This is a genomic window from Lysobacterales bacterium (genome assembly GCA_016721845.1).
Lineage (GTDB): Bacteria > Pseudomonadota > Gammaproteobacteria > Xanthomonadales > Ahniellaceae > JADKHK01.
Window position 1 is genome coordinate 1 of record JADKHK010000007.1, and the last position, 57,366, is coordinate 57,366.

Here is a 57,366-nt window from a genome sequence, read left to right on the forward strand (position 1 = left end):
TGAGCGGCCGGACGTCGCGAAATTGGCTTCGACATGCCCTTCGCCCGTGAACATGTTGTAGACCGCAGTCGCGGCCTCATCGACGGTGCCGCGCCCGGAATAAAACATCTTCTTCTGGATGCGCTCGGTCTGGAACAGGGCCAATCCAATCACGGGCAATGCTGCAAGAATCAGGAGTCGGCGCAGCACTGACCAAGGCGCGGGAGGGTGGCAAGGTAATGGGCGACCGGTCTTCCCGGTACGCGTATTCGACAGCACCGGCACGGCGGTCATGATCACCCACAGCAGCAAGTCGCGGTTTCGGCGCATCATCACATAGCGCGTGGCGAAAGCCAACGCCAGAAACGACGCGGTGATGCTACCCGCCGCGAAGTTGGTGGTGTCGTACAACGTGCCCGAGGACAGTAGTCCGGTAACGGCACCTGCTGCAGCCAGGAAGATCCAAAGAAACCAAGTAATCCAGCGGTCGATGCGCTCAAGCAGTTCGGGTGTCGACGCGCAAGGTGGAAAATGCAGCGCCGACCACGAGGACGTCAACAGCATGATGCCGCTGCAGGCACCGGTTGCCTCGGCTGCCGAAAGGAGCGGTGTAGCCGATGACCCGGGCGATCCAGGGGAACCAGGCATCGACCGGAAACGTCATTCGACCGATAACTTGGTGAGCAGGTGCACCAAGGCAACCGCCAGCGGCAGCATCCAGCCGAGGAAGGACGTTCCCGTTGCAGCAGGCAAAATCATTGGCAAATAACTCGCCAACAGGCCGCCGGCAAGCGCCAGCATCGGTATGAGTACGCCCGGCGGCGTGGCGAAACCCGGGCGGCTGGGATCGACGTTACGACGCTGTACTTCATTCCGGACGCCGTGGTCGAAGGCGGGGGCGCAGGATGCGCGCGCGCGCGCCGCGAGTCAAGTGTCGGTGCGGCGTAAGGCGGCCGGCAATCGGTTAGCACTGAAAAAGGTATCCAGGCAGGGAGTTCCATGGTGACAAGCGGAGTGCCTTTCCAGCATCGCCGCGCGCTGCATGGGTTTGATCGAAACGAAGCCACATTGCCGCGCGCATCCTGTGCCACGCCGCGCGATACGCGGCAAGGCCCGGGGTGTCAGGATGATCGCCTTGCAAGGCGGCCAGCGCCCGACCGACGGAGTCGTCCGGATCAGGTCGGCGTTCAATGCCCGAGACGCGGAATATCGCCAACGCGCGGCGGTCGTAAGCCAGGGGATGTGCCAGTGCAAGTCGCGCCCAGGTCAACAAGTCTTCGCCGCTGGCAATGCCCTGGGGAAAGCCGCCTAGTGCAAGCATCGTCGATCGGTCGACGGCAACGGCTGAACTGCATATCGGCGGGTCGGATTGCGCAGCCACGTCGAAATAGTTCGACCAAAGGCTTTGATCGGCGCTTGGCGCGGTGCGGCCGAGTTTGGCCGTGTGCGTTCCTGCGCCATCGCGCCACAACGCGTATCCCGTTCCCCACCAGCGTGCGGTCGGAAAGCGCTCGCGCAGCGCCAGCACGGCCGTCAGAAAGTCAGGTCGCCAAAGGTCGTCAGCATCGAGGAAGGCGACCACCTCGCTGGTGGCATGACTCAAGCCGGCATTGCGTGCCGAGGAGACGCCATGGTTGGGCTGCGTCACCAAACGAATGCGCGCGTCCTGCACGGTCGCTGCGCGCACCTGTTCCGGTCCGCCATCGGTCGAGCCGTCATTCACGACCAGCAATTCCCAGTCACACATATCCTGCGCCTGCACTGACGCGATCGCCTCCAGTACCAGATCGGCCTTGTTGTAGAGCGGCATCACAACGCTCACGGCTGGCTTGACGGCAGCACTCACCAGATCACCACCCGCCGTTCCATAAGCGCGCCAGCAGCCCGACACCGAACCACGGACGCGGTCGCGGTTGCAGATCAAGTAGGTGTAATGCGCTTTCGACGTGACGTCGAATCGAGTAGCGCTGCGCTAGGTCGTGACCAATCTCGATCCAGTCCTGACGCTCGACGTCATCGATGGACGCGACACGCCGCAACGCTGCAGACCAGCCTCTACATCGCCGAGGGGTAACATCGTCCACGTCAAGAGGCGAGGCAAGGCGGCACGCAAGGCGCCGACGGTGCACGAACCAAGCACCGGCAGGCCACTCTGCCATGCCTCGTTGGTAACCAAGCCCCACTGTTCGTAACTGCTGGGAACCACCAATACCCGGGCATTGAGCATCCATTGTCGTGCTGTGGCATTGCTTTGTCGGCCGAGCCCAAACGACGCGTTCGGAAATGCCAAGTTCGATCGCGAGTCGCTCCAACCCGGCCCGCTCCGGGCCGTCTCCGATCACGACCAGCCGTGGCGATTCAGGCAACAGCTTCGCCACGGCGCGCAGCACGCAGTCCAGGCCTTTGCGCGCAATCAAGCGACCAACGAATAACAGGTCAGTGGTTGCACCTGCGAGTGTTGATCCTGCCTGCACTTCCGATTCCGCCACGGCATCCACGGCATACGCTTGCCGGTCGGCAGGAATGTTCAGCGTCTCGAAATACTGGCCATGCAGCCTCTCCGGCAGGAAGCCGCCATCGACATAGCCGTTGAACCAACGCTTGACGACGCGAGTCAAATGTCCGCGGCGGTCCGTGGCTGACCACGCATCGTCCATCTGAAACAACTTGCCGCCGTGATCCACCTTATGGTGCAAGGCACCCGCGCCTTCGGCGAACGCCGGGGCCGGCGCGAATACCGATGCAGCGCCAAGCGCGTGCAGTGCCTGCCGCACGGCGCGAGCCACGTGGCGCGCCGACAGCGTCAAGTAGTCGATATTGGGAAACAGCGTGACCACATGCGTGCCGGCGGGCATCGGAGTGTTGACCAAATCGCCATAACTGGAATCGATATTTGTCACTTCCAGTGCAAAACACGGCTGGCCGCATGCCGCCAACGCGGTGGCGAGCGCCGAGAAACGCGCGCGGTGATAGGGCAGCATCCGTTGATAGACGACAACGACGGGGGGCACAGTCACAGGAATGGATGGCTCAGACAGGGCGGCTGCGCCCGCCAGCAGATTTCGCGCCATCGCATCGGCGCTCAGTGCGGCTGCGGTGGCCCTCGCCTGTTCGCCGAGCTGCGCGGCCAACGCGGCATCTGCAACGAGGGCGAGGCAGGCAGCCGCAAGCGTTGCTGGATCATCATTGACCCAACGACCGTTGACATCGTGGTGGACATAAATCGCCTCCGGGCTGTGATCGGTCCGGCGCGGCAGCACCACCGGCAGCCCCATCGTCATGGCATCCAGGACATTCAGCCCCGCGACGCCCGTGACGCACAGACAGCGGCAGGCCGACAGGGCCACGAATTTGTCACGGCCGTGAAGCGGGCCGGTCAATACCAGCCAGGGCAGCGCCGCTGCACGCAGGATTGCGAGGCCGTCACCGCCACCGACGACGACGATGCGCGCTTCCGGGAGTTCGCGGCGAATCTGTTCGCCGATGAGAATGATCCACTCCGGTCGCTTGTCGCGATACCAACTGCCCAGAAAGGCGATGCAGGGCGCGTCACCCAGCGCCCATCGCGACCGAAACTCGCGGACATCGTCATGGTCGGGGTGTAGTCCTTCCGAACCGCGTGTATCCGGCGCATTCTCGACAACGCGAAGTCGTGCCAAGGGCACACCTTCGGCCAGCATCGCGGCGCGACACTGTTCGGTGTAAAGAAGATGACCCCGCGCAATCGTCAGCAGTCGCAATCGCAATTTCGCCAACGCTCGGCTCATCGGGTTCGGCTGGAAGTTTCGGCCGTGACCCCAAGTGAGCACGGGCTTGCCAACGAGGCGACGCAGCAACATTGCCGCGACATTGCTGAGGGTCCGAAATTGATCCGGAATGACCAGTACGTCGCAATCAAGCACCTTGCGCCAATCCAGGCGCTGCCATTCGATGCCACCCGGCAGCGCCCAAACCGGGAAACGCATGGCCCAAGCCACCCCACCGTGCGTGCCGCGCTTCGCGAAGGCTTCGGGCGGATCGGAGGTCCACAGTTCGAACGCGTCACCCGCCGCCTCGCACTGCGCGCGCATGCGGTCGAATACTACTTCGCGGTAGACAGGAACCAGGCGCTGTATCAACACGATCTTCATGGGCTGCGCAAGATGCCAATCCCCAGCGAAGCGCACAAGCGCTCGAGCGAACGGGTCAGCGCAGTCCGGCCAAAATGCTGCTCGACATGGCGGGCGCCAGCAGCGGCGAGTTGCCCGCACAACGCGGGATCGTCCAGCAACTTCGCCATGCCCTCCGCGAGCGCCGTGGGCGATTCCGGCGTCACCAGCAGGCCTGCCTGGCCGTGCACCATCAACTCCGGCAAGGCGCCAACCCGAGTCGCGACTGTGGCGACGCCGGTCGCCATGGCTTCGGCAGCGCTGAGTCCGAATCCTTCCTCGCGGCTCGGCACCACCGCAAGATCGAAGCCGGCGAGAGCTGAGAACACCTGAGCACGTGGCATCGGCCCGGCGAAATGCACCCGTTCGGCCATTCCAAGGTGTGCTGCCTGTTCGCGCAGCGACTGTTCCTGCGCTCCGGCGCCGACGAGCACCAGACGCAATTCTGTGCGCTGCCGAGAGAGCTGCGCGAATGCATCCATCAACACGTCTGGGCCCTTGATCACGGCAAGCCGGCCGACGTAGCCGACCAGCCGGGTGTCCTGGGGCCATCCAGCGTGTTCTCGCCATCGCGTGGGCGCGGCACTATGCGCGGCATCGGTATCGATGGCGTTGGCGATGACCGAGACGCGCATGCGCTTTGGCGCCGACGCATCACTTCCGAACAGTCCGGACGCCGTCGATTCCGAAACGCAGATCACTCGATCGCACCAATGTCCGGCCAGCCAGCGCAGTCGATGTTGCGCTTGGTCATCGAAATGCGTTGCTGCCACATGCACTGCGGCCACCAGGCGGCGCGCAAACGGTTTGGCCACGAGCAGCGGCAACAGGGTCGGCGTCAGATATTGCAGCCACACCAACGCCGGGCGCGGACCGCGCCAGAGGGCGCGCGCCAGGGCAGCCGCCAGACGCAGTTGTGCGAACAGACCCGAACCACGCCGCAAGCCGAGCCTGCACACGCGCACTTCGGCCGCCTCGAACGCCTGCAGCATGTTCGTGTCGACCTCGTCGAAGTACACGATGACCTCGACTTCAAAACCAAGCACCCGCATCGCTCTTGCCGTCTCCAGCGTTGCCACCTCCGTACCGCCTGTGAGCAGGCAGGGGATGAGGAGAGCAATTTTGTCGGTAATGGCGAGTTCGGTCATCCGGATACTTTGTCTTGAGCGTGCTCGAAGACTTGCTGTTTCGAAGGCTTCGAGCACGCATGCTCGCGCGTCGTCGCGAGATCGCTAATTCTCTTTCTTGGCAAGAAGCACCAAGGCATAGGAGATGAAGGAGTCGAAAATCGAACCGCGCTCCTTCGCTTGACGTTCTGGTTGTCCGCGCGACGACTGGATCCTGCCCGTGAGCTTCCTGAGCACATTACGCGGTGACAGAAAGCTCACCATGCGAAGACTCGAATAGAACGAATCGCCAACAAAATAGAAATTTCGGTGACCCAATTGCTTCGAGATCGATGACAGTTCCAGTCGTGAAAACGGATATTCTTCTCCGACGGCCCATCGTCCTTGTTTTTCAAGCTTCCATTTCATCAATCGATAAGGAATGTTCCAAGCGTTCGGTACCGAAATGATCGCCAAACCACCGGGCCGGACTAGATCAAAGTGACTCTCGATGATCTTTATTCTCTCCGGACCGGAAAAATGCTCGGCCGTTCCGAAAGACATCGCCACATCGAACTTTCCGTGGAGATCGCGAGATAGCTTCAGTGCATCCTGGAGAACATGGTCGGCATTGATGCCCTCTGAATCGAACATGTCCTTCGACTTTTCAAGAGCAACTTGAGAATAATCATATCGTCGGGCGTGCGCCCTCCATGGCCATCAGGGCAGAATATGTACCGATGCCAGCGCCGATTTCGATCGTTCTGAGGTCTCTGAATTCAGAAAATTCATGCTCAACGAATGCCTTAATCCTTCTCCAGCGGACGCCGCTCTTTTCAGATTCCCACGTATGCTTTATTCCATTTGCTGTGGATGTCGACCAGAGTGCATCCCACAACTGAGGCGAGTTTTCAGCGGCCATATGCACTCCAGAAAAGTGAACTTCGAGCCCTGCGGGCGATCATTCCGTGATCATCCGAGTAGAGCGCTGTCGATAGGGAATTCGTCACAACTAGAGCGATACTTCGATTGGATCATCGTAGTTGATCTGATGCATATTAAGGCCTAGCACATGCATCGCTGGATCATTCGGTGATGGCTCAAATTGGCGATGTTTCGGTACGTTTCGACCGAGCTCGATCGAAACAGACATTGCTCTGCTTCAGATCTGCCCAAACGCCGATGCTTGGTAACGCCACCACATTCCACGTCGACTCCAAGTTGTCATCCAAGAATCCGTCCGAGGAACGCATTCTGTAGATGGTGTAGTTGGACCCTAGCTCGGTCCGAAGCTCTTCGAGCGAGAATATGCGTCGAGTCGTCGCGTTGTACTCGATGATGAGCAGCGGCCAATGTTTGGATATGGTCGATCTCGCACCCCTAAGCGCCTCCAGCTCTCCGCCCTCAATGTCCAAGAGTGCCATGAGTGGCGAATCCACAGGGATATCCAAGACCTTGTCGAGCATGCACATCTTTACTGCGATCGAACCTTCAGTTTCGGCAGCTATTGTTGACGCGCTGGTCGGAGCATGACCGCGTGCGTCAAAGTGAACTTCACCCTCTGCACTGCCGACTGCGGATTGGCGAACAAAAAGCGTTCCTCGCGAGAGGAGCTTTGCAGAACGCGCGAGTGCATCGCTACTGACCGGATGTGGCTCAAAGGCGAAAACGCGTGCTACCGCTGGATGCTGGGCGAATGGAATCGCGAATTCTCCAATGCTTGCCCCAACATCGACAAACGAGACGTTGAGCCGATCGCGGAGCACACGAGCAAGAAACTGGTGCGTTTCAGGTTCATTGGCGATTCCGGCTGGAAGTAAGCAGTAACTTCGTCCGGCAGGTGGCCAGAACACAAATTTTGCGCTCGAGAACTCGAACTCGAAAGGCTCGAGCACTCGATCTGCCCACCAACCAATCGCGTACGCTCGTGTGCCGAAGGTCCGGCGAAAAAACCAGGCAAGCTTCAACCAAGTCAAATAGAGAATTCGACGCATTTGGAGTACTCCAACAATGTGCTCAAAGATACTTGCTCAAAGTGAGAGAACTTCATTTAAAGTCAGAGCCGAGCGCAATTTACTGAACTTGGCCAAGCAGCCGTCCAAGACCACCTCGACAGTTACGAAACCGGTCGAATCATCGAATCAATGCGTGTCGAATATCGGCAATGCGCCATAACCCTAACGACTTGTCGGCGAATCCACCGCCGTTTTCGGTACATGCCTCGAAATGATCTCAAAGGGCTCAGGTAAGTTGAAAGGCGGTTTCTGTAGGTTGAGTGGGCGGAAAAAGATGATGCCGAGTTCATCGTTTACCGTTCTGGACGTGAACGTCGTCGTGAGCAGGAACTTGCTCTCTGAACTGGCGATGTTGCGCAATGCTTCACGCGCATCCTTCAGGCTGAGGTGGACAAGACAGTCCCTGCAGAACACTAGGTCGACAGAAGGAATGGTGTCTTTGACGATGTCCAATGAGATGAATTCGCACGATGAGTTGCCGAACTTTTGGCGGTTCAAGTCGATCAGCTCGGGAACGATGTCTGCACCGGTGTAGCGAACGCCGGTTAGATCGACATGCTGCATCCAATACCAGTCGCCGCAGGGCGCATCGAGCATCGATTTGATGTTGTGCTCGCGCAGAAGCTCAGGAAGTTGGGCACGGATGGCCTCCGTCTGCTTCAGATCCGACCCGGAGCCGGACAGACTCGGGCTCGCACCGAAACCTCCGGCGCGAAAAATCTTCGAGAATTGATGTTGCCTGCTGCTCTTTAGAAATATCAAACCCTTGGTCCGATGCAAAACGTGCTTTGCGAAGCCAAGGATCTTGTTCTTCAAAAAAACGACGGACATGAACGTTCTCGACAGGTCAGGTGTGGCGACTGGACCACCGGTTTGTTAGCCGCCCTCGGGTCGGACTCTGCGTGCTTCCGGCGGGCGCGTAAGAATAGCGGGGTTTGTAATCACTCTGACGAACTGAGCGGATTCGCTCAGTGCGCCAACGCCACGCGATAAAAGTCCAGGTATCGCTGCGCGACCGTATCCCATCGAAATGTTGAAGCGTGATGGGCGCATCGGCTGGAGAGGTGTGCGTCGGGCGCGTGTTCGAATTGACACATCAATCCGGCCATCGCATCGATATCGTCAGGCTCGACATAAGACGCGACGTCACCTCCCACCTCCATGAGCGCGCTGTTTGCACAGGTCACAACAGGCGTACCGCACGACATCGATTCGAGAACGGGAAATCCAAAGCCTTCGTAACGTGACGGAAAGATCGTCGCGGTAGCGCCTGCGTAAAGATCAGCCAGCAACGCGTCAGTTACGCCTTGCGCAACCACTATCCGGCACGAATCGATTTCTCGGGAAAATTCTTCGAGCACGAGGCGGTCGATTCCAGGCCAGACAACGATGAAATCGTGTTCGCAACCCATCGATACTGCAAGGCGAAACGCCTTTAGGGCAGAAACGGTGTTCTTGCGCCCGGTACTGCAGGATGCCGAGAGGAAATAAGGCCGCTCCAACGAAAATCGGTGTCTCACGCGTGCAGCAGCAGCAGGCTTGTCGTCAGCACGGAATCGTGAGGCATCGACTCCCAGGGGATGACGATTACGCGCTCTGGCCGTACGCCCAGATATTCGACGATATCGCGCTTAGCACTCTCGGAAGGCGTTGCGATCAGCCTGCAAGCCTGGGCCGCTCCAGGCATCAGTTCTCGCAATGCCTGATGGCCAAGTCGGGCTTCCGGGTGCGAGAAGAAGATCGCATCGTGGATCGTCAGAACGGTGCGTTGTGGCCGATACATGGGCCCGAGATTGTGCGGAATGTGCAGAAGATCGTGGCGGGCCATAGTCTCCAGAATCGGCAGCCCGCCGCGAACGCGGTCGAAGGTCGATCCGATCGGCCAGAGCAAGTTCTTCAGCCGGATATGGGCGAAGTCGGCCGGGACAACACCTCTGAATGTCTGCGTCAGCAGAGTGATGCAAGGGTCCGCTGGTCGCAGTGCTTCGATAGCCTTGCACAGCTCCAGCGTGCTCCGCCCGATGCCGGAGAGGTGGGTTGCTCCGGTGCGTAGCACCATACTGTTGCCATCGATCAGGACTCGCATCGACCTAGCTTAACCCGACACCGCCAGTCATGTGCTCTGCAAGTCATTCATCAAATTGCTGACAATTGAAGTCAAGCCGGTGCTGTCGTTGTGAAGCGGGCTTCTGATCGCCGATAGAGGTCCAACAGAGCATCAACATGCGCGTCCACGGAAAGCACATGCGGAGCGACGTGTCCCAACGGTACGAGCAGAGAACGATCCACAACCAGTTGCTGCAGTCTTTGAGCCAAAGCGGCGCTGTCATTCGCGTTGACGATGAAGCCGTCGACACCATCGCGCACGATATCTTCAGGTCCTCCGCATCGCGACGTCACTACCGTCTTGCCAGCCAGTACCGCTTCAGCAACCGACAAACCAAAGGCCTCCGTGCAGATTGAGGGGAAAACGAGAACATCGATGTCGGCATACGCTTCCGAAATTCGTTCATGCGCTAGTTTGTCTCGCCAGATCACCGGTAGCCCACTGCTGCGATGCTTCAGTTGATTGAAGTATCGAAGCTCCCGACGGGTCGCAGCCGCGCCAAAGACGTGAAGCACGAACGCGCCTGGGTCAGGCATGATCTTCAATGCGTCGATCAGCACGTGCAGCCCTTTCACGCGGTCGATGCGTCCGATGTATCCGAGTCTAAGCTTTGTATCTGGGTTGTGCCGTATGTTCGTTGCCACTCGTGGAAGCGCGCTGCCATGTGCAAGAAGCATGACCTGTGATCTCGAGAGACCGTTGCGAAGTAGGGCGCGCTCGATGGCGATGGAAGGTGCGATGACTCGGCAGTCCGGAAGTGAAATGGAGGCGATCTCCTCCAGCTTGTCCGCTACCGAGAGCGGAACTTTCAAGGCGGGAGTGAAGTAGGGAATGCTTGGCAGAGTTCGGCAGCGATTCGCGAGCGCGGTTCGACGAGATGCGGGTAAAGCGGAAAACACCCAATTCCAAATTTGACCAGCCGGCACGAAATGCGTTGCGCACCGAATGCAAGCCGCTGGTGAAGTCGGTACATGGCATAGCCGCTCGTGATGATCCATCAACATGCCATTGGGGCAAACAATGCCGCCATGATGCGCGGTGATGAAACAGGGCAGGCTCAAATCATAGGTGGCACGAGCGGTCGCCGCTTTCCAGCCGTGGGCGTGGACGATATTAGGTGCAATCGAGCCGATTGCTTCACCAATTGCTCCTGCAGTTTGGGCGATAACGCGAGAAGTCGCGATTGCGACATCCGGATGCATGGCTATGCGCCAGACACGAACACCGCTGTCATCGACAGGGACAGGCTGACGGGCCTCGGTGTGTGCCCCCTGTTCGACGGCAAGCACATGGACGTCGATGCCGCGATTGCACAACTCACGTGCGAGTTGACGAACGTAGATTTGTCCGCCCCCATATTCCGAGAAGTAGGTGCCGGAAGCGACCAAGGCCAATCGCATGAACAACCTCGAAGGAAATCAACTGACCAAATGTTACCTAGCACGCTGCTTGGCGCGCCGTTCCATGAGTGCCAGATATAGCCAATCCGGTAGTGTGAACGATGCTATCTCACGAAGACCCAGCGCCGCTTTTGCGCGTCCACGAAATGCGAACAACAGCGGAAGTAACGCGATGCCCAACGGCCAAGGCCAGTGATACGCCGCATCTTGGGCGCGATAGAACCAGTAGCGCTTCAACAAGAATTTACGAAGCCGCCATTTATGTTCGCTCTGGCATAGTGATCGGACAGCGAGTTGGTCGCGTAGTTGCTGCAGGGCGACGACGACCGCGGCAGAAGCCAATCGCTTCCGCTTGCCGAGGTCTTCTCGTGCGTTGCCGGTGTGGACGTTGGTGACTTGGCCGGTGTGGGAGCGATACCAAACGAGTGGCTCGTTCAATCGGGCCACGTGCCCGAGGAGCAATGCGCGAAACAGCAGGATCGAATCTTCGTAGATCGCATTCTTCGGGATCGGGGGGAATTCCCGAAACAGGCGTAAGTCATACGATGCGGATGCTCCGGCGACAGGGAACCATTCTCCGTTCACATATCGTGTCAGGGTGATGATGTCGGCATATTGCTTCGTCGATGTGGTGTTCGAGGTCGTCGGTAGCTCTGCGTCCGTTCGAAACGTTCGAACATCTGAATAGACGAGACTTGCCGCCGGATCAGCTCGATACCGATCCACCAGTTTGGACACGCGGTCGGCTTGTGAAACGTCGTCGCCGGCAGCAACAACGAGGATGCGGCCTTGGGCAATTTCACCAATCATCTGGACGTGTCCGCTCAGTCCAAGATTGATTTCGTTGCGTCGGACCAGCACGCGATGCGGTCCGCGATAGGCTGCTGCAGCCGCTGCAAGTCGTTCGAACGTACCATCGGGTGAGCAGTCGTCCGACAGGATGACTTCCAGCGAAGGGTACGTTTGGCTCAGCGCGCCGGCCACAGCGCGCTCAACGAATTCCTGCTGGTTGTAGGCAAACAGTGCGAAGGTCACAAGCGGATACTGCTCGGTCTCGAGACCTAGCGTCGAATGAACGTCAGCTTCCGCCGAACTTTGGCTCATTGCGTCAACTCCTCACCGCACGCGCGAGTCCCGGTACCCGTCTCATCCACACCACCAGCCGATGCTCTTTGCCAAGTCGATGCGCCAAGCCTCGCAAGCACCACAGGCAACCCACAGCGGCAATGGCGCAACCGAGAAGCGCTGCCGGTAGTTCAGGCAGGAAGCGATTGACCACAAACGCAACCGTGACGAGCAGTGCGGACATCATCATCATTCGCACGACAGGTGGCGACCAGCGGAACCCGATCAGGCGATGTCCCACCCATGCCATGCCAGCGGTATACAAGACATAACAAATCGCGAAGCTATATGCGGCCCCGACAATTCCGTATCGCGGCACTAGCCAAGCCACTAATGCAGTTTGAATCGCGAGAAATACCGCTTCGGTTGTGATGTACCAGCGGCCCACACCTTCAGCCAATTGGATGTAACCAAGCGGCCACGACAACACCCGTCCGAACACCCCCAACACCATCCACGCCAGCACATCGGCGGCAGATGCGAACTCGGCAGAGTACAGCGCCCACACCACCCACTTGGCCAAGGCGAGTGTGCCCAGCAGGCCCGGCAAGGCCAGCAGAATGCCGATCTCGGTCTGCTCGTTCACTGCGCGAATCGCCGCCTCTCGGTCGTGGATCACCGAAGTCAGGCGCGGATAGAAATCCGTCCCCATCGCGCTCAGCACGAAGCCGGCAAACATCCCCGAAAGAGCCCATGCGGCCTGATACAGGCCGGCGGCATCCACGCCCAGTTGCCGGCTGATCAGGGTGCGGGTGTACAGGTCGACCAGCAGGGTCAACACGCTGCTCCACATCATCGCGATGCCGAGGCCAATGATCGGCCGCGCTTCGGTCATGGCATCCGACCATTGCATGGCCACCGGCGCAACGTGAATGCGGCGAGCGAACCACCAACTCAGACCCAGCGACACGGCTGCATTCGCCAACAGAACCGGGACGATGCCGCGCTCTCGCAACCAGGCATAGAGGGCGATGGTCACGACCGTGTTGAGTACTGCGGCGGCCACCTGCATGCGGGCGATGTCGCCGATGCGACGCAACCCCTGCAACAGGGCGCTCTGGCCGCCGCTGATGGCATTCATTAGCAGCATCGCGCCCAGAATCGCTAGCGCCAACACGTGCTCGGATGACTCGAACATCAGCCTGCTCAAGGGCAGGGCCAATGCAACACTGAAGAGCCAGCCGACAAGGCCGGTAAGCCAGCACAGACGCTGCAGCATCCGTACGGTGCGCGCAATCGCGAGCGGATCTTCCTGTCCTTCCGCCTGGGCAATGGCACGCACCGCACTGCCTTGAATACCTAACCCGGTCACGGTGCCTATCAGTCCGACGGCCGACATGTACAAGCCGATGACCCCCACGCCCGCTGGCCCCAACAGCACGGCCACCACTTTCACCCGCAGCACACTCACCAGATAGCTGATCGCCTGCGCACCGCCCATGATGGACGAAGATCGCAGGATCTGACCGTAGGAACTTCTGGAATTCACCGGATTCTCACGCTCATCAAGAGCTGCCGCCAGAGCAGCTATGAATCTTGGTTTCGTAAGCATTGCACCCGATGCGCTGAGATGATCGTCATCGATAAAAACTGGCGTTCCAGTATCCAGCACCAAAAGATTCGATTCCTGATCTTCGTACAAATCGCGGGTGTGCACCACGTCGCAACCTTGCAGGCAACCCAATTCCAACAGGCGGATTGTTTCGAGTTCGTCGGTTTTCCTCATTTGGTCCGTCAGTCCGGAAAATGCACGCCCATGAGCATCCGAATTGATACCAAGGTAGGCCATGTAACTCGGTGCGTTGCGATCGCCGATGGAAAAATCCGGGGCATCCTCGACCAATAGCACCTTACTCCCCCTCAAAACCATTTCGCGTATCAAAGGAGCGGCGACGGGAACAGTCCCCGTACTCCAAGCTGATCCGATGACCACCACGCGCGGCCTGTCTCGCCTGATCATCTCCAGTCGCGCACGATTGAACGCGGACCACTGGTGCTTACTGAAGAATATCCCGTCGCGTGTTGCGTCGGGTTTCGCCGGATCAAAGAATACTGGCGTTCCGTCAGCGACCATGTATCTGACGTTTAACCGCAACTCCCGAGCGGCGGCATCGATCGCAGGCGCCCACATCAGGCCATGCGAGTCACCCAGAACGAGGATGTCAAGTTTCTTGCCCTCGCCATGACGATGTTCGATGCCGTGAAGGTATGCCTCTTCACGGCCCGGCGGCCGTGGCGTGACATCGACACCACGCATCCGGCGGCGTACAAACTCTGGCCATGCTTGAACAGGATTGACGCTAAAACGCTCACCGTCCCATCGAGCAGTTCGGAACTCTAAGTTGCGTTCGCTACTGTTGAAATCTCTTAGCGAATAAATCAACAGCGCCGAACCAATTGTGCAAATTAGCAATCCAATTGGAATCCAGCGACGGCGATCATGGCGGATAGGGCTTTCGATGTATCGCCAAGAGACCCATCCTAGAATAAGGCTGCCAGTGAAGTAGAACGCTGGCGAGATCGCAATCCGGTGCCTGACCTCGACGGCCTGACCTAATACGATGATAGGCCAGTGCCATAGATAGACCGAGTACGAGATCAAGCCGATCAAGATGACGGGGCGTGTGGTCAGACGTAGTCGAGCGAAGGCCAATGGAGATCCGGCCATGACGACTAATGTCGCACCCGATACAGCAAATACCGCACCAGCAGCTTGCGCATGTTCCGTAGCAAAAACGTAGGCTCCAAGCACCATACTCAAGCCAGACAGCGACATGAACGTCGATGCTGATTTCCCCGGCAAGTGACGAAGATTGGCGGCGGCTGCGACACCACCAGCCAGCAATTCCCATCCGCGCGTGGGCAACAAGTAGAACGCTGCGGCAGGTGATCGCTGCAAAGCAATCGCATAGAGCATCACACTCGCAACAAGACCAGCAAGCAACAGCATCCATTCGCGCTTTTTTGTAAGTCGCCATACAAGCAGCAAGGCGACCGGATAAAGCACATAGAACTGCTCTTCGACACCCAGAGACCAAGTATGAAGGAACGGCGAACTGGTGGCGTCTGCACTCCAGTAACCGCCGTAATTTCGCCAATGCGTGATGTTTCCAACCGAAAGCAGAGCGCCAGCTGCGTTCATGGCCAGCATGTATCGGTCTGGTGCGTAGATTAAGACATGCCCTGCGATGAAGGTGGCCAAGACCACGACCAACAGTGCGGGAAGAATTCGAAGAATGCGGCGCCGCCAGAACGCTGGAAGATCGAGTCCAGCTCCACTTAAGTCACGTAGCAGAAGCCCGGTAATCAGGTATCCAGAGATGACGAAGAACACGTCGACACCAAGGAATCCTCCGGGTAACCAGCCTGTGCCCAAATGGAACAACACGACCGGCAGCACAGCGAACGCGCGCAACGCATCGATGTCGGGACGATAGTTAACGTCCGGCGCCGCGCTCATGTGCCGACGCGAATTGCGTCCATCACAGTCTTCGTCTGCGCACCGTCTTGATGCGGCCCCATCGGCACACTCAGCACTTCGTCGGCTATGCGTGATGCGATCGGGAAGGCATCGATCGCGAAACCGGCTTGGGCATAGGCCTGTTGCCGGTGCGGCGGGATCGGGTAATGAATCAGCGTGCCGATGCCGGCTTCGGTCAGACGCGCCTGCAGCACGTTGCGCTGCGGGTGTCGGACCACGAACAGATGCCAGGCCGGTTCGGCGAAGTCCGCCACCTGCGGCAATTGCAGGGCGGTGTCGCGCAGTCCCTCGACATAGGTTCGCGCGATGTCGGCGCGGCGCGCATTCCAGGCATCGAGATGCTGCAACTTGACGCGCAGGACTGCCGCCTGGAGCGGGTCGAGGCGGCTGTTATAGCCCTGGACTTCGTTGACGTATTTCACGCGCGAACCGTAGTTCCGCAACACCCGAATGCGATCCGCGATGGCCGGATCGTTGGTCGTCACGGCACCGGCGTCTCCGAGCGCGCCGAGGTTCTTTCCGGGGTAGAAACTCCAGGCCACCGCGTCGCCATGGCCGCCGATGCGCCGGCCCTTGTAGCGCGCGCCGTGGGCCTGCGCCCCGTCTTCCAGCACGCGCAGGCCGTGCTGGCGCGCAATGGCCAGGATGGGGTCCATGTCAGCAGGCTGGCCGTACAGATGCACGGGCAGGATGACCTTGGTGCGCGGCGTGATGGCCGCTTCGATCAGGCCCGGATCGATGTTGTAGGTCGCCTCGTCCGGTTCGACCGGCACCGGCGTCGCGCCGCACTGGCTGACCGCGAGCCAGGTTGCGATGTAGGTGTTCGACGGAACGATGACTTCATCGCCCGGGCCCACGTCCATCGCGCGCAGTGCGAGGTGCAGCGCATCCAGCCCGTTCGCGAGGCCGATGCAGTGCTGCGCGTCGACGTAGCTCGCGAACTCCGCTTCGAAGGCGTCGACTTCAGGGCCGAGGATGTACCAACCCGACGCGACGACGCGCATGACGGCAGCGTCGATTTCTGTCTTCAGCTCTCGGTAGGCGGCGCCGATGTCGAGGAACGGAACGGACGTCATGAGATGCCCTGAGCGCGCAGGTAGTCGTCGTAGTCGCGGTAGTAATCGTCTTCCCGTATCGGTTGGACGCCAGCACCATGCACACCGAGCCCGACGAAAATTGTCGAGCCCGCGCCAGATCATCGGACAGACATACAAGCCCTGGTAGGAACGGTTGAGGTGGAAGCGCTTCTTGTCTCTGCCGTCATTCAATACGACATCGAAGCTACCGGACATGGCCACGATCAATTGATGCAATGCCTTGTGCGCATGCCCGCCGCGCTCGGCGCCGCCAGGTACATCGTAGAGGTAATAAACGCGCTGAATCTCGAAAGGCACGTGTCGGCCACCCTCGATGAAGGTGAGGTTGCCGCGGGCGTCATGGATTTTGGGGAGATCCAGAATCTTGCACTCGCTAATTTGCATCGTGTGCGTCTCCAACGACTCGAGCAGGATTCCCAAGGACGAGCTTGCCCGGTGGTACGTCTCGGGTCACCACAGATCCGGCCCCGACCATCGCGCCATTCCCGATCACTAACCCAGGCAAGACTACTGCGCCAGCTCCAATCGAGGCGCCAGAACCCACGGTCGTGAGCAACGCCTCGAACCCGCGATTGCCGCTACGAGGCCAACGGTCATTCGTGAATGTCGCATTCGGGCCGATGAAGACGTCATCGCCGACGCGCAAACCATCCCACAACTGCACGCCATTCTTGATCGTGACCCGATCGCCTACGACGACGTCGTTCTCGATGAAGCAATGCGAGCAGACATTGCAGTCCACACCAATGCGCGCGCCCGGTAATGCGACGACGTACTGCCAGACCTTGGTGCCATTGCCGATCTGGGTGGTCTGCACGTCGGCCAAGGGGTGGATGAAGACACTGGTTTCAGCGGTCATGCGGAAGCCTCGGAGCGGTCGCGAGCCGGGGCTCGCTCCTACAGGGGTGATTGGGGGTGAGGGTTTGTAGTTTGGCTGGGTTGGGATCGGACGGGAAAGCATCGCGACCCGTGGGTCGCTCCTACAAGGGCCGGGTGCGCCGGAACGGGCGAACCGTCGGCCACGCCGCCGGTGTCCAGCGGCACAGGTCACGATTCGTCCACGTGCTCGGGGTGGCGATCAGTCGCCGCACGATTGAGTCGGGGTGATGGTGGGTGGCGACGTGTTCCGCACCCTGCGTGGCGAGTGCGACACGTCGATCGGAGGTCGCGGCCTGCAGCAGCGCCATCAGCGTGTGTCCCGGAAAGACCGGCGTGTCGTCGACGAACCGCGCCAGCGTGCAGCGTTCGGTGTCGTGCAGCCAGCGATAGCGGTAATGATCGGGCAGGTCGACATGGCCGGGATCGATCAGCGCGGTCGGCACGCCGGCGAGGGCGCCTTCGAGTGCGGACAAGCCCATCGACAGGTGCAGGTCCGAGCGATCGGACAGGCGATCGCGCAGCGCCGCACCGTAGAGGCCGAGGTGATAGTTCACGTCGGTGTTGGCGCCGCGCACGGTGTCGATCATCGCCGCGAACGGGCCCGCGTGGTCGGTGTACACATCGAGTTCGAAGCGGCCGTCGAGCTGCGCGAGGTCGCGCAGCAGGCGTCGCACCGGCCATATCTTCCAGGCGTTGTCGCTGCGGCCGATGTAGGACAGCACCGTGACCGGACGCGATGCGGCGGCGCGCGGCGTGCGGCGGTCGGACACGTCGAAGGGCAGGGCGAGGATCGGCGTGTGCGCATCGCCGCCGACGAAGCCGTCGATGGCATCGGCGGTCGCGCCATCCATCGCGAGCAATGCCTGTTGCCGCAGCAGCCGGCGGATCAGGCCGCGATTGAGCGCATCGGCGAGCGGGCTGCGACCGAACAGGCGGCGCTCGCCGACGTGGTTCCAGGCCGTCACCAGCGTGTCGAGGATGCCCCAGACCAGCGCGCGCCCGGGCAGGTGCGCCACGCGCGGCAACCACGGCGTGCGGCCGAAGTGCACGAACAGGTCGTCGTGGGCGGTGCGGAATCCGTGCAGCTCTTCTTCCGTCACCAAGGTGTGCGGCACCGCGAGTTCGTTCAGGCGTCGCGCCACGAAGGCGTCGCGCGAACCCATCAACACCGCGGGGATGCCGAGCACCGCGTGGGCGTGGCGAACGATATCGATGACCAGCGTCTCGGCGCCGCCGGGACGCGGATGGGTGATGCCGGGAAACAGAATCCTCATGGACCGGTGGCGCCGCGGGTACGCATCAGGCCGCGTAGTACCCGCGATACCAGTGCACAAAGTTCGCGATGCCGTCTTCGACCGATACGACCGGGCGATATCCGACGTTCGCGATCAGTTCCGACACATCGGCTTCGGTGTCGGGCACGTCGCCGGGCTGCAGCGGCAGCAGCTGCATGATCGCCTTGCGGCCGAGGCTGTGTTCCAGCACCTCGATGTAGCGCAGCAGCTCGACGGGCTGTTCGTTGCCGATGTTGAAGATGCGGTACGGCGCGACGCCGCTGGTTGCCGGATCGGGTGCAGCGCCGTTCCAGTCCGTGTTCTTCGCGGGTGGATGGTCGAGCGTGCGGATCACACCTTCGACGATGTCGTCGACATAGGTGAAGCTGCGCTTGTGGCGGCCGTGGTTGAACACGCGGATCGGTTCGCCGGCCAGGATCGCCTTGGTGAACAGGAACAACGCCATGTCCGGTCGGCCCCAGGGACCGTAGACGGTGAAGAAGCGCAGGCCGGTGCAGGGCGTGCCATACAGATGCGCGTAGCTGTGCGCCATCATCTCGTTGGCTTTCTTGGTCGCCGCGTACAGCGTCAGCGGATGTTCGGTCGGCTGGTGTTCCGAGAACGGCATGGCCGTGTTCGCACCGTACACCGAACTGGTCGAGGCGTAGACCAGGTGCTCGACCCCGTTGTGCCGGCAGCCCTCCAGGATGTGCAGGAAGCCGGTGACATTGCTGCTCACGTACACATGCGGATTCTCGGCCGCGTAACGCACCCCGGCCTGCGCCGCCAGGTTCACCACCCGCGTCGGCCGGTGCGTCGCGAAACAGGCCTCGACCGCCGCACGATCGGCCAGGTCCGCGTGCACATGCACGTAGTTCGGATGATCCGCGAACCGCGCCAAGCGCGCGCGCTTCAGGTTCACGTCGTAGTAGTCGTTGAGATTGTCGAGCCCGATCACGCGTTCGCCCCGCGCCAGCAGCCGCATCGCGACGTTCGATCCGATGAATCCGGCGGTGCCGGTGACGAGGGTGGTCATGGTGGAATGTTATTCGGTTTTTTCGGATTCGCGGGCCGACGCATTTGCAGGAGAGTCGCGAGCCGGGGCTCGCTCCTACAGGTCGGGGGTTGACGCTCTTGTAGGAGCGAGCCCCTGCTCGCGACCGCCCTGGCGATCGACCAAACCCGACATTTCGCAGCGCATGTTCCGACGGCGTCGCAGGCGTCGCGATGCATCGCTGCGGCATCGTGAACGGATGGAACAGCTCACCGGAAACGGTCATTCTGCATTGCGCCGCGGCCGGATGTCGGTGCCGGGCGCGGTGTATCTGGTGACGACGGTCGTTCGCAGTCGTGCGCCACTATTTTGCGACGCTGCGTTGGCGAATGCGGTGTGCGACTTGCATGGCCTGCCGAGGACGTTTCTGGATGCGACGGTCATGGCGTGGGTGTTGATGCCGGACCATTGGCATGGCGTGCTGCAGCTGAACCAGTATTCGCTGTCGCGTGTCATTCAGACATTCAAGTCGCTCAGCGCTCGGCAGGTTCAGGCAATGCGTTCGACATCGGGTCCGGTTTGGCAACACGCGTTCCACGATCGCGCGATCAGGAACGAACGTGAATTCCTGCTGGCGCTGCGCTACGTGCATGACAATCCGGTTCGCGCGGCATTGTGTGCAATGGCGGAGGATTATCCGTACATGGGAGGTCGCGGGTCGGCGCATTTGTAGGAGAGCGGTCGAGAGCCAGAGCGGTCGCGAGCCGGGGCTCGCTCCTACAGGTCGAGGGTTGATGCTCTTGTAGGAGCGAGCCCCGGCTCGCGACCGCTCTGGCTCGCAACCACCCCGGCTCGCGACCGCTCTGGCTCGCAACCACCCCGGCCCGCGACCGCTCTGGCTCGCAACCACCCCGGCCCGCGACCGCTCTGGCTCGCAACCACCCCGGCTCGCAACCACCCACCTATCGATACCCATCCGGATTCGCGGATTGCCAGCGCCAGGTGTCGGTACACATGTCGGCCAGGGTGCGCGTGGCGGTCCATGCGAGTTCGCGGGTGGCGCGTGCGGGATTGGCGTAGAGGATGGCGACATCGCCGGGGCGGCGTGCACCGATGCGATACGGCACGGCGCGACCGCTGGCGGCTTCGAAGGCGCGCACCAGTTCGAGCACGCTGTGGCCGCGGCCGGTGCCGAGATTGAATACATGCGCGCCGGTGCGGTGCTGAACAAACTCGAGCGCGCGGGCGTGGGCGTCGGCCAGGTCCATCACATGCAGATAGTCGCGCACGCCGGTGCCGTCGGGCGTCGGGTAATCATTGCCATACACGTTGAGGTGATCGCGGCGGCCGACGGCGACCTGCGCGACGTAAGGCATCAGGTTGTTGGGCGGGCCGATCGGGTCTTCGCCGATGCACCCGCTCGGATGCGCCCCGACCGGATTGAAATAACGCAGCAGTACGGCGCCGAAGTCCGGGTCGGCTGCGCACAGGTCGCGGATCAGGTCTTCCATCACCAGTTTGGTGCGGCCGTACGGATTGGTGACGCCCAGCGGCGCATCCTCATCGACCGGCATCGATGCGGCGGCGCCGTAGACGGTGGCCGATGAACTGAACACCAGCCGTCGCGTGCGGTGTTCGCGCATCGCTTGCAACAGCGCGATGGTGCCGCCGATATTGTGGTCGAAATAGCGCAACGGCTGTTCGCAGCTTTCGCCGACGGCTTTCAACGCCGCGAAATGAACAACCGCGTCGATGCCGCCGCTGAAGGCGCGGGCAAGGTCGCCGGCGTTGCGCACATCCCCTTCGACGAAGCGCAGCGCGCGCCCGCTGATCTCCTGCACCCGCCGCAACGACTCGGCCGAGGCATTGCAGAGGTTGTCGAGCACGACGATCTCGTGCCCTGCCGCCAGCAGCACCACGCAGGTGTGGCTGCCGATATAACCCGCCCCGCCGGTGACCAGAATCTTCATGGGCGGATCCTAGTAGGAGCGAGCCCCGGCTCGCGACCGCTGCGGGCTTCTCATGCGCCAGAACCAGAGCCCAGAGCGGTCGCGAGCGGTCGCGAGCCGGGGCTCGCTCCTACATTCTCTGGTTCTGGAAGGAATGGGCGAGCAGCACCGCGGCGACGCAGGCGATGGCGGTGGTGCGCAAGGGATAGTCGCTGAGCGAATGCAGCAGGATCAGCCACAGGCCGATGGCGGCGGCGCGTTGCCAGACGGCTGCATCGCCGCGCTGGATCCAGGCGACGCCGGTGCGCCAGGCCAGCAACAGCAGCCCGCCCGCGAGCAGGATGGCCAGGGGCCAGCCGCCTTCCAGCCACCATTCCGCCCAGTCGTTGTGGGCGCGGTTGATCAGCACGGACTGGCGATCGGTCGCGGGTTCGATCGATTCGTAGGCGGCGACGAAGCCGCCGGCCCCGACCCCGAACGGACCGAAATGATCGGCCGCCGCCAGGGTGTTGCGGGTGATCGTCCAGCGCAGATCGTCCATCGGATCGGCATCGAAGCGTTGCAGCAGACCCCAGAATCCGAACTGGACGGCGAGGATCAGGCCGCCGATGCCGGCCACGGCCAACCAGCGCTTCACGCCGCGACGCGGGCGCTCGTCGCTGTCTTCGTGGCGACGCCACAGCATCGCGGCGGCCGCGAGTGCGGCCAGTCCGGCCAGCACCACGCCCGAGCGCGAGCGCACCATCGCCAGTGCCAGCAGCAACAACACGCCGGCGACGATGCCGACGGTGAGTGCTGCGGTGCGTCGGGGGCGCTGTTCCCCGGCCATGATGCGCGCGCCGGCATTGATCATCTGCGCGGCCGCCAGGGGCAGCGACAACACCAGCAGGGTGGCCAGATGGTTGCGGTTGGCGAAGGGCCCGACGGCGCTATCGGCATTGGTGATGGCGTGCCAGCGCAGCGGGCTATCGGGGCCGCCGGCCAATTGGGCGAGGCCGAGCACCGCGCTGGCCAGAGCCAGGACCAGGATCAACTGCAGCAGGCGTACCTGTTGCCGCCGCGGCAGGCTGAGGCTCAGCAGTCCCACTGCCATCGGCGGCAGCAGGGCGAGCGTCGCGCGCAGGGTCGCATCCGGATCCAGCGACAGGGCATGCCAGCCGATCCCGACACCGGCGCTGCGCAGTTCGGCCACCAGTTCGGCGCGACCGCCGAAGGCGCTCCAGATCGACACCGGCAACGGCAGCCATTGCGCGAGGTTCCAGGCCAGCACCAGCAGCATCCAGCCCACGACCAGGCCCTGCGGCCGCGACATCGGGCGCACCGACAGGCGCGCGCCAGCCAGCACGATCAGCGGCAGCGCCAGCAGTTGCAGCACGGCTTCGACCGGCAAGCCCTGACGGGTTCCGCCACCCGCGAGCACGCACAGGCCGAGAAAGCCGCCGCAGATCAGCAGTGCGCTGCGGCTGCCGGGTGGGTCGGGGTGGGGATGCGCCAACGCGGGCTCCGGAAACGAATCGGGCCGCTCAGCGCGGCCCGATCGATGATACGCAAGCCGACCGCTTACGGGCTGGCCTGCTCGTCGTTGCAGTTGAAATTGCCATCGTCGTGGTCGATCGCCAGGCAGGCGCCGATGATCGTCGGAATGATGACGCGCGGGTTGGTCACCAGCGAACCCTGCACCGGCGCCACCTTGTCGAACACCAGGGCCGCGCACAGGCAGGGCGACTGGTCGGGGATCTCGAAGTCGCTGGATTCCGCGACTTCTTCGCGGCAGCCGTCGCGGTATTCGAACAGGCCCTTGGATTCGTTCGCGATCCGCACACGGTCGCCGATGTGCAGCATCTGCCCGGCCGAAATGCCGGCGTAGGACTCGTCGTATTGGCGCAAGCTCAGGTCACCGGTCGACTCGACCAGGGTCGCAACCGGGTCTTCTTCGCCCTTGAAGTTCAGGCAGGGGCAGGGCAGGCGCTCGTCGACGGTGTAGACATCGCCGGCCTTGACCTCGACTTCGCAGTCATCGAAATAACGCACCAGCGCCTTCGAGTCTTCCATCGACATGACGCGGTCGCCGGGCTTGAGCTGCGTGCCGGGCGCGAGTTCGACGAACTGTTCGCCCTGGTTCACCAGCACCGAACCGGTGATTTCCTTGAGTGTCGCCTGCAGCGGCGCGGCCACCGCGTCGGCTGCGCGCACCACCGGACATCAGTCCGAGGCCCAGCGTCAGGAAGAACAGGGTTTTCATTGGCTTCTCCGTAGGAACCCTGACGCTCCAGCGGGAGGCGTCATCGGGGATAGTCGCGCATGAGGATCGCATCGGCGGGCGTGGCTGGTCAATGTTTGATCGTCGAGATGCGCAGGTCGTCGAACCAGATGCGGCCGCCGACCATTTGCTCCGGCGCGATGCGCGCGTCGAGGTGCAGGACGAGGGTCTGGCCATTGCAGGCGTCGACAGGACGTTCGAAGTCGACGCGGAAGTCGCGCCATGAACTGCTGCCCTGGAAGCGTTCGGTTTCCGCGAGCAGACGACCGTCGTCGCAGCGCAGCAGCCAGTGCAGGCCGCGCTCGTTGCGCAAGCCGTCGATGCGGGTGCGACCGCGCAGGGCGTAGCGTCCGGGCGGGAGGGCGAGGCGTTGCTGGACATGCGCAAACGCGACGCGGCGGTCATGGAAGTCGATCACCAGCGCCTGCTCGCCGCCGGCCCCGGCGGTCGGTTCCTGATGGATGGTCGCGCCCGCGACCGGCGCAAAGGTCCAGCCGAAGCCGCCATTGTCGGGCGGCAGTTCGAAGCCGCCATCGAAGACATTGCCGAGCACCTTGCGGCGCTCGTCCGGCAGCGCCTCGATCCACAGGAACTGGGCCTCGGCGACGCGGGTCTCGCGCAGCAGGCGATCGATCCAGGCCGAACGCTCGGCCATGCTGAGGGGTTGCGGCGCGGCGCGCAGCGGCGAAAACAAGGCCGTGATCAGCGGCAGCGCGCCGGGTTGCTGGCTCAACCACGACAGGAACCGGGGACGCCATGGCGGTGCGCCTTCTCCGAGCAGGCGCAGCAGCGCGACCCGTGCTTCCGGAATGGCGGCGAGCGCGGCCAGGGTGGGCAGGGTGTCGTCGAGCAGCCCCGGCGAGACGCGCAGCAACTGGTCGGTGCGCGCCAGCGCCGCGGTGAAATCACCGTGCAGCACGGCGTGGTTCGCGAGCCAGCCCAGCGCCGGACGATCGCGTGGCGCGCGGTGTGCCGCGATCCGGTAATGCGCCAGTGCGCCGGCTTCATCGCCTGCGCCATCGGCGACACGCCCCAACACCCGGTAGGCGACACCGTTGAGCGGCGTGCGAGCCAGCACGGCGCGCGCCCGAGCGACGGCCTGCGCGGCATCGCCGCCCGGTTCGGCGGCGATCTCGGCGAGTTGCAGTTGCGCGCCATCGTGGTGCGGCCACCAGGCCAGCGCCGCGTCCGGATCCTGCGCGACGAGCAGGTCGGCCACACCGATGTGCAGGACCAGCCAGGCCAAGGCCAGGGCCGGCGCAGCGAGGATCATCCAGAGGCGGCGGCGTGCCGTCATCGGCCTCGGTCCGCGCGCAGTTCGAAGCGACGCAGCCGGGATTCGGCTCCATCGAGCACGAGTTCCAGTTCGACCTCGCCGCGCTCCAGGTGTTTGCGCAGCGACGGCCGCTTGCGATAGCCGGTCTCGTAGCGCGCCCGTCCAACCACGCGGTCGTCGCGCTGCTGCCACTGCATGTCGCTGAAATCGATGTAGCGCTGCTGGCTGCCGTTGAACAGGCGCGTGTAGTCGCTGGCGATCTCGGCGACACGACGCACGTCGGCATGGACCTCGCGCGCATACAGGCGGAGCAGGCCGCTGAGGTCGCCTTGGGCGTAGCGTTCGCGGAAATGTCGCAGCACGGTTGGGCCGCTTTGCGCATCGAGGCTGGGCAGTGCGGTTGCTTCCGGCGGCGGCGCGGCATCGGCAACCGCAGCGACGGCGACCGGATCCGCGATCGCGACGACGCTCGCCTCGGGCGGCGGTTCGGCGCCCGGCGTCTCCGCGACCTTGACCGACGTGTGTGTGCGCGGGCGTACGGGCGGGTCGATCCGCACGGGTGCCGGTGTGACCGAGGCCGGCGATGGCGCGGCGCGGATCGCCTTGGCGGGATGCTCGGGCGCGGCCGACCGGTCCGGGGTCAAGGTCGCGATCGGCACCATGGCCGGCAACGCCATCGGCTCGGGGGTGGCTGCGCGGGTCTCGGCATACCAGGGGGCGGCGGCTGTCGCGTCGGCGACGGTGGCCGGCGTGGCTGGCGGTTCGTCCGCGGGGCGCAGGCGTTGCAGGGCCACCGCCGCGAGCACGGCGAGTGCGACGCCACCGGCGATCCAGGGCAGGGGCTGCGATCGTCCGCGGGGTGCCGGCACCGGGGACAGGTCGGCGCGCGTGGCACTGCGCGGCGTCGCCGGGCGCGCCTCCCAGGGTTCGATGACGGTTCGGGTCGGGGGGTGTTGGAGCGCGGTCGCACGACCGTCGGCGTCACGCAGTTGCCGCCAGGCACGGTTGACACGATCGGCATAGGCCGAGGCCCAATCGTCGCTGCGATCGGGATGGACCAGTCGCACGAGCAAATGATGGTGTGCGCGGATCAGTTCCGGTGCCGCATCGGGATTGACGCCGAGCACGCGCCAGGGGTCCTGGTCGAATTCACGCGCCAACAGTTGTTGTTCGACATAGAAGCGCGCGGCGTCGACCAGCCGTCCGGCATCGGCCGGAAACGCGGCACTGGCGTCCGCCAGCGCGTCCGGCTGCGCGAGCGCGACCCGCAGCCAGGGCGCCATGCCGCGCTCAGGCAGGGGCCGCGCCCGCAATTCGTCGATACGCCCCGGCGCTGCGTGCAGCGCCAACGCGAGATCGAGCGCGTCGAAGCTCACCGCTCAGGATTCCTCGCGGCGCGCCGTCAGCTTCTTCGGCGCCGAGCCACCGTAGCTGTAGTACTGGTAGCTGCTGTAGCCGTAGCCGCCATAGCCGTAGCCATAACCTGCCGCCTTCGCATCGAACTTGGTCAACACCGCGCCGATCAGGCGCGAGCGCGCTCCGAGCAGGCGCTTGATTGTCGTGTTCACCGCGCCGACACGGGTCCGCCCTGCTTCGACCACCAGCAAGGTGCCCTTGGCCAGGTTGCCGAGGATCGGCGCATCGGCCAGACCCAGCACCGGCGGGGCGTCGATGATGATCTGGTCGAAGCGTTCGCTGGCCTGGGTCAACAGGCTGATCATGCGCGGGCCGGCCAGCAATTCGGCCGGGTTGGGCGGCAGCGGTCCGCTGAGCATCACCGAAATGCCCGCCTGGTCGACGCGATGGATGCACTGGCCCGGCTTGGCCGCGCCGGACAGGCAATTGCTCAGCCCCATCGAGTTGTCGAGATCGAACACGCGGTGCAGCGACGGATTGCGCAGGTCGGCATCGATCAGCAAGACGCGCTTGCCGAGCAGGGCGAAGTTGCGCGCCAGTGATTTCGCGGTCGTGCTCTTGCCTTCGCCGGGCTGGGTGCTGGTGATCACCAGCACGGCGGGCACGCCACTCTCGGTCGAGAACTGCAGGGCCGTGCGCACCGAGCGATAGGCTTCCGCGAAGCCGGAGCGGACGTCGATCAGCGCCGCCGTCGGCGTGATGTCCTTGCCCAGCTTCGGGATCACGCCGAGGTGCACGAGGCGGAGCTTCTTCTCGATGTCCTCCGGTGTCTTCACCGTGTCATCCAGATATTCGAGCAACAAGGCCAGCAGCACGCCGAGGAACAGGCCGATCAACAGGCCGATCAGCAGGTTGCGGCGCATGTTGGGCTTGTAGGCGCCACCCGGCACCTGGGCGCGGTCGACGATCGAGATGTTGTTGCTGCTGACGCCCCCGGCGACACCGATTTCTTTGTAGCGCTGCAGCAGGCCGTCGTAGAGCTCGCGATTGGTCGCGACTTCACGCTGCAGGATGTTGTAGTCGATCGATCGACTCTGCAGATCGAGGGTCTCGGACTTGATCTGGGTGAGTTGTTCGCGCAGCAGGGTTTCCTGCGTCAGCGCGGAATCGTACTCGGCCTTCACCGTGGCCTTGATGCCCTCGATCTCGGCGGCGATCTGGCGATCGACTTCATCCATCTGGGCCTGCAGCTGTTTCATTTCCGGATAGTCCGGCTTGTACAGCCGCAATTTCTCCTGGTACGTGCTCTGCAAGGTCGAGCGACGGTCCTGCAGGGGCCGGATGTTCGAGCCTTCGAGCATGTCGGCCGGCAAGGCGGCGCCGATGCTGGCCTGGGCCTGGCGCCAGCGGGCCTCGGTCCGGATGCGTGCGCCCTGGGCCTGCGCCGACCGCGGAATTCAGCTCGCCGAGATTCTGTTCCATCAGCGTCTGGTTGCTCGTGGCGGAAAGAATCTGCTCCTTCTGCGCGAAGGCGACCAGTTCCCGCTCGGAGTCCTCGAGCTTCTGTTTCAGCTGCGCCAGCCGGTCTTCGAGATAACCCTTGGCATAGGACGAGGCATCGAAGCGGCGTTCGAGATTGGTCGCGATGAAGGATTCGGCCACCGCGTTCGCGACCCGCGCCGCGAATTGCGGGTCGGGGCTGTCGTAGAGAATGTTGACCAGGCGCGAATCGCGCACCGGCTCGATCGTCAGTCCGCCGGCAATGACACCGGAATAGTTGCGATCGTCTTCGACCTTGGCCGAGGCCGGCTTGGCCGGCTCCGGCTTCTTCTGACCGCCGAACAGCGAGCCGAGCAGGGCCGACCACGGCGACGGTTGCGTCTGCTGGCGCATCGACGGGTCGGCGCCGAGACGCAGTTGCGAGGCGACGCGCTCGGCGAGGCTGCGGCTGCGCAATAACTGGTACTGGGTCTCATAGAACTCCCAGTCATTGGTCGCGCCCTGGGGCGTCACGCCCTCGACATTGACCACGTTCAGGGTTTCGCGGTCGATCTGGATGGTCGCGGCGGCGCGGAAGATCGGCGTCGTCAGCAGCGTGTTCACGAACGCCGCGAACATCACCAGCAGGGCCAGTCCGATCAGGGTCCAGCGCCGCTTGACCAGGATGTTCCAGTAGTCGAGCAGGTTGATTTCGTCGCTGTTGGGCGCTTCGGCCTGGCGCAGTTCGGCCAGCACCGTGCTCGGCGTGACCGCTTGGACCGGCGCCAACTGGCCACCGCGACCTTCGGAAATCGGCACCGGCAACTGGCCACGGCCGGCGCCACCTGGGTGATTGCTGTCTCTCATGTCCTGTCTCCGGCCCGGTCCATGTGCCGGATCACAATGCGCTGAAGCCGATCAGGCCACGCAGGCCGTCGATCACGCTCTTGTAGGCGCTGCGCACGCCCGAGCGTTCGACGACGACGATATCGTCGCCGTAAATCTGCGGGTCCTCCACCTGACCCGCGCGAATCTCGCGAATGTTGAACAAGGCCGCCATCTTCTTGCCTTCAATGGTGCGAAAAACGATGATGGTGCGCTCGTCCGCCAGCTCCTCGAAACCGCGCGCCATCGCGATGACCTGCAGCAGCGAGGTCTTGCCGGTGATCGGAAAGATGCCGGGATTCTTGACCGCGCCCTCGACGGTGATGCGCTGGCTGGAAAACTCCTTCACGAACACGCTGACTTGCGGGTTCTGCAGGAACTGCGCGGACAGCTTGGCGGCGATTTCGGCCTCGAGTTCGGTCACGGTCTTGCCGCCGGCGCGGATTGCGCCGATCAGGGGCAGGGAAATCTGGCCGCTGGTGTTGATCCGCACCGTCCGGTTCAGGTCCGGCACCTGGAAGACCGAGACTTCCAGCAAATCGAGCGGCCCGACGCGGTAGTCCGAGACGCCGACATAGGCGCCAGACGCAGCCGTGGTGTCCGGGGGCGGCAGCGATTGGGTGGCGGTGACCGCTTTCGCCGAGCCGCTTTTCAGCGCCGACGACGACGAACAGCCCGCCAGGGAGAGCAGCAACAAGGCCACCAAGGCCGCGAATCTCAACATGCATCGTCCCAAAGTGTGAAATGGATCACATTTGTCCAAGCAATGATTATGCCTGCCGGAACAGGCGCCGCCAAAACCCGCCGGATGGCGATTCGCGGTCGCCGGTCCCAACCGCGGGCAAGGGAGGCAGGGCCGCCGGCGCGACGTTGTCGATCACGCCCTGCGGACGCACCCGCACAAGCTGGTCGGCTTCGGTTTCGCCGAGGCGCCGCGCCGCTGCAGCACGTGCTTCCGCGAGCAATGGCGGGCGCCGGTCGGCCCGGTGCGCGTCGGTGGCGATGATCGCGACCAGCCCCTCGTCGAGCATGCGTTCCGCCCAGTATTGCGGTCGGCGCCCGAAGCGCCCGGTCACGGCACCGGCGGTCAGCTGCATCCACGCGCCGGCCCGGGCCATGCGCTGGAACACGGGATAATGTGACTCGATCCAGCTCAGACGTTCCGGATGCGTCACGATCGGCACGTAGCCGGCGGCCATCGCGTTGAATGCGGTCTCTTCGAGTCGCGGCGGCGCCACGTGGTGGGGCGGCTCGAACAGGAAATAGCGCGAGCCGGCCAGGGTCGGGATGCGGCCGTCGCGCAGACCATCGACCAGGTCGGGCACGACATGCACGTCCGCCCCTTCGACCAGGCGTAGCGCGATGCCCTCCTGGTCGAGACGGGTCTGCATCGATTGAATCGCGACCCGGATGCCGTTCGTGTTGTTCTCGTACAGGCCGGGATAGATATGCGGCGTGCAGGCGGTGACGGTGATGCCGTCAGCGACCGCGATACGCGCCATCGCCAACGCTGTCGCCATGTCGGGTGCGCCGTCGTCGATGCGCGGCAGCAAGTGGCAATGCAGGTCAATCATGGGGTTCGGTATAACACGCGTCGGTGAAGCCTCGATAAGCACGGCGTCACAGCAGAGGATGCTGCGTTCGGTTGTTCGTGCAATTGCGCAGATGCTAAAAGATGCGGGTTGCCAGCGTGCAGATCGGTGGATGGAATGCGGTTCGATGGATTCGATGGTGCATGGTGGTGGGGATTGCTGGCTGCGGCCGGACTGACCGCATTCGCGATGCTGCTGCTGTTTCCGGTCGCCGCGCGTCTCGGCCTCGTCGACCATCCGACCGACCGCAAAAACCATGCGTGGGTGACGCCGGCTACCGGCGGTGTCGCGATGCTGTTCGGCATCGTCGTGACGATGATGACGGTGGTCGAATCGACCTCCGCCGCTACGGCTTTCGTCGTGGCCGCGGTGATGCTGGTGGTGACCGGCTGGCTGGACGATCGATACGACCTGCGCTGGTGGCTGCGCATCGGCGTGCAGGTCGCGGCGGCGCTGATCCTGATCTATGGCGGCGGCGTGCGCATCGAGCATCTCGGGCCGGTGCTCGGCATCGGCGATACGCCGCTGGGTGCGTTGTCGGTGCCGATCACGATCTTCGCGACCGTGGGCCTGATCAATGCGATGAACATGATCGACGGGGTCGACGGACTGGCCGGCACTCTGGTGCTGGCGACCCTGCTGATGGTCGTCGCGGCGGCGGCCTACTCGGGCAACGTCGTGCTGGTGAAGCGCAGCCTGGTGATGGTCGGTGCCGTGGCCGGCTTTCTCGCATTCAACTTCCGCTTTCCATGGCGGGCGCGGGCGCACGCCTTCATGGGCAATTCCGGCAGCGCCCTGCTCGGGCTGGTGATCGCCTGGACCTGCTTTCGCCTGACCCAGAACGAAGGTCATCCGGTCAGCCCCGTGCTGGCGCTGTGGCTGGCGCCGGTGCCGGTGATCGACTGCCTGGTCCTGATCGTGCGCCGCAAGCGCCGGGCGTTCGCCGTTCTCGGCCGATCACGATCATGTCCACCACATCATGCGCGATGCCGGGTTTCAGTCCGCCGGTACCGCCATCGGCCTGTCGGTCTTCACATTGCTGGCCGGGCTCGTCATCGGCCAATGCATGCGCTGGAACCTGCCGGAGCCGCTGCTGATGGCGGCGTATCTGGTGGCGCTCGCGCTGTGGTTCCTGCTGACCGCGAAGCGCGCGCGCGCCGTCGCGTTCTTCCGTGCCGCCCGGTTCTGGGAGCGCCGTCAGGACGCTGCGGCGCGAAACGACGCGTAGGTCGCCTCGATCCCTTCACGCAAGCCGATGCGATGGCGCCAGCCAAGTGCATGCAGGCGCGACACATCCATCAGCTTGCGCGGCGTGCCGTCGGGTTTCGTCGGATCGGTCGCGATCGTGCCGTCGAAGCCGACCACCTCGGCGACCAGTTGCGCCAGTGCCAGAATCGTCAGGTCCTCGCCGGTCCCGACATTGATGAAGGCCCCGTCACTGTAGTGGCGCATCAGGAACACGGCGGCGTCGGCGAGATCGTCGGCATGCAGGAACTCGCGCCGCGGCGTGCCACTGCCCCAGATCGTGACCGAGGGTTCGCCGCGCTGCTTGGCCTCGTGGAACTTGCGGATCAGCGCTGGCAGCACGTGCGAATTCTGCAGATCGAAGTTGTCGCCGCTGCCGTACAGGTTGGTCGGCATCAGGCTGATCGCGTCGAAGCCGTATTGCTTCCGGTAGGCCTCGCACATCTTGATGCCGGCGATCTTCGCGATCGCGTACCACTCGTTGGTCGGTTCGAGCGGACCGGTCAACAGCGCGTCCTCGCGCAAGGGTTGCGGCGCCAGCTTCGGGTAGATGCATGACGAGCCGAGAAAGCAGAGCTTGCGCACGCCGTACTTCCAGGCGCTGTGGATGACATTCGTCTGGATCGCGAGGTTGTCGCGAATGAACTCGGCCGGGTAGGCATTGTTGGCATGGATGCCACCGACCTTGGCCGCCGCCAGAAAGACGAATTCCGGTTGTTCCCTGGCGAAGAAGGCATCGACCGCATGCTGGTCGATCAGGTCCAGTTCGGCATGCGTGCGCAGGATCAGGTTCGTCGCGCCCTCGGCCTGCAGTCGACGCAGTATCGCGCCACCGACCAGCCCGCGATGGCCGGCGATATGGATGCGGGCGTCCTGGTGCATGGGTTCACTCATGATGATTCGGCGCGCGGTAGCCGGCATCGGTGACGAGGGCGTCGCGGCGGGCGAGGGCGAGGTCGGACTGCATCATCTCGCTCACGAGTTCTGCGAACGAGGTCCGTGCGCTCCAGCCGAGCTTGGACTTCGCCTTGCTCGGGTCGCCGAGCAGGGTCTCGACTTCGGCCGGACGGAAGTAGCGCGCGTCGATCGCGACGATGCGTTGCCCGATCTTCGCGGCGGAATCCGGCGGTGCCGATGCAACGATGCCGTGTGCGTCGTGGCCGCTGCCGCGCCAGTCGATGGTGATGCCGATCTCGCCAGCGGCACGGGTGACGAAATCGCGCACCGAATGCTGCTCGCCGGTGGCGATCACGAAGTCTTCGGCCGCGTCCTGCTGCAGCATCAGCCATTGCGCCTCGACGTAATCGCGGGCGTGGCCCCAGTCGCGGCGGGCATCGAGATTGCCGAGATGCAGGCAGTCCTGCAGTCCCAGATGGATGCGGGCCAATGCGCGGGTGATCTTGCGGGTCACGAAGGTCTCGCCGCGCAACGGCGACTCGTGATTGAAGAGGATCCCGTTGCACGCATACATCCCGTAGGACTCGCGATAGTTCACGGTGATCCAGTACGCGTACAGCTTGGCGACGCCATAGGGCGAGCGCGGGTAGAACGGCGTCGTCTCGCGCTGCGGCGTCTCCTGCACCTTGCCGTACAGCTCGGATGTGGACGCCTGATAGAAGCGGGCCTTCTTCTCCATTCCGAGGATCCGCATCGCTTCGAGCAGGCGCAGCGTTCCGACCGCATCCGAGTTCGCCGTGTATTCCGGCGTCTCGAACGACACCTGCACATGGCTCTGCGCACCAAGGTTGTAGATCTCGTCCGGTTGCACCAGTTGCAGGATCCGGATCAGGTTGGTCGCATCGGTCAGATCGCCGTAGTGCAGGACCAGGCGGCGGCCGCTGACGTGCGGGTCCTGGTAGAGATGGTCGATGCGGTCGGTGTTGAAGCTCGATGCACGGCGCTTGATGCCATGCACTTCATACCCTTTCGCGAGCAGGAATTCGGCGAGGTAGGCACCGTCCTGGCCGGTGATGCCGGTGATCAAGGCGCGTTTCATGGCGGGGTGAGCTCCGATGAGGGCGACGTCGAAGCGACGGTCGGCCAGGCCTGACCTCGTTCAGCGGCGATCAGGTGTCCGATCAGGGTATCCAGCGACGTGGTCGCTTGCCAACCGAGCAGGCGTCGGGCCTTGGCGGCGTCGCCGCAACTGCGCGTGATGTCGCTGGGTCGACGCAGACTTGGGTCATGCTCGACATGATCGCGCCAGTCGAGATCGAGGGCAGCAAACGTGCGCGCCACGAACTCGGCCAGCGGCGTGGCGATGCCGGTCGCGATCACGTAGTCGTCCGGCATCGGCTGCTCCAGCATGCGCCACATCGCGTCGACGTATTCCGGTGCCCAACCCCAGTCGCGGGCGATGTCCAGCGTGCCGAGCCGAAGTCGTTCACGTTGACCCGCGGCGATCCGCACCGCCGCGCGCACCACCTTGCGCGTCACGAATCGCTCCGGCCGGAGCGGAGACTCATGGTTGAACAGGATGCCGGTGCTCGCGTGCAGGCCATACGCGTCGCGGTAGTGGGCGACCGCCCAATGGGCGCTGGCCTTGGCCACCGCATACGGGCTGCGCGGGGCGAAGGCCGTGGTTTCGCAAGCCATCCCGTCGATGTCGCCGAAGCATTCCCCGGAGCCGGCGTGATACAGCCGCGCCGGCAAGTCGAGCACACGCATCGATTCGAGCACGTTCAACGCGCCAATCGCGATGCTTTCCAGGGTGGCCGCGGGCTGCTCGAAGGACAGGGCGACCGAACTCTGCCCCGCCAGCAGGTAGATCTCGTCCGGATGCAGATTGCCCAGTACCTGAACGACGCTGCCAAAGTCGGTCGGTGCCAGCGAATGCAAGTTCACGCGCTGGCGCAGGCCGATGCGCTCCAGGCTCGCGAAGTCAGTGTGTTGCGCATCGCGCGACGTGCCGTGCACCCGGTAGCCCTTGCGCAGCAGCAGATCGGCGAGCAGCGCACCATCCTGGCCGGAGATGCCGATGATCAATGCCGTGCGATTCATCGCGCGAACTTAGCGGATCCAGCGGCGCAGGCAAAAAAAACCCGCCAAGACGGCGGGCAGAAGGGGGAGGAGAAACGGGAGAACCGGAAGCGGGATCTCAGGCGGCGAGACGGGACAACATCGCGTTGAGCTTGGCGCGACGTCCCTCGAGCAGCTGGAACTGGGTCGCGGCCGGGGTCTCTTGATCCGGCTGGATCTGTTCGAGCGCCATCTCGACTTTGCCGAGTTCGATCAGCAGGTCGTGATGCAAGGTGACTTCGTCGATGCCGAGTGTGGAGAGTTGCGAGTCCATGGCCTGAGCTCCTGCTTCGATTGCGATGGAGTTCATGCAGAAAACGTGCCAGCGGTCACATCGGGGGTGTGAGCGGATCGACTGTGACTTTGCGCAGGTTGTCGCGAAATGCAAACAAGCGCATGATCCAAACGGCCCCGATTTTACGTACTGGAAGAGAGGGGTCGCCGCGGGGGCGGCAACGGGGCTTGAGCCCGAGAATCGAAATAACGTGGTGTGGCGCAAGCGCGCGGCACCGCAGCGTCACTGGCGCCCGGACTAAACGGTCACAAAGGATACCCCCTGTTCCTCGACGACCGCCGGGCGCCAGCCTTCTTCGCCGTGGCAGTTCTGGACCGTCCGTTCGGACAGAACGAACCAGGCCGATCTGGCCTGGTTCGGGTTGAAGTCCGCGCGTCCGCGGACTTCGGCAGCTTCCCGAGTCGGCGCGAGGACTGTCCCCTGCCAGCCAGTCCAGCGCGTTGCGCGCTTGCCCGACCCGGTGCGTTCAAGTCGTCGCAGGAGTTGCGCCAGCGGGGCCCGAAATGTGCGCCGCTTCACAATTGCTGACGGCATAAACTGTGAACTGCCGCACACTATTTCGACCTCTCGCAGGCCCGGAAAAAGTGGCGGATTGTGGCGCCACATTGGCGCGACCCGGAACGGCAATCTGCGACCGAAAACTGACAAAATCGCGCCGCGGCGCCTATCGTGAAACCATTGGACACCATGGAATACAGCAGCACATTCGACGTCATCGTGGTGGGTGGCGGACATGCCGGCACCGAGGCCTGCCTCGCGGCCGCGCGCAGTGGTGCGCGCACGCTGCTGCTCAGCCACAACATCGAGACGCTGGGGCAGATGAGCTGCAACCCGGCCATCGGCGGCATCGGCAAGGGCCATCTGGTGCGGGAGGTCGATGCGCTCGGCGGCCTGATGGCGCGCGCCGCCGACCACGCCGGCATCCAGTGGCGTACCTTGAATGCGAGCAAGGGACCGGCGGTGCGTGCAACACGCTGCCAGGCCGACCGTGCGCTCTACAAGGCGCATGTGCGGCGCGTGCTCGAAACGACGCCGAATCTGACGCTGTTCCAGCAAGCCGTGGACGACCTGATCCTGGAAGGCGACCGTGTCGCCGGTGTCGTCACCCAGATGGGCCTGCGTTTCCGCGCTCCGACCGTGGTGCTGACCGCCGGCACCTTCCTCGCCGGCAAGATCCACATCGGCTTCGAGCACTACGCAGGCGGGCGTGCCGGTGACCCGCCCGCGACGGCACTGGCGCTGCGCCTGCGTGAATTGCCGCTCGGTGCCGATCGATTGAAGACCGGCACGCCGCCGCGCATCGACGGCCGTTCGATCGATTATTCGAAACTCGAGGAACAGCCCGGCGACACCCCGATGCCGGTCTTCAGTTTTCTCGGCTCGGTGGCCGATCACCCGCAGCAGGTCAGTTGCTGGATCACCCACACCAGCGAACGCACCCACGACATCATCCGCAGCGGATTGGATCGTTCGCCGCTGTATACCGGCAAGATCGAAGGCGTCGGCCCGCGCTATTGCCCGTCGATCGAGGACAAGGTCGTGCGCTTCGCCGACAAGACCTCGCACCAGATCTTCATCGAACCGGAAGGCCTGAGCACGACCGAGATCTATCCGAACGGCATCTCGACCTCGCTGCCGTTCGACGTGCAGCTGGCCCTGGTGCGGTCGATCCAGGGCATGGAAAACGCGCACATCACGCGGCCGGGTTATGCCATCGAATACGACTATTTCGATCCGCGCGGGCTGAAGCACTCGCTGGAAACGAAGGCGATCGAGGGCCTGTTCTTCGCCGGCCAGATCAATGGCACCACCGGGTACGAGGAAGCGGCTGCGCAGGGGCTGATCGCCGGTCTCAACGCCGCGCTGAAGGTGCAGGGCCGTGACGCCTGGTGCCCGCGGCGCGACGAAGCCTATGTCGGCGTGCTGATCGACGACCTGATCACCCACGGCACCACCGAGCCCTACCGCATGTTCACCTCGCGCGCCGAATACCGGCTGCAATTGCGGGAGGACAACGCCGACACCCGCCTGACCGAGATCGGTCGCGACCTCGGTTGCGTCGATGACGCGCGCTGGGCGGCGTTTGCCCGCAAGCGTGACGCGGTTGCGGCCGAGCAGGCCCGCTTGTCGCGGGTGTACGCGGCGCCGAACAATGCGCTCGGTGCCGAAATCGCGCAGACGCTGGGCATCACGATCACGCGCGAAGCCAGCGCGATCGAATTGCTGCGCCGTCCGGAACTCGATTACGCCAGGCTGATGCAGGTCGCATCGCTGGGTCCGGGTGTGGACGATGCCGCGGTCGCCGAGCAGGTCGAGGTCGGGATCAAGTACGCGGGTTATCTCGATCGCCAGCGCGACGAGATCGAGCGCCAGCGCCGCCACGAATCGCTGCCGATTCCGCTCGGCTTTGCCTATGCCGACGTGCGCGGCCTGTCGGCCGAAGTCGGGCAGAAGCTGGCGCGCGTACAACCCGCGACCGTGGGTCAGGCGGCGCGCATCAGCGGTGTCACCCCGGCCGCCATTTCCCTGCTGCTGGTGCATCTGCGCCGTGGTCAACCCGACGATATTGCGAGAAGCGCATGAGCACGACACCCGCGGAAATCTGGATCGGTCGTGGCAACGACCAGTTGGGACCGCATGCGCTGGAGAAGATCCGCCAGCTCGTCGCCGACGGCGCACTGCGTCGCGACGACCTGTTGTGGTGGGACGGTCTGGGTGAGTGGACCGAACGGGATGCGGCCCTGGCGCTGCTCGGCATCGAATCGGTACGCGCTGCACCGACACCGCCGCCGATGCCGTCGCGTCCGGTCGTTCGCGATCTGCCGCGCCCTGCGCCGGTCACGGCGAGCGCGAACTCCCCCGAGCGCCAGCGCGCGCTGATGTTCATGGGCCTCGGCCTGCTCACGTTCGCGATCCTGGCGGCAGCCGCGTTCGCGTTCCTGCGCACGCCGAAGCTGAACTTGCCGTCGTTGGGCGCGGGTCGAGGTGACGTGGCCGAGGCACTGACGGCAGCGGGCATGTACAAGACCGCGTACGCCGAAGTCGTGATGAGCAACGACCAGGTGCCACAGTCGTTGGCCGAGCTCGGCCTGAGCAGCGCGCCGTATGGCGCGTTGACCGGTGTGCGCCTCGAAGCCGGCACCCTGCTGTTCGACACGACGCGTGGCGTGCTCGCGCTGCAGCCGTATCGCAATGCGAACGGCCAGATCTGGTTCCGTTGCGGTCGGTCTGCACCGCCGGCCGGGATGCTGCCGTTGGGCACGATCGACGCGGCGTCGGCCACCACGGTCACTGAGGGCGATCTGCCCGACGATTGCCGCTGACTATTTCGCGGCTGCCACGCAGCGCGACCAGGTCCATTCCATCGACGGCCCGGTATCGGTGCCGTCGTCGATGCGCGCGAACAGGTCGCCGTTGTCCTTGAGTCGATAGTGCACGCGCTTCGGGAAGTCGTGCGCCGGCTGCTCGAACACCAGTCGATGCACCTCGTGCACGGTCGCCGGGAACACGGTTTCGGGCTTGCCGCCCGGCTGCGCATGGAAGCGGATGCCCTCGGCATCGAACGTGATGCGCATGAACTCGAAACCGGCGAGCTTGCCGTCGCGGGTATCGCGATGCCAACCCAGCATCACGCCGGCTTTCGCGCTGCTCCAGTGCTCCTCGTTCTGCACGCCCTCACGCTCGCCGCACCAGTCGCCCTGCAGCCATCCCAGGTCGGTGCTCGCCCGAACGCCACCGGCCGCGAGCAGGGCCCCCAACAACCAAAATCCGCGATTCCGCATGGTCGTCTCCTCGTCAGCGATATCATGAGCGCCTCGCCGCATCTGATGTCAACAATCAATCATGAATACCACTCGTTTCCGCAAGCCGCTGCCCGGCACGTCGCTCGACTACGTCGACACACGCGCCGCCGTCGAAGCGATTTCACCGGGCAGTTACGACAAGCTGTCCTACACCGCCCGCGTGCATGCCGAAAACATCGTGCGCAAGGCCGATCCGGACAAGGTCGATGCGTATCTGACGCAGCTGATCGACCGCAAGCGCGACCTCGACTTCCCGTGGTTCCCGGCGCGCGTGGTCTGCCACGACATCCTCGGCCAGACCGCATTGGTCGACCTGGCCGGCCTGCGCGATGCCATTGCCGACATGGGCGGCGATCCGGCCAAGGTGAATCCGGTGGTGCCGGTGCAGCTGATCGTGGACCACTCGCTCGCGGTCGAACACGGCGGCTTCGAGCGGGACGCGTTCGCGAAGAACCGCGCCATCGAGGATCGCCGCAACGACGACCGCTTCCACTTCATCGACTGGACGCGCTTCGCGTTCAAGAATGTCGACGTGATCCCGCCCGGCAACGGCATCATGCACCAGATCAACCTGGAGCGGATGTCCCCGGTGATCCACGCGCAGGAGGGTCTCGCGTTTCCCGACACCTGCGTCGGCACCGACAGTCACACGCCGCATGTCGATGCGCTCGGCGTCATCGCCGTCGGCGTCGGCGGTCTCGAAGCCGAGAACGTCATGCTCGGCCGCGCCTCGTGGATGCGCACGCCGGACATCATCGGCGTCGAGCTCGCTGGCCGGCCCGCGCCCGGCATCACCGCCACCGACGTGGTGCTGGCCTTGACCGAATTCCTGCGCAAGGAAAAAGTCGTTGGCGCCTACCTGGAATTCCGCGGCGAAGGCGCGGCGGCGCTGACGCTCGGCGACCGCGCGACGATCTCGAACATGGCACCCGAATACGGCGCCACAGCGGCGATGTTCTTCATCGATCAGAACACGCTCGACTACCTGCGCCTGACCGGCCGCAGCGACGAGCAAGTAAAACTCGTCGAGACCTATGCGAAGCAGGCCGGACTGTGGGCGGACGCACTCGCCAGCGCCGAATACGAACGCAGCCTGCAGTTCGACCTTTCAACTGTCGTTCGCAACATGGCCGGCCCGTCGAACCCGCACAAGCGCCTGCCGACCTCGGCACTGGCCGAGCGCGAGATCGCGCAACCCTGGTCGATGCCGAGCGAGGGCACGATGCCGGACGGAGCGGTCATCATCGCCGCGATCACGTCCTGCACGAACACCTCGAACCCGCGCAACGTCATCGCCGCCGGCCTGCTCGCGCGCAACGCCAACGCGCGCGGCCTCACGCGCAAGCCGTGGGTGAAAACCTCGCTGGCGCCCGGCTCGAAGGCGGTGCAGTTGTACCTGGAGGAAGCGAAGCTGTTGCCGGAACTGGAACAACTCGGCTTCGGCATCGTCGCCTTCGCCTGCACCACCTGCAACGGCATGAGCGGCGCGCTCGATCCGGCCATCCAGAAAGAGATCATCGACCGCGATCTGTACGCGACCGCGGTGTTGTCCGGCAACCGCAACTTCGACGGCCGCATCCATCCGTATGCGAAGCAGGCGTTCCTGGCCTCGCCGCCATTGGTGGTCGCCTATGCCATCGCCGGCACCATCCGCTTCGACATCGAGAAGGACGTGCTCGGCATCGATGCGAACGGTCAGGAAGTTCGACTGAAGGATCTGTGGCCGAGCGATGCCGAGATCGATGCGATCGTCGCGAGCAGCGTGAAGCCCGAGCACTTCCGCAAGGTCTACGACCCGATGTTCGCGCCGCGTGCAGGTGCCACCTCCGGCATCAAGCCGCTGTATGACTGGCGCGCGCAGAGCACCTACATCCGTCGCCCGCCGTACTGGGAAGGCGCCTTGGCTGGCGAGCGCACGTTGAAGGCCTTGCGTCCGCTCGCCGTGCTTGGCGACAACATCACCACCGACCACCTGTCGCCCTCGAACGCGATCCTGCGCGACAGCGCCGCCGGCGAATACCTCGCCAAGATGGGCCTGCCGGAAGAGGACTTCAATTCCTACGCGACGCATCGCGGCGATCACCTGACCGCATTGCGCGCCACCTTCGCGAACCCGACCCTGCAGAACGAAATGGTGCGCGGGGACGACGGCGCGGTGAAGAAGGGCTCGCTAGCCCGGATCGAACCGGAGGGCCAGGTGACGCGCATGTGGGAGGCGATCGAGACCTACATGGCGCGCAAGCAGCCGCTGATCATCATTGCTGGGGCCGACTACGGCCAGGGCAGTTCGCGCGACTGGGCCGCCAAGGGCGTGCGCCTCGCCGGTGTCGAAGCCATCGTCGCCGAGGGCTTCGAACGCATCCATCGCACCAACCTGATCGGCATGGGCGTATTGCCGCTGGAGTTCCAGCCGGGCACGACTCGCCTCACGCTCGCCATCGATGGCACGGAAACCTTCGACGTCCTCGGCGAACGCAAGCCGCGCACGACGCTGGCCCTCGTCATCCATCGCAAGAACGGCGAACGCGTCGAAGTGCCGGTCATCTGCCGCCTCGATTCCGACGAGGAAGTTTCGATCTACGAAGCCGGCGGCGTGCTGCAGCGCTTCGCGCAGGATTTCCTGGCGGGTGCGGCATGATGGACACGCATGCCGCAGGCTGGACCTGATCGATGCTTGTCGTTTAACGTTTAGCGTTATACATTTCCGGCATGATCTTGAGCGTCCGGTGCGACGAGACGCAGGCGCTGTTCGTAGGCGGTCGTTCACGCCGGTTCGCGAGCATCGCCCGGGTCGCGATGCGGCGTCTGGGTGCATTGGACGCGGCGCAGGAGTTGCGTGACTTGCGCTCGCCGCCGGGAAATTTCCTGGAGGCATTGAAGGGTGATCGCGCAGGACAGCACAGTATCCGGATTAACGACCAATTCCGCATTTGTTTCACCTGGAGCGGCAGTCATGCCGAGCAGGTGGAGATTGTGGACTACCACTGATGGAGCCCCGACATGATCAAGAACGGCATGCGACCGGTGCATCCCGGCGAAATCCTGCGCGAAGACTTCCTCGTGCCGCTCGGCATGAGTGCCAACGCGCTCTCCAAGGCGCTGAACGTACCTGCGCCCCGCGTCAACGACATCGTGCGTGAGCGCCGCGGGGTCAGTGCCGATACGGCATTGCGATTGGGCCGCTATTTCGATACCTCGCCTCAGTTCTGGCTGAATCTGCAGGCGATGTACGACCTGCGGGTCGCAGAGATCGCGATCGGCAAACGCATCGTGCGCGAAGTTCCGGTGATGGAGCGCGCAGCCTGATTCTCTTGAACGGAAGCCACCTCATGCCGCGTCAGCTACAACTCAAGATCCCCGCCACCTACATGCGCGGCGGCACCAGCAAGGGTGTGTTCTTCAAGCTGGAGGACTTGCCGGCGGAGGCGCAGGTGCCGGGTGCGGCGCGCGACGCGCTGCTGATGCGGGTGATCGGTTCGCCGGATCCTTACGGCAAGCAGACCGACGGCATGGGCGGTGCGACGTCGAGCACGAGCAAGACGGTGATCATCAGCAAGAGCGCGGTGCCGGATCACGACGTCGACTATCTGTACGGCCAGGTTGCGATCGAGCAGGCCTTCGTGGACTGGTCGGGCAACTGCGGCAATCTCAGTTCGGCGGTGGGTCCATTCGCGATCACGAACGGCTTGGTCGAGGCCGCGCGCCTGCCGCGCGATGGCATCGCGACGATCCGCATCTGGCAGGCGAACATCGGCAAGACCATCCTCGCGCATGTGCCGATGCGCGATGGCCAGGTGCAGGAACTCGGCGATTTCGAACTCGATGGCGTGACCTTCCCGGCCGCCGAGATCGAACTGGAATTCCTCGATCCGGCCGAAGACTCGGGCGACGAAGGCGGCTCGATGTTTCCGACAGGGAACATCGTCGACACGCTGGACGTGCCGGGCCTCGGGTCGTTCGCGGCGACCATGATCAATTCCGGCATCCCGACCGTGTTCCTGAAAGCGGAAGCGCTTGGACTGAAAGGCACCGAATTGCAGGCCGACATCAACAACGATGCCGCCCTGCTCGCGAAGCTCGAAACCATTCGCGTGCATGCGGCATTGCGCATGGGCGTGATCAGGGACGTGAGCGAAGCGGCGACGCGCCAGCACACGCCGAAGATCGCGTTCGTCGCGCCGCCGACGGCCTACACCGCATCCAGCGGCAAGCGCATTGAAGCCAGCGACGTCGACGTGCTGGTGCGCGCCCTGTCGATGGGCAAGCTGCATCACGCGATGATGGCGACCTGCGCGGTCGCGATCGCGACCGCAGCTTCGGTCCCGGGCACGCTGGTGAACCTCGCCGCCGGTGGCGGTCCGCGTGACGCGGTGCGCTTCGGTCACCCGAGCGGCACCTTGCGCGTCGGTGCGAAGGCCGAGCAGCGCGATGGTCAGTGGATCGTCACCAGGGCGATCATGAGCCGCAGTGCGCGCGTGTTGATGGAAGGCTGGGTGCGCGTGCCGAAGGTGGGGTGAGCGGCGCTCAGCTGCCCAGGTGCGCGTCGACGTCCATCGTCGCATGCAGAATGCGCACGATCAGCAGATCGTTCGCCGCGAGCAGCTTGTAATAGATCACGTGTTCGCCATGCGGGAATTTCCGGTAGCCGGCACGAATCTCGTCACAGCTTCGCCCGATGGACGGGTTCCCCGCCAGCAGATGAAACAATTGGTCCATGTCGTCGAGATACGCATTTCGCTGGGCCAGGCCCCAATGCGACTGGGTGTAACGCGCGATCGCCTTCAGGTCGGCACGCGCCGACCGTGTCAGGTCGAATGCAGTCACTGCGTTTCCGAATCAAGTTCCGACATGAGCGAGGCTCGGGTGTATTCGGCACGTCCGCTGCGCTCGCCGGACACCAAGGCCTTCCTCAGTACCTCCAGCCTGCTCTCGGTCGTCTCGAGCAGGCGCAAACCGGCGCGCACCACCTCGCTCGCAGAACCGTAGCGGCCCGTGTCGATCTGGCTGTCGATGAATTGTTCGAAGTGGTCGCCCAGACTGACACTGGTGTTCCTGGCCATGACGCTCTCCCGTGCTTTACCAAATATTGGTACAGCAGGTTGCATGCGTCAATTGGTTCCGGGTCGCCCGCGCGTCCGCGTTCGCTGGCGCACCCTGCGGAGCGCGATTCCATTGCTCGCTACAATGTCGCCCCGTTTCCATGTCGTACCGATCGCTGACTGAGCGCGATCCCTTCCGGAGCTTTTCCCCGCATGCTGAAGATCGCCCAACGCATCGCCGCCGACATCGGCGCGACGCCAGCACAAGTCCATTCGGCCGTTCAATTGCTCGACGAGGGTGCGACCGTGCCTTTCATCGCGCGCTACCGCAAGGAAGCGACCGGCGGGCTCGATGACACGCAATTGCGCACGCTCGAAGAACGTCTTGTGTATCTGCGCGAGCTCGAAGATCGGCGCGAGGCCATCCTCGCCAGCATCGACGAGCAGGGCAAGATGACCGACGCGCTGCGCGGCGACCTGCTCGCGGCCGATTCCAAGGCGCGCCTCGAAGACCTTTACCTGCCCTACAAGCCCAAACGGCGAACCAAGGCGCAGATTGCGCGTGAAGCCGGCCTCGAACCCCTGGCCGATGCGTTGACCGCCGATCCGACCCGCGATCCCCAAGCCGAAGCCCTGGCCTACATCGATGCCGACAAGGGCGTGGCCGACGCCAAGGCCGCGCTCGATGGTGCGCGCGCGATCCTGATGGAGCGCTGGAGCGAGACGCCCGCGCTCGTCGGTGCCTTGCGCGACTGGCTCTGGGACAGCGCCCTGATCCGCGCCAAGGTGATCGACGGCAAGCAGAACGACGCCGCGAAGTACCGCGACTATTTCGATCACGCCGAGCCGATCAAGGCGATCCCGTCGCATCGCCTGCTGGCCCTGATGCGGGCGCGCAACGAAGGCTTTCTCGATCTGGAATTGATGCCGCGTGCCGGCCAGCAGAACGTCGTGCGGGCGAACAACGAAGCGGGCGCGCTCGACGAGATGGCCAAGGCCGGACATGCACTCGCCGAAGGCCTGATCGCGAAGCAGGTCGGCGTCGGCGCGAGCGGTCGTGCCGCCGACACCTGGCTGCTCGAATCGGTGCGCCTGACCTGGCGCGTGAAGCTGTCGTTGTCGTTGACGCTGGACTTGTTCGGTCGTGCTCGCGAGGCCGCAGAAGACGAAGCCATTCGCGTCTTCGGCGACAACCTGAAGGACCTGATGCTGCAGGCGCCGGCGGGGCCGAAGGTCGTGCTCGGACTCGATCCGGGCCTGCGTACCGGCGTCAAGATCGCTGCCGTCGACGCCACTGGCAAGGTGCTGACCACGGGCGCCGTGTTCCCGCATCAGCCGATGAATCGCTGGGACGAATCGATCGCGCAACTCGCCGCCGGTTGCCGCCAGCTTGGCGTGCAATTGGTCTCGATCGGCAACGGCACCGCCTCGCGCGAGACCGAGAAGCTGGTCGGCGAGCTCGCCAAGAAACATCCGGAACTGAAGATCGCGAAGGTCGTGGTCAGCGAGGCTGGAGCATCGGTGTATTCAGCCTCGGAACTGGCCGCGAAAGAGTTCCCCGACATGGACGTGTCGTATCGCGGCGCAGTGTCGATTGCACGCCGCCTGCAGGATCCGCTGGCCGAACTGGTGAAGATCGATCCGAAGGCGATCGGGGTCGGTCAATACCAGCACGACGTCAATCAGGTGAAGCTGGCGCGTGCGCTGGATGCGCGCGTCGAGGACTGCGTGAACGGCGTCGGGGTCGATCTCAATACCGCGTCGCAGCCGTTGCTGACACGGGTCGCCGGCCTGAGCGCGAGCGTCGCCGAGAACATCGTCAAGTACCGCGACCAGCACGGTGCGTTCCAGTCACGCCGCGATCTGCTGAAGGTGCCGCGCCTCGGCGACAAGGCCTTCGAGCAATGCGCCGGATTCCTGCGCATCGCGAACGGCGCCCATCCGCTCGATGCCTCGGGCGTACATCCGGAAGCCTATCCGGTGGTCGAGCGCATCCTCGCGAAAACCGGCAAGGAGATCCGCAGCCTGATCGGCGACACCAAGACCTTGCGCGGACTCGATCCGGCCGGCTTCACCGACGAGAAGTTCGGCGTGCCGACGGTGCGCGACATCCTCAAGGAACTGGAAAAGCCGGGCCGTGATCCGCGCCCCGAATTCGTCACGCCGTCCTTCGCCGAAGGGGTCGAAGACCTGAAGGACCTGAAGCCCGGCATGGTGCTCGAAGGCCGCATCTCGAATGTCGCCGCCTTCGGTGCCTTCGTCGACATCGGCGTGCACCAGGATGGACTGGTGCATGTCTCGGCGCTGTCGAGCAAGTTCGTCAAGGACCCGCGCGAAGTGGTGAAGGCCGGCGACATCGTCAAGGTCAAGGTGCTCGAAGTGGATCTGCAGCGCAAGCGCGTCGCCCTGACCATGCGCATGGACGATCCGGTCGGTGACGCCAAGGCCGTGCCGGGTGCGCGTCCCGTGGCCGTCAAGTTGCCGGCGCAGAAGCCGGCGCCGTCCAACAACGCCCTGGCCGATGCGTTCGCGAAGGCGAAGCGTTCGTGACACAGGCCCGGGCGATGCCAGCGGACAGCCGCTAGGCTAGACCGCATGAGACGCGTGCTGCCCCTGTCCTGGATGACCTTGCTGGTGATGCCGATGGCGGCATCCGCCTTTCATGGCGGTGCGCCGACCTGCCACGCCGACGACATCCTCGAATCGCCGATGGGCAATCCGATCTCGAACATGGGCTACACGCTGGTCGCGACGCCGGCGCAATACACGCCCGGCGTGGCGATGACGCTGTCGCTGGTGAATGTCGATCCGCAGATGCAAGTGCGTGGTGTCCTCATCTATGTCGAGGATCCCGACGCGCTCGACGCCGAATCGAAGCCGATCAAGCGCGGCAATTTCAGCGGGCCGTTTCCGACCGGCATCAAGGCGGTGTTCGATGGCTATCAGGGCTGCGATTTCGCTGGACAGACACCGGTGCTCACGCACGCCGATGCCAACCCGAAGGCGCTGCCCTTGCAACTGACCTGGCAGCCGCCCGCGATCGACACCGGCAACCTGCGCGTCCGCGCCATCGCGCTGCTGACGTTCGATGCCTACCAGATGCTGTCGCTCGACCTGCCCAGCATCAACCACATCTTTGCCGACAGCTTCGAGTAACCCATGCCCGCTTCCGGAACGCGCTTCGAAGGTACCGACCGCTACATCGCCACCGACGACCTGATGCTCGCGGTCAATGCCGCGATCACGCTGCAGCGGCCGTTGCTGATCAAGGGCGAACCCGGCACCGGCAAGACCTTGCTGGCGGAAGAAGTCGCGCGATCCCTGGCGATGCCGTTGATCGAGTGGCACATCAAGTCAAGCACCAAGGCTCAGCATGGCCTGTATGAATACGATGCGGTCTCGCGCCTGCGCGATTCGCAGCTCGGTGATGCGCGCGTCGGCGACATCCGCAACTACATCGTGCCCGGCAAGCTGTGGGAGGCGTTCGCGTCCGAGCAGCGCGCGGTGCTGTTGATCGACGAGATCGACAAGGCCGACATCGAGTTCCCGAACGACCTGCTGCGCGAACTCGACCGCATGGATTTCTACGTCTACGAGACACAGGAGACGATCCGTGCGAAACATCGGCCGATCGTGATCATCACCAGCAACAACGAGAAGGAATTGCCGGACGCGTTCCTGCGCCGCTGCTTCTTCCACTACATCCGTTTCCCCGATGCCGAGACGCTGACCCGCATCGTCGACTCGCATTATCCGGGCATCAAGCGCGAACTGGTCAACGAGGCGCTGCAGGCGTTCTTCCACGTGCGCGACGCACCGTCGCTGAAGAAGAAGCCGAGCACATCGGAACTGCTCGACTGGATCAAGCTGCTGGTGGCCGAGGACATCCCGCTCGACGTGCTGCGCGAGAAGAACGCGCGCAAGCTGTTGCCGCCGCTGTACGGCGCACTGGTCAAGAACGAAGCCGACGTCCATCTGTTCGAGAAGCTCGCGTTCATGGCCCGGCGCGGCTGATGTTTCCGATTCTCGGCTGCGGCGTGCTGGCCTACACCGCGTTCGCGCTGCTGCAGGGGCGCGTGCATGCGAAGTCGGGCTGGCAGATGCGCGAGATCCACCGGATGTCGCGCCCGCGCTATTTCTGGACGGTGATCGTCTGTTACGCCGCCCTTGGCATCGCGCTGATCACCGTCTTCTGATCGCATGCGCGACGCCGCTCCGCCGCCGCTGTTGCTTGCGATCGAATCCGGACCGCCGCGGGCCCACGTCGGGCCGCTGGTGCCGGGCGAATGCCGCATCGGGCGTGCGCCCGAGAACGAGATCCAGCTCGTCGACATCGCGGTGTCTCGCCAGCATGCGCGCCTCGCCGTGATCGACGGCCGCTGGTGCCTGCGCGACCTCGGCAGCACCCAGGGCACGATATTGAATGCGGCACGCCTGGTGCCGGAGCAGGACGTGCCGCTCGCGGCCGAGGACCGGTTGCGCATCGGTCCGTGGACCTTCGTGGTCCGGCTCGGGCGGCCGGCCGGAGAGCCGGTGCCATCGGCGCTGCATCGCCCGTCCACCGTGGGTTCGGTGCCGCAATTGCGGCTGCGCGCATTGTTCGCACTGGCACACACCGCCCAGCATGCAGAGGACGAGCAGTCGCTGCTGGCGGCCTTGTGCCGCGACCTCGGCAGCAGCCTTGCGTACGACCGCGTCGCCTTGCTGCGCGGCGACATCGACGACATCACGGTCGCCGCGCTGCATGCCGACGACGGCGTTGCCGATCGCGCGTTCAGCACGACGCTGATGCACGCCGCCGAGCCGGAGACGCCGGCGGTGCTGGAGTCGATCGCGCCGGCGGAGATGGGGGCGAGCCTGATCGCGCATCCGGTGGCCCATGCGGTGTGCATCCGCCTGAGCGGCGTCGCCGAACCGACGTGGCTGTATCTCGATCGCGCCGAGCCATTCCGGGATCAGGACGGCAGCGTGCTCGCCTACATCGAGGCGGCGGCGAGGATTGCCGCATTGGCCATCGCGCATCGCGAAGGATTGCATGCGGCCGCCGAGCGCGAACGCCTCGCGGCGGAACAGTCGCAGGCACGTCGCGTGCAGACGCAGTTGTGCGCATCGCGCAACGGCCGCGCCAGCGACATCGACTACGCCTTCAGCACCGAGCCCGGCGCCGGCATGTGCGGCGACTTCATCGATGTGCTTGCGGCCAGGGATGGCGCAGTCTGGTGCTTCGTCGGCGATGTCGTCGGTCATGGCAGCGCCGCCGCATTGTTGATGGCGACGGCGCTGGCGATCCTGCGCAGCGAGTGCCGCCGTTCGACTTCTCCTGCGGCCGTGGCCGATCATCTCGCCGCGGAGCTCGCGACGGTGCTGGCGCCCGGTCAGTTCATCACGCTGTGGCTGGCGCGCATCGATGCCGACGGTCGTGTCGCGGTGGTCGACGCGGGTCACGGTCAATGCTGGATGGCGCGCCGCGACGGCGTGGTCGGCAGCGCCGAACTTCAGGGTCACCCACCGATCGGGGTGATGCCCGATGCGCGCCATGCCGCCGAATCCCTCGCGCTTGCCGCGGGAGATCGCTGGATCATCGCCACCGACGGCTACAGCGAGTCGCTCGCCGATCCCGCGATCCGCGCCGCCTGCCGCGACCTGCTCGCACAACCCGCACCCGCCGCCGCGACGCTCGCCGCGTTGCGTCGCCTCGCCCGCCGCAGCAACGACGACGCCAGTTTGTTGGTGGTGTCGCGTCCTTAGTCAGTCGCTTGTGTCAAATCGCAACAAAAGATAAGGTGCCGCCCCCGAATTGTCGGGCCTTTTCCAATGATTGGAGTGGTTCCATGAAGAAACTCGTCCTGATCGCCGCCCTCGCGATGTGCGCGCCGGTAACTCATGCTGCAGCAGCGACCGAGACTGAAGAACTCGACATCTGGGCTTGGTTGGTTTCGCTTTTCGAGAGCGACAATGCGGAGGTTGCCGACAGTCAGGGGGTTGAAGCTTCGCTCGCGAACATCGATACCGCGCTCGGTCTCGGTCCGCGCTAATCGCCGAACTATCAACCTGATCCGAGAGGTCGAAATGAAGATGATTGTGCTGGTGTTGCCGTTACTGTTCGTTGCGCCATTCGCCCACGCAACCGCAAGTGATGAGGCAGAGACATTTGGTCTTTGGGGTTGGATGGCATCGCTCCTTGAGTCCGAGAACGACGAAGCGGCGAACGAAAACACCCCCGCGCAATTGGAGTCGGTGCAGGACGAATCGCGCAGCTTCAATTCGATCATTCGTTGATGCAACAGGTGGCGGGCAATCTGCTCGCCGCCGTTCGATCTCGCTTTGTAGTGGGCTAGTGAATCTATCCGCCGCGCTTCTCAGCCGCGGCGATGCGCGCCAGCGACTTCTTCACCCGCTCGTGCTCTGCACCGAAAGTCGCGACCAGACCATTGTGGCTCGCGCGTAACTCCTTCAGTGCTTCGTCATAGCGACCGAGTTTGGTCAGGCATTCGCCGTAGTTGTTCGCAAACAAGTGGCCATAAACGTGGTCGTCACCGAGAACTTGTCGAGTTGCCGCCAGAAGTGAAACGAACTCGCGTCTGGCGGCTTCAAGATCGCCGCGTTTCATCAACAACATGGCAAGGTTGTTCTGAGTGGCGAATGTCTCCGCATCGGTCAAGTGGGCCGCGGTCCGAATGCGCAGCACGTCGCGATAGACTTTTTCGGCCTCGTCGAGTTGATTCAGATCATCGAGCGCATAAGCCAACACGTTCATCGCCACCAAGACAAATTGGTGCGACTCACCACGAATGGCCGTCATGCGCTCAATCAACTGTCTCAGCAACGGCACTGCTTCGGCCTGCCTGCCTTTGACAATCATCACCGTCGCAAGATTCTGCTGCGAGGTCATTGTCTCCGGGTGCATCTCCCCGTAGATCTTCAAGCGCCCCTGATAGACCTTCTCCAGAAGCTCCTCAACATCCTCCATCTTGCCGGCGAGTTGCAGGGTCGCCGCAAGAATCTGCGTGGCATTCAGCGTCATGACGTGATCGCTGCCGTACTTGTCGGTCAAGAACGTGATCTGGGGCCTCAGCAGTGCTTCTGCTTCGGAATATCGAGTGGCTTTCTGAAGCGCCGCACCACGATCGCTGCGGGCACCGTCGCGAAGGAGATCGTCGTCCTGTCCTGGCAGCTCGGGCAGACTTTCGATCAGCTGAAGCTGCTCCAGCGCGGCGTCGAACTTCGATTGATTGGCCAGCGCACCAGCCAGCAGTCGTCGGAGCTGGGCGAGGGTAATCACGGAGGATTCGTCGACGCCGCGGATCGTCTCAATTTCGCGTTGAGCCTCCCGCTCGACATCGGCGTTCAGCCCGCGGCTCGACATGACGCTGATCTGTTGGAGACGGAGCAATCCACGTTCGGTCGAGAAGCTCGAGCCGGCTTGGTCGACCGCCTTGAACGTCTCGGAAAGCACGCTATCGGCGCCATCGTAGTCGGCCAAGGCGACCATGGCCTGAGCCAGCTGATCCGCAATTGCGGCGCGAACCCTCAGGTTGCCCGGCGGCGACGTTTCAAAGCTGCGCTTTGCTTGCGCCACAATTTCCTTCACCGTGACATCCCGGCCGAGTGCATTTTCCGGAATGGCTGCGGCGATCATCGTGCTCATGAAGTCGCTGACCGAGCTTGCAATCTCCGCGTTGGCCTCGGCGACAGCGCGTGCCTCGCGTTCTTTCTGTGCCGACACCAGCGAGAACACGGTCGCGGCGATCAACGCAACGAACGCGATCGACGCGGCGGCGACGAGGGCGCGGTGGCGGCGGGCGAACTTGCGGGCGATGTAGAGCGTGCTCGGTGCGCGGGCTTCGATCGGACGATGGTCGAGGTAACGCTCGAGGTCGGCGGCGAAGTCGGCGACGCTCGCGTAGCGCTGCGAGGGCGACTCCGCCAGCGCCTTCATCACGATGGTGTCGAGGTCGCCACCGAACTTAGGCTCGATCTTCGCCAGCGGCACCATCGGATTGCGCTCGGCGCTCTTGATCGCCGAGAACAGCGAACTTGCGTCGAGATTGCGCGGGCGCTTGCCGCTCAGCAATTCGTAGAGAATCACGCCGAGCGCGAACACGTCGGTACGCACGTCGATCTTGCGCGATTCGCCGCGCAGCTGCTCCGGACTCATGTACGGGATCGTGCCGACCACCTGGCCGGCTTCGGTCAGGCGTGTCGCGCCATCGCCGCGCTCGTCGATCACGCGGGCAATGCCGAAATCCATGATCTTGGGGCGTCCATCGCCGTCGACCAGAATGTTGGCGGGCTTCAGATCGCGATGGATCACCCCGCGCTGATGCGCATGCAGCACGCCTTGGCAAACCTCGAGCATCAGTCGCACGCGCGCATTTGCATCCAGACCGCGCGCATCGGCATCGGCCAGCAAGTGGCGCCCGCGCACCAACTCCATGGCCAGATACGGCACATTGGCACCGAGACGGGTATCGACGCCGGTGGCGAACACATGCGCGATGTTCGGATGGTCGAGCAGGGCCAGCGCCTCGCCCTCAAGCTGGAAGCGGCGCAACGCGTCGGGGTCGTCCTGCGCACCACGCAGCACCTTGAGCGCGACTTCACGCTGCGGTTGCTGCTGTTCGGCCAGATAGACCGCGCCCATGCCGCCGCGCCCGAGCAGGCCGAGGATGCGGAATTCGCCCAGTTGTTCCGGCAGCGACGCGTCGCGCGCGGTGCGCGCGCCGGCGGCGGTGTCGGCGAGCAGGGGATCGACCGAATTCGTCATCGTGCCTGTCTGCGGTTGGTCGTGCTGGCTCATGCCGTGTCCTGTGCGATCGAACCGGCAATCTGCCACAAGTCGTGTCCGCGGTCATCGCGCGCGCCACGGCTTTGGCACAATGCCGCCATGCTCACCTCCTTCTTCCTCGCGTTGCGCGCCGGTGGACTCAAGCCCGGCGTCGGCGAATACCTGACCCTGCTGCAGGCGGTGCGCGCCGGCCTCGCCGATCTGTCGATCGAGCGCTTCCACGCCCTGTCGCGGCTCGTGCTGGTGAAGGACGAAACCCAGTTCGATCGCTTCGACCGCATTTTCGGCCAGTACCTCGACGGCATCGCGACCGTGTTCGCCGATCCGGCTGCAGTGCCCGAGGAGTGGTTGCAGCAGCAGATGCAGCGTCTGCTCAGCGACGAGGAGCGCGCGGCCCTGAAGTCGCTCGGCAGCTTCGATGAACTGATGAAGCAACTGGCCGAGCGCCTGAAGGAACAGAAGGGCCGGCACGAAGGCGGCAATCGCTGGATCGGCACTGGCGGCACCTCGCCGTTCGGGCATGGCGGCTACAACCCGGAAGGCGTGCGCATCGGGGGCAAGGGCGGCGCAAAGCGTGCGGTCAAGGTCTGGGAGCAGCGCCAGTTCCGCAATCTCGATGACCAGGTCGAACTCGGTACCCGCAACCTGAAGGTCGCGTTGCGCAAGTTGCGCCGCTTCGCGCGCAATGCCGAGCGCGAGGAATTCGATCTCGACGGCACCATTCGCGACACCGCGCGCAATGCCGGCTGGCTCGACATCAAGTACCGGCGCGAACGCCACAACGCGATCAAGCTGATGGTCCTGTTCGACATCGGCGGCTCGATGGATGAACACATCAAGCTCTGCGAAGAACTGTTCAGCGCAGCGCGCAGCGAGTTCAAGCACCTCGAACATTTCTATTTCCACAACTTCATCTACGAGCGGCTGTGGAAGGACAACCACCGTCGTTATGGCGAAACCCAAGCGACGTTCGACCTCATGCACAAGTTCCCGGCCGACTGGCGCGTCGTCATCGTCGGCGACGCCAGCATGGCGCCCTACGAGATCAGCGAAGCAGGCGGCAGCATCGAGCACTGGAACGAAGAGTCCGGTGCCACGTGGATGGCGCGCGTCGCCACAACCTGGCCGAAGCTGGTCTGGCTGAATCCGGTCGCCGAAGCGACCTGGGACTGGACACCGAGTATCCAGATGACGAAGCAACTCATCGGAGAACGCATGTTTCCGTTGACGCTGGCCGGGCTCGACCGGGCGATCGCGGCGTTGCGGCGGTAGCGATCAGCCGTTCGGCACCACCACGATCTTGCCGGACCGCTCGCCTGCCGCGGCCGCGGCGACGGCGTCCTTGATCCGGTCGACGCCGTAGGTCGCATGCACGCGTGCATGCAGTTCGCCGCTGGCGATGCGACGCGCGATGTCGCCGTACACGGCCATCTGCTGTTGCGGGGTCGCTTTTCGGAACCAGAGTGCGAGCCAGAAGCCGCGCAGGGTGAGGTCGCGGAACACGAACGAGGCCGGCGAGATCGAACAGGGTTCGCCGCTCATCGCGCCATAGTTCACCAGGGTGCCGCCTTCGGCCAGGCAGCGCGCGAGATTCTCTGTCGCCATGCCGCCGACGGCATCGATGCCGAGACGGATCTTGGCGCCGCCGGTGGCCGCACCCACGCGTTTCGCGAGATCGGGACCATCGACCAGCACGATCTCGTCGCCGTGCTGGCGCACATCGGCGATCGCCGATTCGCGCCGCACCACATTCACGGTCTTCAGGCCGCGGCTGCGCGCGAGCTGGATCAGGTAACCGCCGACCGCCGAATTCGCGGCGTTCTGGATCACCCATTCACCGGGCTGCAGGTCGACGAACTCGCTCAGCATCAGCGCTGCGGTCGGCGGGTTCACCGTCATCATCGACAGCTGCACCGGGTCGGCCGAGTTCGGCAGCGGCATCAGCTTCTTCGCGTCGGCGACCACATGTGTGCTCCAGGTACCGATGCCGACCGGCAGCAACACGCGTTGCCCGACCGTCAGGCCGCTCACCTCCGGACCGAGTGCTTCGATGTCGCCCACACCTTCGTTGCCACCGATCGCCGGCAGCGGCGGCAGCATGCCGTACTGACCGGTCAGCGTCAGCACGTCGGACGGGTTGATCGGTGCCGCCAGCACCTTGATCAGCACCTGTCCCGATGCAAGTTCCGGCGTCGTGAACTCGACGGCGGCGATCACGTTCTGCGGCACCGGGCCGCGTTCGCTGTACTGGGCGCGCTTCATGGGAGGGCTTCCTGCGGATGGGATGCCGAGCATAGTCGCGGGCGACCCCGACGACATGCGCCGGAGGTTAAGCTCGCCGCATGAAGCCGCTCGACATCGCGATCATCGGATATGGCACCGCCGGGCAGGCGGCGAGCCTGTACCTGCAGCGCCAGGGCCATCGCATCCATCAGGTCGAGCAGGCGCCGGAACTGCGCCCGGTCGGTGCCGGCTTTCTGCTGCAGCCGACCGGGCTGTCGGTGCTCGATGAACTCGGTCTCGGCGAGGTCGCCCGGCTGTGCGGTGCCCGCATCGACCGCCTGCACGGCGAGAACGAGCGCGGACGCACGATCATGGACATGCGCTATGCCGACCTCGATCCGCGATCGAACGGACTTGGCATGCAGCGTGGCGCCTTGTTCGAGGTGCTGCGCAGTGCCGATGCGTTGGCTGGGTCGGTGCAGACCGGCGTCCATGTCGCGTCGGTCGATGCCGAATGCGGTACCTACTGCACGGACGATGGCCGCAGTCACGGACCGTTCGATCTCGTCATCGTCGCCAATGGCGCGCATTCCGCGCTGCGCCAGGCGCTGGCCGAACACGTGCTGCGCGATGCGCTGTATCCCTGGGGCGCGATCTGGTGTCTGGCCGACGACCTGCACCACCGCTTCCACCACGATCTCGAGCAGCGCTATCGCCGCGCCCGTGAAATGTGCGGCGTGTTGCCGGTCGGCACCTTGCCCGGTCAGGCGCCGGCGGCGCGCAAGCTCAGTGTCTACTGGAGCGTGCGCACGACGGATCTCGACGCCGTGCTGGCCGGCGGCATCGCACCGGTGCATGACGCCATCGGACGCCTGTGGCCCGATGCCGAACGACTGATGCGCGCGATGACCGATCTGTCGGCCTGGCGACGCGCAAGTTATCGCGATGTGGTGCTCGCGAAGCCGCATCGTGGCCGGGTCGTGCTGATCGGCGACGCAGCCCACGGCATGAGTCCGCAGCTTGGTCAGGGCGCGAACATGGCGTTGCTGGATGCGCAGGCCTTGTCGCAAGCGCTGGAGCGCGGGACGACGATCGCATCCGCGCTGGACGACTATGCGCGCACCCGCGCCGCCCACCTCGCGATCTACCAGTTCCTGAGTCGCTGGCTGACACCGCTGTTCCAGTCCGATCTGGATGCGCTGGCCTGGTGGCGCGACCTGCTGTTCCTGCCGCTGAGCCGGATGCCGATCGCACGCGGCGAGTCCTTGAAGATCCTGACCGGGCTCAAGCGCGGCTGGTTCGGGCGCCTGCCGCTCTAGCCGCTCAGTGTTCGGCCCAGTGCACGCGGTCCCCGCCCGAGACCTTGGCGGCATACATCGCGCGGTCGGCGCGCATCAGCAGGTCGCGGGCATCGGCGGTGTCGGTATCCAGTCCGGCGACGCCGATGCTGGCGGTGATGCGGACCACGCCGTCGTCCAGCGTGATCGGCACCGCGACCGCATCGCGGATGCGATCGGACAACACGCGAACGGCAATCTCGCTGCGCGCGTCCGGGGTCACCACGACAAATTCGTCGCCACCCAGGCGCGCCGCGATGTCGTCGTGGCCAACGCAGTCGCGGATGCGTTGCGCGATTTGCGCCAGCACGCGGTCGCCGATGCCATGGCCGTAGCGGTCGTTGACGTGCTTGAAGCCGTCGAGGTCGATCAGCAGCACGCGCAGATGGTCGCGGCGCTGGGCGAACGCAGCGGTGAAATGCGCGTCCAGTGCGGTGCGATTGGCGAGGCCGGTCAGCGGGTCGTGCAGGGCCAGTTCGCGCAGCCGCACGTTCGCGGCCTCGAGCTGTTCGGTGCGCTCGGCGACATGACGTTCCAATGCCGATTCATGCTCCCGCACCTGCCGCAGCGCGGCCTGCTGCGACTCCAGCAGCAACGCCTGCGCCTCGGACTTCTGCCGCTTCAGTTCATTGAAGCGCGCGGCGAGACCGAACGACAGCAGCAGCATTTCCAGACCCGAGCCGATCGGCATCGCGTTGGCCGTCAGCAGATTGTTCGGAATCAGGCCGAAATTGCGCAGCGACGTCAGCAACGCACCGAATAACAGCGCGAACCAGGCCAGCACCAGAATCCGCGCGCCGGGAACGCCACGCCACGCACAGACGAGGCCGCAGCTGAAGATCAGGATCGCGTTCAGCACGCCGCCCGCCGACATCAGCTGGAAGGCGGGACGAATCGGCCCGACCATTGCCACGACCAGCACGACGGCATGGGCGCCGCTCAGCACGCCGAGGACCCGATGCCAGTGCGGCGCGTGGCGCGCGGTATCGAGGTAGACGCGGGCATAGATCGCGGCCAGCAGGCTCGAGGCCGCAAAGCCGATGCCGAGCATGCGATTGCCGAGATCGACGGCGTTTGGCCACAGGAACTGCGCGCCGAGACCGGTCATGGCGGCCACGGCCGTCGCGAAACAGAGCACGAAGGCGACGTACAGCAGGATCGAGCGCTCGCGCAGCACCGCGAACAGCAACAGGTTGTACAGGGCCAGCGCCAGTGC

Annotated in this window: 53 protein-coding genes and 1 pseudogene (1 of these 54 only partly in view); 18 read left to right on the forward strand and 36 right to left on the reverse strand. The window is 64.1% G+C overall.

Annotation, left to right across the window (positions count from 1 at the left end):
* The 18 genes from IPP28_04485 to IPP28_04570 form a co-directional block, all read right to left on the reverse strand.
* Positions 1-543: hypothetical protein (locus IPP28_04485; GenBank protein ID MBL0040303.1), on the reverse strand; the 543-nt coding region annotated here is incomplete at its 3' end.
* A gap of 96 nt (positions 544-639) precedes the next feature.
* Positions 640-780 (reverse strand): hypothetical protein, encoded by a 141-nt coding sequence (locus IPP28_04490; protein MBL0040304.1) that lies wholly within the window; start codon positions 778-780, stop codon positions 640-642.
* A 163-nt stretch (positions 781-943) separates the two neighbouring features.
* Complete coding sequence (locus tag IPP28_04495) at positions 944-1,825, reverse strand: glycosyltransferase family 2 protein (GenBank protein ID MBL0040305.1); 882 nt, start codon at positions 1,823-1,825, stop codon at positions 944-946.
* A gap of 4 nt (positions 1,826-1,829) precedes the next feature.
* Positions 1,830-4,109, reverse strand: coding sequence for a glycosyltransferase (locus IPP28_04500; protein MBL0040306.1), 2,280 nt, complete (start codon positions 4,107-4,109; stop codon positions 1,830-1,832).
* A complete protein-coding gene (locus IPP28_04505) occupies positions 4,106-5,179 on the reverse strand; it encodes a glycosyltransferase family 4 protein (GenBank protein MBL0040307.1) in 1,074 nt (357 codons plus the stop codon). The genes IPP28_04500 and IPP28_04505 overlap by 4 nt, the downstream gene beginning before the upstream one ends.
* 180 nt (positions 5,180-5,359) lie before the next feature.
* Positions 5,360-5,887, reverse strand: a complete 528-nt coding sequence (locus IPP28_04510) for a class I SAM-dependent methyltransferase (GenBank protein MBL0040308.1) — start codon at positions 5,885-5,887, stop codon at positions 5,360-5,362.
* A 34-nt stretch (positions 5,888-5,921) separates the two neighbouring features.
* Positions 5,922-6,155 (reverse strand): hypothetical protein, encoded by a 234-nt coding sequence (locus IPP28_04515; GenBank protein MBL0040309.1) that lies wholly within the window; start codon positions 6,153-6,155, stop codon positions 5,922-5,924.
* A gap of 178 nt (positions 6,156-6,333) precedes the next feature.
* Complete coding sequence (locus tag IPP28_04520; GenBank protein MBL0040310.1) at positions 6,334-7,227, reverse strand: FkbM family methyltransferase; 894 nt, start codon at positions 7,225-7,227, stop codon at positions 6,334-6,336.
* 183 nt (positions 7,228-7,410) lie between these two features.
* Positions 7,411-8,079 (reverse strand): class I SAM-dependent methyltransferase, encoded by a 669-nt coding sequence (locus IPP28_04525; protein MBL0040311.1) that lies wholly within the window; start codon positions 8,077-8,079, stop codon positions 7,411-7,413.
* Between the two features lie 137 nt (positions 8,080-8,216).
* On the reverse strand, positions 8,217-8,750 hold the full coding sequence (locus IPP28_04530; GenBank protein ID MBL0040312.1) for a glycosyltransferase: 534 nt from the start codon (positions 8,748-8,750) through the stop codon (positions 8,217-8,219).
* A gap of 14 nt (positions 8,751-8,764) precedes the next feature.
* Positions 8,765-9,334: a glycosyltransferase gene (locus IPP28_04535; protein MBL0040313.1), complete on the reverse strand. Its 570-nt coding sequence runs from the start codon at positions 9,332-9,334 to the stop codon at positions 8,765-8,767.
* A gap of 71 nt (positions 9,335-9,405) precedes the next feature.
* Positions 9,406-10,755: a glycosyltransferase gene (locus IPP28_04540; GenBank protein MBL0040314.1), complete on the reverse strand. Its 1,350-nt coding sequence runs from the start codon at positions 10,753-10,755 to the stop codon at positions 9,406-9,408.
* 33 nt (positions 10,756-10,788) lie between these two features.
* Positions 10,789-11,859, reverse strand: coding sequence for a glycosyltransferase (locus IPP28_04545; protein ID MBL0040315.1), 1,071 nt, complete (start codon positions 11,857-11,859; stop codon positions 10,789-10,791).
* A 4-nt stretch (positions 11,860-11,863) separates the two neighbouring features.
* Positions 11,864-15,340, reverse strand: a complete 3,477-nt coding sequence (locus tag IPP28_04550) for an acyltransferase family protein (protein ID MBL0040316.1) — start codon at positions 15,338-15,340, stop codon at positions 11,864-11,866.
* Entirely contained in the window at positions 15,337-16,857 is a 1,521-nt protein-coding gene (locus IPP28_04555; GenBank protein ID MBL0040317.1) for an aminotransferase class I/II-fold pyridoxal phosphate-dependent enzyme, read from the reverse strand. The genes IPP28_04550 and IPP28_04555 overlap by 4 nt, the downstream gene beginning before the upstream one ends.
* Complete coding sequence (locus IPP28_04560; GenBank protein ID MBL0040318.1) at positions 16,832-17,317, reverse strand: N-acetyltransferase; 486 nt, start codon at positions 17,315-17,317, stop codon at positions 16,832-16,834. Before IPP28_04560 ends, IPP28_04555 begins: the two co-directional genes overlap by 26 nt.
* A gap of 121 nt (positions 17,318-17,438) precedes the next feature.
* Positions 17,439-18,611 carry a hypothetical protein gene (locus tag IPP28_04565; GenBank protein ID MBL0040319.1) on the reverse strand — a complete coding sequence of 391 codons (1,173 nt, stop codon included), beginning with the start codon at positions 18,609-18,611 and terminating at the stop codon, positions 17,439-17,441.
* 25 nt (positions 18,612-18,636) lie between these two features.
* Positions 18,637-19,647: an NAD-dependent epimerase gene (locus tag IPP28_04570; GenBank protein ID MBL0040320.1), complete on the reverse strand. Its 1,011-nt coding sequence runs from the start codon at positions 19,645-19,647 to the stop codon at positions 18,637-18,639.
* On the opposite strand from IPP28_04570, the gene IPP28_04575 reads away from it, so the two are divergent.
* Complete coding sequence (locus tag IPP28_04575) at positions 19,646-20,338, forward strand: transposase (GenBank protein ID MBL0040321.1); 693 nt, start codon at positions 19,646-19,648, stop codon at positions 20,336-20,338. The two genes, IPP28_04570 and IPP28_04575, sit on opposite strands and share 2 nt — an antisense overlap.
* 229 nt (positions 20,339-20,567) lie before the next feature.
* Here the strand turns inward: IPP28_04575 and galE are convergent, their stop codons facing one another.
* The 8 genes from galE to IPP28_04615 all read right to left on the reverse strand — a co-directional run bounded on the left by galE (position 20,568) and on the right by IPP28_04615 (position 30,384).
* Entirely contained in the window at positions 20,568-21,575 is a 1,008-nt protein-coding gene (gene galE / locus IPP28_04580) for a UDP-glucose 4-epimerase GalE (protein MBL0040322.1), read from the reverse strand.
* A gap of 109 nt (positions 21,576-21,684) precedes the next feature.
* Complete coding sequence (locus IPP28_04585) at positions 21,685-23,049, reverse strand: O-antigen ligase family protein (GenBank protein ID MBL0040323.1); 1,365 nt, start codon at positions 23,047-23,049, stop codon at positions 21,685-21,687.
* 65 nt (positions 23,050-23,114) lie between these two features.
* Positions 23,115-23,747 carry a hypothetical protein gene (locus tag IPP28_04590; protein ID MBL0040324.1) on the reverse strand — a complete coding sequence of 211 codons (633 nt, stop codon included), beginning with the start codon at positions 23,745-23,747 and terminating at the stop codon, positions 23,115-23,117.
* 137 nt (positions 23,748-23,884) lie between these two features.
* Positions 23,885-25,111: a hypothetical protein gene (locus IPP28_04595; protein ID MBL0040325.1), complete on the reverse strand. Its 1,227-nt coding sequence runs from the start codon at positions 25,109-25,111 to the stop codon at positions 23,885-23,887.
* A complete protein-coding gene (locus IPP28_04600) occupies positions 25,108-26,466 on the reverse strand; it encodes a DnaJ domain-containing protein (protein ID MBL0040326.1) in 1,359 nt (452 codons plus the stop codon). The genes IPP28_04595 and IPP28_04600 overlap by 4 nt, the downstream gene beginning before the upstream one ends.
* A gap of 3 nt (positions 26,467-26,469) precedes the next feature.
* On the reverse strand, positions 26,470-27,819 hold the full coding sequence (locus tag IPP28_04605) for a polysaccharide biosynthesis tyrosine autokinase (GenBank protein MBL0040327.1): 1,350 nt from the start codon (positions 27,817-27,819) through the stop codon (positions 26,470-26,472).
* A 1,004-nt stretch (positions 27,820-28,823) separates the two neighbouring features.
* Complete coding sequence (locus tag IPP28_04610) at positions 28,824-29,534, reverse strand: polysaccharide export protein (GenBank protein ID MBL0040328.1); 711 nt, start codon at positions 29,532-29,534, stop codon at positions 28,824-28,826.
* A gap of 46 nt (positions 29,535-29,580) precedes the next feature.
* Positions 29,581-30,384 carry a capsular biosynthesis protein gene (locus IPP28_04615; GenBank protein ID MBL0040329.1) on the reverse strand — a complete coding sequence of 268 codons (804 nt, stop codon included), beginning with the start codon at positions 30,382-30,384 and terminating at the stop codon, positions 29,581-29,583.
* Positions 30,385-30,519: 135 nt separating this feature from the next.
* Between IPP28_04615 and IPP28_04620 the strand changes: the two are divergent.
* Both IPP28_04620 and IPP28_04625 read left to right on the forward strand, forming a co-directional pair.
* Positions 30,520-31,230: pseudogene (locus IPP28_04620) on the forward strand (undecaprenyl/decaprenyl-phosphate alpha-N-acetylglucosaminyl 1-phosphate transferase).
* Positions 31,231-31,381: 151 nt separating this feature from the next.
* The gene (locus tag IPP28_04625) at positions 31,382-31,630 is read left to right on the forward strand and encodes a hypothetical protein (GenBank protein MBL0040330.1); all 249 of its coding nucleotides are present in this window, start codon (positions 31,382-31,384) and stop codon (positions 31,628-31,630) included.
* On the opposite strand, the gene IPP28_04630 is transcribed toward IPP28_04625, so the two are convergent.
* The 4 genes from IPP28_04630 to IPP28_04645 all read right to left on the reverse strand — a co-directional run bounded on the left by IPP28_04630 (position 31,600) and on the right by IPP28_04645 (position 34,939).
* A complete protein-coding gene (locus tag IPP28_04630) occupies positions 31,600-32,529 on the reverse strand; it encodes a GDP-L-fucose synthase (GenBank protein MBL0040331.1) in 930 nt (309 codons plus the stop codon). The two genes, IPP28_04625 and IPP28_04630, sit on opposite strands and share 31 nt — an antisense overlap.
* A gap of 4 nt (positions 32,530-32,533) precedes the next feature.
* Entirely contained in the window at positions 32,534-33,643 is a 1,110-nt protein-coding gene (gmd, locus tag IPP28_04635) for a GDP-mannose 4,6-dehydratase (protein MBL0040332.1), read from the reverse strand.
* Entirely contained in the window at positions 33,640-34,647 is a 1,008-nt protein-coding gene (locus IPP28_04640; protein ID MBL0040333.1) for a GDP-mannose 4,6-dehydratase, read from the reverse strand. Before IPP28_04640 ends, gmd begins: the two co-directional genes overlap by 4 nt.
* 97 nt (positions 34,648-34,744) lie before the next feature.
* The gene (locus tag IPP28_04645) at positions 34,745-34,939 is read right to left on the reverse strand and encodes a hypothetical protein (protein ID MBL0040334.1); all 195 of its coding nucleotides are present in this window, start codon (positions 34,937-34,939) and stop codon (positions 34,745-34,747) included.
* Positions 34,940-35,647: 708 nt separating this feature from the next.
* On the opposite strand from IPP28_04645, the gene mnmG reads away from it, so the two are divergent.
* Entirely contained in the window at positions 35,648-37,543 is a 1,896-nt protein-coding gene (mnmG, locus tag IPP28_04650) for a tRNA uridine-5-carboxymethylaminomethyl(34) synthesis enzyme MnmG (GenBank protein ID MBL0040335.1), read from the forward strand.
* Positions 37,540-38,283, forward strand: coding sequence for a DUF4339 domain-containing protein (locus IPP28_04655; protein MBL0040336.1), 744 nt, complete (start codon positions 37,540-37,542; stop codon positions 38,281-38,283). The genes mnmG and IPP28_04655 overlap by 4 nt, the downstream gene beginning before the upstream one ends.
* Here IPP28_04655 and IPP28_04660 read toward each other — a convergent pair whose 3' ends face one another.
* On the reverse strand, positions 38,284-38,742 hold the full coding sequence (locus IPP28_04660) for a hypothetical protein (protein ID MBL0040337.1): 459 nt from the start codon (positions 38,740-38,742) through the stop codon (positions 38,284-38,286).
* A gap of 61 nt (positions 38,743-38,803) precedes the next feature.
* Between IPP28_04660 and acnD the strand changes: the two genes are divergently transcribed.
* From acnD to prpF, 4 genes are all read left to right on the forward strand, one after another.
* On the forward strand, positions 38,804-41,401 hold the full coding sequence (acnD, locus tag IPP28_04665; GenBank protein ID MBL0040338.1) for a Fe/S-dependent 2-methylisocitrate dehydratase AcnD: 2,598 nt from the start codon (positions 38,804-38,806) through the stop codon (positions 41,399-41,401).
* Positions 41,402-41,472: 71 nt separating this feature from the next.
* Complete coding sequence (locus IPP28_04670; GenBank protein ID MBL0040339.1) at positions 41,473-41,751, forward strand: type II toxin-antitoxin system RelE/ParE family toxin; 279 nt, start codon at positions 41,473-41,475, stop codon at positions 41,749-41,751.
* Between the two features lie 12 nt (positions 41,752-41,763).
* The gene (locus IPP28_04675) at positions 41,764-42,069 is read left to right on the forward strand and encodes a HigA family addiction module antidote protein (protein MBL0040340.1); all 306 of its coding nucleotides are present in this window, start codon (positions 41,764-41,766) and stop codon (positions 42,067-42,069) included.
* Between the two features lie 23 nt (positions 42,070-42,092).
* The gene (gene prpF, locus IPP28_04680; protein ID MBL0040341.1) at positions 42,093-43,280 is read left to right on the forward strand and encodes a 2-methylaconitate cis-trans isomerase PrpF; all 1,188 of its coding nucleotides are present in this window, start codon (positions 42,093-42,095) and stop codon (positions 43,278-43,280) included.
* A 7-nt stretch (positions 43,281-43,287) separates the two neighbouring features.
* Here prpF and IPP28_04685 read toward each other — a convergent pair whose 3' ends face one another.
* On the reverse strand, positions 43,288-43,587 hold the full coding sequence (locus tag IPP28_04685; GenBank protein ID MBL0040342.1) for a type II toxin-antitoxin system RelE/ParE family toxin: 300 nt from the start codon (positions 43,585-43,587) through the stop codon (positions 43,288-43,290).
* Positions 43,584-43,823 (reverse strand): type II toxin-antitoxin system ParD family antitoxin, encoded by a 240-nt coding sequence (locus IPP28_04690; protein MBL0040343.1) that lies wholly within the window; start codon positions 43,821-43,823, stop codon positions 43,584-43,586. The genes IPP28_04685 and IPP28_04690 overlap by 4 nt, the downstream gene beginning before the upstream one ends.
* A gap of 192 nt (positions 43,824-44,015) precedes the next feature.
* Here IPP28_04690 and IPP28_04695 point away from each other — a divergent pair, with 192 nt between their 5' ends.
* The 7 genes from IPP28_04695 (at position 44,016) to IPP28_04725 (ending at position 50,081) form a co-directional block, all read left to right on the forward strand.
* Entirely contained in the window at positions 44,016-46,352 is a 2,337-nt protein-coding gene (locus tag IPP28_04695; GenBank protein ID MBL0040344.1) for an RNA-binding transcriptional accessory protein, read from the forward strand.
* A gap of 45 nt (positions 46,353-46,397) precedes the next feature.
* Positions 46,398-46,958, forward strand: a complete 561-nt coding sequence (locus IPP28_04700) for a hypothetical protein (protein MBL0040345.1) — start codon at positions 46,398-46,400, stop codon at positions 46,956-46,958.
* A gap of 3 nt (positions 46,959-46,961) precedes the next feature.
* Positions 46,962-47,816 carry a MoxR family ATPase gene (locus tag IPP28_04705; protein MBL0040346.1) on the forward strand — a complete coding sequence of 285 codons (855 nt, stop codon included), beginning with the start codon at positions 46,962-46,964 and terminating at the stop codon, positions 47,814-47,816.
* The gene (locus IPP28_04710; protein MBL0040347.1) at positions 47,816-47,998 is read left to right on the forward strand and encodes a hypothetical protein; all 183 of its coding nucleotides are present in this window, start codon (positions 47,816-47,818) and stop codon (positions 47,996-47,998) included. Before IPP28_04705 ends, IPP28_04710 begins: the two co-directional genes overlap by 1 nt.
* 4 nt (positions 47,999-48,002) lie before the next feature.
* On the forward strand, positions 48,003-49,550 hold the full coding sequence (locus IPP28_04715; GenBank protein ID MBL0040348.1) for a SpoIIE family protein phosphatase: 1,548 nt from the start codon (positions 48,003-48,005) through the stop codon (positions 49,548-49,550).
* 83 nt (positions 49,551-49,633) lie between these two features.
* Complete coding sequence (locus IPP28_04720) at positions 49,634-49,837, forward strand: hypothetical protein (protein MBL0040349.1); 204 nt, start codon at positions 49,634-49,636, stop codon at positions 49,835-49,837.
* Between the two features lie 34 nt (positions 49,838-49,871).
* The gene (locus IPP28_04725) at positions 49,872-50,081 is read left to right on the forward strand and encodes a hypothetical protein (protein ID MBL0040350.1); all 210 of its coding nucleotides are present in this window, start codon (positions 49,872-49,874) and stop codon (positions 50,079-50,081) included.
* A 64-nt stretch (positions 50,082-50,145) separates the two neighbouring features.
* Here IPP28_04725 and IPP28_04730 read toward each other — a convergent pair whose 3' ends face one another.
* The gene (locus IPP28_04730; protein ID MBL0040351.1) at positions 50,146-52,446 is read right to left on the reverse strand and encodes a serine/threonine protein kinase; all 2,301 of its coding nucleotides are present in this window, start codon (positions 52,444-52,446) and stop codon (positions 50,146-50,148) included.
* A gap of 243 nt (positions 52,447-52,689) precedes the next feature.
* Between IPP28_04730 and IPP28_04735 the strand changes: the two genes are divergently transcribed.
* Positions 52,690-53,862, forward strand: a complete 1,173-nt coding sequence (locus tag IPP28_04735) for a VWA domain-containing protein (protein MBL0040352.1) — start codon at positions 52,690-52,692, stop codon at positions 53,860-53,862.
* A 3-nt stretch (positions 53,863-53,865) separates the two neighbouring features.
* On the opposite strand, the gene IPP28_04740 is transcribed toward IPP28_04735, so the two are convergent.
* Entirely contained in the window at positions 53,866-54,852 is a 987-nt protein-coding gene (locus tag IPP28_04740; GenBank protein MBL0040353.1) for a zinc-dependent alcohol dehydrogenase family protein, read from the reverse strand.
* Between the two features lie 80 nt (positions 54,853-54,932).
* On the opposite strand from IPP28_04740, the gene IPP28_04745 reads away from it, so the two are divergent.
* A complete protein-coding gene (locus IPP28_04745) occupies positions 54,933-56,132 on the forward strand; it encodes an FAD-dependent monooxygenase (GenBank protein ID MBL0040354.1) in 1,200 nt (399 codons plus the stop codon).
* Between the two features lie 4 nt (positions 56,133-56,136).
* Here the strand turns inward: IPP28_04745 and IPP28_04750 are convergent, their stop codons facing one another.
* Positions 56,137-57,366, reverse strand: the 3' portion of a protein-coding gene (locus IPP28_04750; GenBank protein MBL0040355.1) for a diguanylate cyclase. 570 nt of this gene lie beyond the right edge of the window; the window shows 1,230 of its 1,800 coding nt (coding positions 571-1,800); the start codon falls outside the window, past its right edge — the gene reads right to left on this strand; its stop codon occupies positions 56,137-56,139.

What these genes read in the sequence shown, in the direction of transcription:
- prpF (MBL0040341.1), top strand. Translation starts at nt 42,093, where the DNA reads ATGCCGCGTCAGCTACAACTCAAGATCCCCGCCACCTACATGCGCGGC.
- IPP28_04545 (MBL0040315.1), bottom strand. Translation starts at nt 11,859, where the DNA reads ATGAGCCAAAGTTCGGCGGAAGCTGACGTTCATTCGACGCTAGGTCTC.
- IPP28_04520 (MBL0040310.1), bottom strand. Translation starts at nt 7,227, where the DNA reads ATGCGTCGAATTCTCTATTTGACTTGGTTGAAGCTTGCCTGGTTTTTT.
- IPP28_04660 (MBL0040337.1), bottom strand. Translation starts at nt 38,742, where the DNA reads ATGCGGAATCGCGGATTTTGGTTGTTGGGGGCCCTGCTCGCGGCCGGT.
- IPP28_04675 (MBL0040340.1), top strand. Translation starts at nt 41,764, where the DNA reads ATGATCAAGAACGGCATGCGACCGGTGCATCCCGGCGAAATCCTGCGC.
- IPP28_04705 (MBL0040346.1), top strand. Translation starts at nt 46,962, where the DNA reads ATGCCCGCTTCCGGAACGCGCTTCGAAGGTACCGACCGCTACATCGCC.
- IPP28_04565 (MBL0040319.1), bottom strand. Translation starts at nt 18,611, where the DNA reads ATGAGGATTCTGTTTCCCGGCATCACCCATCCGCGTCCCGGCGGCGCC.
- IPP28_04670 (MBL0040339.1), top strand. Translation starts at nt 41,473, where the DNA reads ATGATCTTGAGCGTCCGGTGCGACGAGACGCAGGCGCTGTTCGTAGGC.
- IPP28_04725 (MBL0040350.1), top strand. Translation starts at nt 49,872, where the DNA reads ATGAAGATGATTGTGCTGGTGTTGCCGTTACTGTTCGTTGCGCCATTC.
- IPP28_04500 (MBL0040306.1), bottom strand. Translation starts at nt 4,109, where the DNA reads ATGAAGATCGTGTTGATACAGCGCCTGGTTCCTGTCTACCGCGAAGTA.
- IPP28_04740 (MBL0040353.1), bottom strand. Translation starts at nt 54,852, where the DNA reads ATGAAGCGCGCCCAGTACAGCGAACGCGGCCCGGTGCCGCAGAACGTG.
- gmd (MBL0040332.1), bottom strand. Translation starts at nt 33,643, where the DNA reads ATGAAACGCGCCTTGATCACCGGCATCACCGGCCAGGACGGTGCCTAC.
- IPP28_04645 (MBL0040334.1), bottom strand. Translation starts at nt 34,939, where the DNA reads ATGGACTCGCAACTCTCCACACTCGGCATCGACGAAGTCACCTTGCAT.
- IPP28_04695 (MBL0040344.1), top strand. Translation starts at nt 44,016, where the DNA reads ATGCTGAAGATCGCCCAACGCATCGCCGCCGACATCGGCGCGACGCCA.
- IPP28_04510 (MBL0040308.1), bottom strand. Translation starts at nt 5,887, where the DNA reads ATGTTCGATTCAGAGGGCATCAATGCCGACCATGTTCTCCAGGATGCA.
- IPP28_04710 (MBL0040347.1), top strand. Translation starts at nt 47,816, where the DNA reads ATGTTTCCGATTCTCGGCTGCGGCGTGCTGGCCTACACCGCGTTCGCG.
- IPP28_04700 (MBL0040345.1), top strand. Translation starts at nt 46,398, where the DNA reads ATGAGACGCGTGCTGCCCCTGTCCTGGATGACCTTGCTGGTGATGCCG.
- IPP28_04690 (MBL0040343.1), bottom strand. Translation starts at nt 43,823, where the DNA reads ATGGCCAGGAACACCAGTGTCAGTCTGGGCGACCACTTCGAACAATTC.
- IPP28_04550 (MBL0040316.1), bottom strand. Translation starts at nt 15,340, where the DNA reads ATGAGCGCGGCGCCGGACGTTAACTATCGTCCCGACATCGATGCGTTG.
- IPP28_04735 (MBL0040352.1), top strand. Translation starts at nt 52,690, where the DNA reads ATGCTCACCTCCTTCTTCCTCGCGTTGCGCGCCGGTGGACTCAAGCCC.
- IPP28_04490 (MBL0040304.1), bottom strand. Translation starts at nt 780, where the DNA reads ATGCTGGCGCTTGCCGGCGGCCTGTTGGCGAGTTATTTGCCAATGATT.
- IPP28_04570 (MBL0040320.1), bottom strand. Translation starts at nt 19,647, where the DNA reads ATGACCACCCTCGTCACCGGCACCGCCGGATTCATCGGATCGAACGTC.
- IPP28_04595 (MBL0040325.1), bottom strand. Translation starts at nt 25,111, where the DNA reads ATGACGGCACGCCGCCGCCTCTGGATGATCCTCGCTGCGCCGGCCCTG.
- IPP28_04560 (MBL0040318.1), bottom strand. Translation starts at nt 17,317, where the DNA reads ATGACCGCTGAAACCAGTGTCTTCATCCACCCCTTGGCCGACGTGCAG.
- IPP28_04610 (MBL0040328.1), bottom strand. Translation starts at nt 29,534, where the DNA reads ATGTTGAGATTCGCGGCCTTGGTGGCCTTGTTGCTGCTCTCCCTGGCG.
- IPP28_04720 (MBL0040349.1), top strand. Translation starts at nt 49,634, where the DNA reads ATGAAGAAACTCGTCCTGATCGCCGCCCTCGCGATGTGCGCGCCGGTA.
- IPP28_04515 (MBL0040309.1), bottom strand. Translation starts at nt 6,155, where the DNA reads ATGGCCGCTGAAAACTCGCCTCAGTTGTGGGATGCACTCTGGTCGACA.
- IPP28_04575 (MBL0040321.1), top strand. Translation starts at nt 19,646, where the DNA reads ATGGTGGAATGTTATTCGGTTTTTTCGGATTCGCGGGCCGACGCATTT.
- IPP28_04505 (MBL0040307.1), bottom strand. Translation starts at nt 5,179, where the DNA reads ATGCGGGTGCTTGGTTTTGAAGTCGAGGTCATCGTGTACTTCGACGAG.
- IPP28_04525 (MBL0040311.1), bottom strand. Translation starts at nt 8,079, where the DNA reads ATGTCCGTCGTTTTTTTGAAGAACAAGATCCTTGGCTTCGCAAAGCAC.
- IPP28_04535 (MBL0040313.1), bottom strand. Translation starts at nt 9,334, where the DNA reads ATGCGAGTCCTGATCGATGGCAACAGTATGGTGCTACGCACCGGAGCA.
- IPP28_04715 (MBL0040348.1), top strand. Translation starts at nt 48,003, where the DNA reads ATGCGCGACGCCGCTCCGCCGCCGCTGTTGCTTGCGATCGAATCCGGA.
- IPP28_04625 (MBL0040330.1), top strand. Translation starts at nt 31,382, where the DNA reads ATGCGCGATGCCGGGTTTCAGTCCGCCGGTACCGCCATCGGCCTGTCG.
- IPP28_04640 (MBL0040333.1), bottom strand. Translation starts at nt 34,647, where the DNA reads ATGAATCGCACGGCATTGATCATCGGCATCTCCGGCCAGGATGGTGCG.
- IPP28_04745 (MBL0040354.1), top strand. Translation starts at nt 54,933, where the DNA reads ATGAAGCCGCTCGACATCGCGATCATCGGATATGGCACCGCCGGGCAG.
- galE (MBL0040322.1), bottom strand. Translation starts at nt 21,575, where the DNA reads ATGAAGATTCTGGTCACCGGCGGGGCGGGTTATATCGGCAGCCACACC.
- IPP28_04540 (MBL0040314.1), bottom strand. Translation starts at nt 10,755, where the DNA reads ATGCGATTGGCCTTGGTCGCTTCCGGCACCTACTTCTCGGAATATGGG.
- IPP28_04655 (MBL0040336.1), top strand. Translation starts at nt 37,540, where the DNA reads ATGAGCACGACACCCGCGGAAATCTGGATCGGTCGTGGCAACGACCAG.
- mnmG (MBL0040335.1), top strand. Translation starts at nt 35,648, where the DNA reads ATGGAATACAGCAGCACATTCGACGTCATCGTGGTGGGTGGCGGACAT.
- acnD (MBL0040338.1), top strand. Translation starts at nt 38,804, where the DNA reads ATGAATACCACTCGTTTCCGCAAGCCGCTGCCCGGCACGTCGCTCGAC.
- IPP28_04630 (MBL0040331.1), bottom strand. Translation starts at nt 32,529, where the DNA reads ATGCACCAGGACGCCCGCATCCATATCGCCGGCCATCGCGGGCTGGTC.
- IPP28_04730 (MBL0040351.1), bottom strand. Translation starts at nt 52,446, where the DNA reads ATGGGCGCGGTCTATCTGGCCGAACAGCAGCAACCGCAGCGTGAAGTC.
- IPP28_04615 (MBL0040329.1), bottom strand. Translation starts at nt 30,384, where the DNA reads ATGATTGACCTGCATTGCCACTTGCTGCCGCGCATCGACGACGGCGCA.